This window comes from Psychroflexus sp. MES1-P1E (assembly GCF_002836055.1).
In the GTDB taxonomy this organism is placed as follows: domain Bacteria; phylum Bacteroidota; class Bacteroidia; order Flavobacteriales; family Flavobacteriaceae; genus Psychroflexus.
In genome coordinates this window covers 1-56,884 of record NZ_PJBS01000350.1, presented here as the reverse complement: position 1 = coordinate 56,884, position 56,884 = coordinate 1, and the positions used below count along the sequence as shown (strand labels likewise).

General features: G+C 35.6%; 60 protein-coding genes and 1 other RNA gene (1 of these 61 cut by a window edge). 25 read left to right on the top strand and 36 right to left on the bottom strand.

Going from position 1 to position 56,884, the window contains the following annotated elements:
* A protein-coding gene (locus CXF67_RS17250; protein WP_102089914.1) for a DUF2911 domain-containing protein crosses the window boundary here: on the bottom strand, window positions 1-323 show its 5' portion. Its footprint begins 520 nt before the window's first position; only the first 323 of its 843 coding nucleotides appear in the window; the start codon lies at window positions 321-323; the stop codon falls past the left edge of the window.
* A gap of 139 nt (window positions 324-462) precedes the next feature.
* Between CXF67_RS17250 and kdsA the strand changes: the two genes are divergently transcribed.
* Entirely contained in the window at window positions 463-1,281 is an 819-nt protein-coding gene (gene kdsA / locus CXF67_RS17245) for a 3-deoxy-8-phosphooctulonate synthase (RefSeq protein ID WP_102089881.1), read from the top strand.
* Here kdsA and xseB read toward each other — a convergent pair.
* The 4 genes from xseB to CXF67_RS17225 are packed head-to-tail and all read right to left on the bottom strand — an operon-like array spanning window position 1,278 to window position 4,607.
* Complete coding sequence (gene xseB / locus CXF67_RS17240) at window positions 1,278-1,496, bottom strand: exodeoxyribonuclease VII small subunit (RefSeq protein WP_102089880.1); 219 nt, start codon at window positions 1,494-1,496, stop codon at window positions 1,278-1,280. The two genes, kdsA and xseB, sit on opposite strands and share 4 nt — an antisense overlap.
* A complete protein-coding gene (gene xseA / locus CXF67_RS17235) occupies window positions 1,483-2,883 on the bottom strand; it encodes an exodeoxyribonuclease VII large subunit (RefSeq protein WP_102089879.1) in 1,401 nt (466 codons plus the stop codon). Before xseA ends, xseB begins: the two co-directional genes overlap by 14 nt.
* A 7-nt stretch (window positions 2,884-2,890) precedes the next feature.
* The gene (locus CXF67_RS17230) at window positions 2,891-3,412 is read right to left on the bottom strand and encodes a DinB family protein (protein WP_102089878.1); all 522 of its coding nucleotides are present in this window, start codon (window positions 3,410-3,412) and stop codon (window positions 2,891-2,893) included.
* 1 nt (window position 3,413) lies between these two features.
* On the bottom strand, window positions 3,414-4,607 hold the full coding sequence (locus CXF67_RS17225; RefSeq protein WP_102089877.1) for a proline dehydrogenase family protein: 1,194 nt from the start codon (window positions 4,605-4,607) through the stop codon (window positions 3,414-3,416).
* Between the two features lie 92 nt (window positions 4,608-4,699).
* Between CXF67_RS17225 and aroB the strand changes: the two genes are divergently transcribed.
* Complete coding sequence (gene aroB / locus CXF67_RS17220; RefSeq protein WP_102089876.1) at window positions 4,700-5,770, top strand: 3-dehydroquinate synthase; 1,071 nt, start codon at window positions 4,700-4,702, stop codon at window positions 5,768-5,770.
* A gap of 60 nt (window positions 5,771-5,830) precedes the next feature.
* On the opposite strand, the gene trxB is transcribed toward aroB, so the two are convergent.
* Complete coding sequence (trxB, locus tag CXF67_RS17215; protein WP_102089875.1) at window positions 5,831-6,814, bottom strand: thioredoxin-disulfide reductase; 984 nt, start codon at window positions 6,812-6,814, stop codon at window positions 5,831-5,833.
* Window positions 6,815-7,021: 207 nt separating this feature from the next.
* Here trxB and CXF67_RS17210 point away from each other — a divergent pair, with 207 nt between their 5' ends.
* Both CXF67_RS17210 and CXF67_RS17205 read left to right on the top strand, forming a co-directional pair.
* Window positions 7,022-7,924: a tryptophan 2,3-dioxygenase family protein gene (locus CXF67_RS17210; protein ID WP_102089874.1), complete on the top strand. Its 903-nt coding sequence runs from the start codon at window positions 7,022-7,024 to the stop codon at window positions 7,922-7,924.
* Window positions 7,925-7,943: 19 nt separating this feature from the next.
* Entirely contained in the window at window positions 7,944-8,447 is a 504-nt protein-coding gene (locus tag CXF67_RS17205) for a hypothetical protein (protein ID WP_102089873.1), read from the top strand.
* A gap of 1 nt (window position 8,448) precedes the next feature.
* Here CXF67_RS17205 and CXF67_RS17200 read toward each other — a convergent pair whose 3' ends face one another.
* The 5 genes from CXF67_RS17200 to CXF67_RS17180 all read right to left on the bottom strand — a co-directional run bounded on the left by CXF67_RS17200 (window position 8,449) and on the right by CXF67_RS17180 (window position 13,798).
* A complete protein-coding gene (locus CXF67_RS17200; RefSeq protein WP_102089872.1) occupies window positions 8,449-9,291 on the bottom strand; it encodes a CvfB family protein in 843 nt (280 codons plus the stop codon).
* Window positions 9,292-9,351: 60 nt separating this feature from the next.
* On the bottom strand, window positions 9,352-11,100 hold the full coding sequence (menD, locus tag CXF67_RS17195) for a 2-succinyl-5-enolpyruvyl-6-hydroxy-3-cyclohexene-1-carboxylic-acid synthase (protein ID WP_102089871.1): 1,749 nt from the start codon (window positions 11,098-11,100) through the stop codon (window positions 9,352-9,354).
* 50 nt (window positions 11,101-11,150) lie between these two features.
* Entirely contained in the window at window positions 11,151-12,251 is a 1,101-nt protein-coding gene (locus tag CXF67_RS17190) for a chorismate-binding protein (RefSeq protein WP_102089870.1), read from the bottom strand.
* Window positions 12,251-12,670 (bottom strand): PaaI family thioesterase, encoded by a 420-nt coding sequence (locus CXF67_RS17185; protein ID WP_102089869.1) that lies wholly within the window; start codon window positions 12,668-12,670, stop codon window positions 12,251-12,253. Before CXF67_RS17185 ends, CXF67_RS17190 begins: the two co-directional genes overlap by 1 nt.
* A gap of 105 nt (window positions 12,671-12,775) precedes the next feature.
* A complete protein-coding gene (locus CXF67_RS17180) occupies window positions 12,776-13,798 on the bottom strand; it encodes a glycoside hydrolase family 113 (RefSeq protein WP_102089868.1) in 1,023 nt (340 codons plus the stop codon).
* Window positions 13,799-13,853: 55 nt separating this feature from the next.
* Here CXF67_RS17180 and CXF67_RS17175 point away from each other — a divergent pair, with 55 nt between their 5' ends.
* Window positions 13,854-14,504, top strand: coding sequence for an alpha/beta hydrolase (locus tag CXF67_RS17175; protein ID WP_102089867.1), 651 nt, complete (start codon window positions 13,854-13,856; stop codon window positions 14,502-14,504).
* Between the two features lie 3 nt (window positions 14,505-14,507).
* On the opposite strand, the gene CXF67_RS17170 is transcribed toward CXF67_RS17175, so the two are convergent.
* The 4 genes from CXF67_RS17170 to CXF67_RS18385 all read right to left on the bottom strand — a co-directional run bounded on the left by CXF67_RS17170 (window position 14,508) and on the right by CXF67_RS18385 (window position 17,832).
* Window positions 14,508-14,891: a GreA/GreB family elongation factor gene (locus CXF67_RS17170; protein WP_257984742.1), complete on the bottom strand. Its 384-nt coding sequence runs from the start codon at window positions 14,889-14,891 to the stop codon at window positions 14,508-14,510.
* Window positions 14,892-15,098: 207 nt separating this feature from the next.
* Window positions 15,099-15,635 (bottom strand): DUF4136 domain-containing protein, encoded by a 537-nt coding sequence (locus tag CXF67_RS17165; protein ID WP_102089866.1) that lies wholly within the window; start codon window positions 15,633-15,635, stop codon window positions 15,099-15,101.
* A gap of 2 nt (window positions 15,636-15,637) precedes the next feature.
* A complete protein-coding gene (locus CXF67_RS17160) occupies window positions 15,638-17,662 on the bottom strand; it encodes a urocanate hydratase (protein WP_102089865.1) in 2,025 nt (674 codons plus the stop codon).
* A gap of 2 nt (window positions 17,663-17,664) precedes the next feature.
* Window positions 17,665-17,832: a C1orf53 family protein gene (locus CXF67_RS18385; protein WP_180958004.1), complete on the bottom strand. Its 168-nt coding sequence runs from the start codon at window positions 17,830-17,832 to the stop codon at window positions 17,665-17,667.
* Between the two features lie 75 nt (window positions 17,833-17,907).
* Between CXF67_RS18385 and CXF67_RS17155 the strand changes: the two genes are divergently transcribed.
* The 6 genes from CXF67_RS17155 (at window position 17,908) to CXF67_RS17130 (ending at window position 22,132) form a co-directional block, all read left to right on the top strand.
* Window positions 17,908-18,846, top strand: a complete 939-nt coding sequence (locus CXF67_RS17155; RefSeq protein WP_102089864.1) for a 1-aminocyclopropane-1-carboxylate deaminase/D-cysteine desulfhydrase — start codon at window positions 17,908-17,910, stop codon at window positions 18,844-18,846.
* Window positions 18,843-19,670 (top strand): glucosaminidase domain-containing protein, encoded by an 828-nt coding sequence (locus tag CXF67_RS17150; protein ID WP_102089863.1) that lies wholly within the window; start codon window positions 18,843-18,845, stop codon window positions 19,668-19,670. Before CXF67_RS17155 ends, CXF67_RS17150 begins: the two co-directional genes overlap by 4 nt.
* Window positions 19,671-19,673: 3 nt before the next feature.
* Entirely contained in the window at window positions 19,674-20,963 is a 1,290-nt protein-coding gene (gene hemL, locus CXF67_RS17145) for a glutamate-1-semialdehyde 2,1-aminomutase (RefSeq protein WP_102089862.1), read from the top strand.
* A 66-nt stretch (window positions 20,964-21,029) separates the two neighbouring features.
* Entirely contained in the window at window positions 21,030-21,353 is a 324-nt protein-coding gene (locus CXF67_RS17140; RefSeq protein ID WP_102089861.1) for a CD225/dispanin family protein, read from the top strand.
* A 32-nt stretch (window positions 21,354-21,385) separates the two neighbouring features.
* Window positions 21,386-21,766: a DUF2752 domain-containing protein gene (locus tag CXF67_RS17135; RefSeq protein WP_308302200.1), complete on the top strand. Its 381-nt coding sequence runs from the start codon at window positions 21,386-21,388 to the stop codon at window positions 21,764-21,766.
* A gap of 6 nt (window positions 21,767-21,772) precedes the next feature.
* Window positions 21,773-22,132, top strand: a complete 360-nt coding sequence (locus CXF67_RS17130) for a DoxX family protein (protein WP_102089859.1) — start codon at window positions 21,773-21,775, stop codon at window positions 22,130-22,132.
* Here CXF67_RS17130 and CXF67_RS17125 read toward each other — a convergent pair.
* Window positions 22,129-23,925: an SLC13 family permease gene (locus tag CXF67_RS17125; protein WP_102089858.1), complete on the bottom strand. Its 1,797-nt coding sequence runs from the start codon at window positions 23,923-23,925 to the stop codon at window positions 22,129-22,131. The two genes, CXF67_RS17130 and CXF67_RS17125, sit on opposite strands and share 4 nt — an antisense overlap.
* A gap of 68 nt (window positions 23,926-23,993) precedes the next feature.
* Window positions 23,994-24,434, bottom strand: a complete 441-nt coding sequence (locus CXF67_RS17120) for an RrF2 family transcriptional regulator (RefSeq protein ID WP_102089913.1) — start codon at window positions 24,432-24,434, stop codon at window positions 23,994-23,996.
* Window positions 24,435-24,515: 81 nt separating this feature from the next.
* Here CXF67_RS17120 and recQ point away from each other — a divergent pair, with 81 nt between their 5' ends.
* Window positions 24,516-26,600: a DNA helicase RecQ gene (recQ, locus tag CXF67_RS17115; RefSeq protein ID WP_102089857.1), complete on the top strand. Its 2,085-nt coding sequence runs from the start codon at window positions 24,516-24,518 to the stop codon at window positions 26,598-26,600.
* Here the strand turns inward: recQ and CXF67_RS17110 are convergent, their stop codons facing one another.
* The 13 genes from CXF67_RS17110 to CXF67_RS17045 form a co-directional block, all read right to left on the bottom strand.
* A complete protein-coding gene (locus tag CXF67_RS17110) occupies window positions 26,601-27,242 on the bottom strand; it encodes a hypothetical protein (protein ID WP_257984741.1) in 642 nt (213 codons plus the stop codon).
* 71 nt (window positions 27,243-27,313) lie between these two features.
* Complete coding sequence (locus CXF67_RS17105; RefSeq protein WP_102089855.1) at window positions 27,314-27,841, bottom strand: 4'-phosphopantetheinyl transferase family protein; 528 nt, start codon at window positions 27,839-27,841, stop codon at window positions 27,314-27,316.
* A complete protein-coding gene (locus tag CXF67_RS17100; protein ID WP_102089854.1) occupies window positions 27,838-28,092 on the bottom strand; it encodes an acyl carrier protein in 255 nt (84 codons plus the stop codon). Before CXF67_RS17100 ends, CXF67_RS17105 begins: the two co-directional genes overlap by 4 nt.
* A 97-nt stretch (window positions 28,093-28,189) precedes the next feature.
* Complete coding sequence (locus CXF67_RS17095; RefSeq protein ID WP_102089853.1) at window positions 28,190-28,420, bottom strand: hypothetical protein; 231 nt, start codon at window positions 28,418-28,420, stop codon at window positions 28,190-28,192.
* Window positions 28,401-29,687 (bottom strand): beta-ketoacyl-[acyl-carrier-protein] synthase family protein, encoded by a 1,287-nt coding sequence (locus CXF67_RS17090; protein ID WP_102089852.1) that lies wholly within the window; start codon window positions 29,685-29,687, stop codon window positions 28,401-28,403. Before CXF67_RS17090 ends, CXF67_RS17095 begins: the two co-directional genes overlap by 20 nt.
* 2 nt (window positions 29,688-29,689) lie before the next feature.
* Entirely contained in the window at window positions 29,690-30,127 is a 438-nt protein-coding gene (locus CXF67_RS17085) for a 3-hydroxyacyl-ACP dehydratase FabZ family protein (protein ID WP_102089851.1), read from the bottom strand.
* Window positions 30,128-30,195: 68 nt separating this feature from the next.
* Window positions 30,196-30,978: an SDR family oxidoreductase gene (locus CXF67_RS17080; protein ID WP_102089850.1), complete on the bottom strand. Its 783-nt coding sequence runs from the start codon at window positions 30,976-30,978 to the stop codon at window positions 30,196-30,198.
* A gap of 51 nt (window positions 30,979-31,029) precedes the next feature.
* Complete coding sequence (locus tag CXF67_RS17075; RefSeq protein ID WP_102089849.1) at window positions 31,030-32,082, bottom strand: type III polyketide synthase; 1,053 nt, start codon at window positions 32,080-32,082, stop codon at window positions 31,030-31,032.
* Window positions 32,079-32,789, bottom strand: a complete 711-nt coding sequence (locus CXF67_RS17070; RefSeq protein ID WP_102089912.1) for a methyltransferase domain-containing protein — start codon at window positions 32,787-32,789, stop codon at window positions 32,079-32,081. The genes CXF67_RS17075 and CXF67_RS17070 overlap by 4 nt, the downstream gene beginning before the upstream one ends.
* Complete coding sequence (locus tag CXF67_RS17065; protein WP_102089848.1) at window positions 32,786-33,901, bottom strand: NAD(P)/FAD-dependent oxidoreductase; 1,116 nt, start codon at window positions 33,899-33,901, stop codon at window positions 32,786-32,788. Before CXF67_RS17065 ends, CXF67_RS17070 begins: the two co-directional genes overlap by 4 nt.
* 66 nt (window positions 33,902-33,967) lie before the next feature.
* The gene (locus CXF67_RS17060) at window positions 33,968-34,663 is read right to left on the bottom strand and encodes a YiaD family glycine zipper/OmpA-like lipoprotein (RefSeq protein WP_102089847.1); all 696 of its coding nucleotides are present in this window, start codon (window positions 34,661-34,663) and stop codon (window positions 33,968-33,970) included.
* A gap of 3 nt (window positions 34,664-34,666) precedes the next feature.
* Window positions 34,667-35,140, bottom strand: coding sequence for a lipocalin family protein (locus CXF67_RS17055; protein WP_102089846.1), 474 nt, complete (start codon window positions 35,138-35,140; stop codon window positions 34,667-34,669).
* A 300-nt stretch (window positions 35,141-35,440) separates the two neighbouring features.
* Window positions 35,441-37,417: an alpha-ketoacid dehydrogenase subunit alpha/beta gene (locus tag CXF67_RS17045; RefSeq protein ID WP_102089911.1), complete on the bottom strand. Its 1,977-nt coding sequence runs from the start codon at window positions 37,415-37,417 to the stop codon at window positions 35,441-35,443.
* Window positions 37,418-37,538: 121 nt separating this feature from the next.
* Between CXF67_RS17045 and CXF67_RS17040 the strand changes: the two genes are divergently transcribed.
* The 4 genes from CXF67_RS17040 (at window position 37,539) to CXF67_RS17025 (ending at window position 40,721) form a co-directional block, all read left to right on the top strand.
* A complete protein-coding gene (locus CXF67_RS17040; protein ID WP_102089910.1) occupies window positions 37,539-38,489 on the top strand; it encodes an isopenicillin N synthase family dioxygenase in 951 nt (316 codons plus the stop codon).
* 3 nt (window positions 38,490-38,492) lie between these two features.
* Window positions 38,493-38,828 (top strand): translation initiation factor, encoded by a 336-nt coding sequence (locus tag CXF67_RS17035; protein WP_015023132.1) that lies wholly within the window; start codon window positions 38,493-38,495, stop codon window positions 38,826-38,828.
* 170 nt (window positions 38,829-38,998) lie between these two features.
* A complete protein-coding gene (locus tag CXF67_RS17030) occupies window positions 38,999-39,871 on the top strand; it encodes a nucleoside phosphorylase (RefSeq protein ID WP_102089845.1) in 873 nt (290 codons plus the stop codon).
* A gap of 4 nt (window positions 39,872-39,875) precedes the next feature.
* Window positions 39,876-40,721, top strand: a complete 846-nt coding sequence (locus CXF67_RS17025) for a substrate-binding domain-containing protein (RefSeq protein ID WP_102089909.1) — start codon at window positions 39,876-39,878, stop codon at window positions 40,719-40,721.
* A 270-nt stretch (window positions 40,722-40,991) separates the two neighbouring features.
* Here the strand turns inward: CXF67_RS17025 and CXF67_RS17015 are convergent, their stop codons facing one another.
* Window positions 40,992-41,657 carry a uracil-DNA glycosylase gene (locus CXF67_RS17015; protein ID WP_102089843.1) on the bottom strand — a complete coding sequence of 222 codons (666 nt, stop codon included), beginning with the start codon at window positions 41,655-41,657 and terminating at the stop codon, window positions 40,992-40,994.
* A gap of 44 nt (window positions 41,658-41,701) precedes the next feature.
* Between CXF67_RS17015 and CXF67_RS17010 the strand changes: the two genes are divergently transcribed.
* Both CXF67_RS17010 and CXF67_RS17005 read left to right on the top strand, forming a co-directional pair.
* Window positions 41,702-43,876 (top strand): endonuclease MutS2, encoded by a 2,175-nt coding sequence (locus CXF67_RS17010; protein ID WP_102089842.1) that lies wholly within the window; start codon window positions 41,702-41,704, stop codon window positions 43,874-43,876.
* Window positions 43,873-44,289 (top strand): thiol-disulfide oxidoreductase DCC family protein, encoded by a 417-nt coding sequence (locus CXF67_RS17005; RefSeq protein WP_102089841.1) that lies wholly within the window; start codon window positions 43,873-43,875, stop codon window positions 44,287-44,289. Before CXF67_RS17010 ends, CXF67_RS17005 begins: the two co-directional genes overlap by 4 nt.
* A gap of 2 nt (window positions 44,290-44,291) precedes the next feature.
* Here CXF67_RS17005 and fahA read toward each other — a convergent pair whose 3' ends face one another.
* Window positions 44,292-45,572 (bottom strand): fumarylacetoacetase, encoded by a 1,281-nt coding sequence (gene fahA, locus CXF67_RS17000; protein WP_102089840.1) that lies wholly within the window; start codon window positions 45,570-45,572, stop codon window positions 44,292-44,294.
* Between the two features lie 116 nt (window positions 45,573-45,688).
* Here fahA and glyA point away from each other — a divergent pair, with 116 nt between their 5' ends.
* On the top strand, window positions 45,689-46,972 hold the full coding sequence (glyA, locus tag CXF67_RS16995) for a serine hydroxymethyltransferase (protein ID WP_102089839.1): 1,284 nt from the start codon (window positions 45,689-45,691) through the stop codon (window positions 46,970-46,972).
* A gap of 58 nt (window positions 46,973-47,030) precedes the next feature.
* On the opposite strand, the gene CXF67_RS16990 is transcribed toward glyA, so the two are convergent.
* Both CXF67_RS16990 and CXF67_RS16985 read right to left on the bottom strand, forming a co-directional pair.
* Window positions 47,031-48,581, bottom strand: coding sequence for a hypothetical protein (locus tag CXF67_RS16990; protein WP_102089838.1), 1,551 nt, complete (start codon window positions 48,579-48,581; stop codon window positions 47,031-47,033).
* A gap of 38 nt (window positions 48,582-48,619) precedes the next feature.
* The gene (locus CXF67_RS16985; protein ID WP_180958005.1) at window positions 48,620-49,666 is read right to left on the bottom strand and encodes a glutaminyl-peptide cyclotransferase; all 1,047 of its coding nucleotides are present in this window, start codon (window positions 49,664-49,666) and stop codon (window positions 48,620-48,622) included.
* An 87-nt stretch (window positions 49,667-49,753) separates the two neighbouring features.
* Between CXF67_RS16985 and ffs the strand changes: the two genes are divergently transcribed.
* The 3 genes from ffs to fsa all read left to right on the top strand — a co-directional run bounded on the left by ffs (window position 49,754) and on the right by fsa (window position 51,402).
* An RNA gene (gene ffs, locus CXF67_RS16980) (signal recognition particle sRNA small type) lies at window positions 49,754-49,851 on the top strand.
* 70 nt (window positions 49,852-49,921) lie between these two features.
* Window positions 49,922-50,725 (top strand): SDR family oxidoreductase, encoded by an 804-nt coding sequence (locus CXF67_RS16975; protein ID WP_102089836.1) that lies wholly within the window; start codon window positions 49,922-49,924, stop codon window positions 50,723-50,725.
* Between the two features lie 23 nt (window positions 50,726-50,748).
* Window positions 50,749-51,402: a fructose-6-phosphate aldolase gene (fsa, locus tag CXF67_RS16970; protein WP_102089835.1), complete on the top strand. Its 654-nt coding sequence runs from the start codon at window positions 50,749-50,751 to the stop codon at window positions 51,400-51,402.
* A gap of 109 nt (window positions 51,403-51,511) precedes the next feature.
* Here fsa and CXF67_RS16965 read toward each other — a convergent pair whose 3' ends face one another.
* Window positions 51,512-52,531 carry a threonine aldolase family protein gene (locus CXF67_RS16965; protein WP_102089834.1) on the bottom strand — a complete coding sequence of 340 codons (1,020 nt, stop codon included), beginning with the start codon at window positions 52,529-52,531 and terminating at the stop codon, window positions 51,512-51,514.
* A gap of 81 nt (window positions 52,532-52,612) precedes the next feature.
* Between CXF67_RS16965 and prfB the strand changes: the two genes are divergently transcribed.
* From prfB to CXF67_RS16950, 3 genes are all read left to right on the top strand, one after another.
* Window positions 52,613-53,720, top strand: a protein-coding gene (gene prfB / locus CXF67_RS16960; RefSeq protein WP_145990498.1) for a peptide chain release factor 2 whose coding sequence is annotated in 2 segments (ribosomal slippage) — window positions 52,613-52,675 and window positions 52,677-53,720 — 1,107 coding nt in all. Because the reading frame shifts where the segments join, the coding sequence is not laid out codon by codon here.
* A complete protein-coding gene (gene arsC / locus CXF67_RS16955) occupies window positions 53,717-54,058 on the top strand; it encodes an arsenate reductase (glutaredoxin) (RefSeq protein WP_102089832.1) in 342 nt (113 codons plus the stop codon). Before prfB ends, arsC begins: the two co-directional genes overlap by 4 nt.
* A 62-nt stretch (window positions 54,059-54,120) precedes the next feature.
* Window positions 54,121-55,101 (top strand): PCIF1 family methyltransferase, encoded by a 981-nt coding sequence (locus tag CXF67_RS16950; protein WP_102089831.1) that lies wholly within the window; start codon window positions 54,121-54,123, stop codon window positions 55,099-55,101.
* A gap of 51 nt (window positions 55,102-55,152) precedes the next feature.
* Here CXF67_RS16950 and fumC read toward each other — a convergent pair whose 3' ends face one another.
* Entirely contained in the window at window positions 55,153-56,544 is a 1,392-nt protein-coding gene (gene fumC / locus CXF67_RS16945) for a class II fumarate hydratase (protein WP_102089830.1), read from the bottom strand.
* Between the last annotated feature and the right edge of the window lie 340 nt (window positions 56,545-56,884).

The following is a 56,884-nucleotide window of genomic DNA, read 5'->3' as shown; positions in this document are numbered from 1 at the left end:
AAAAAGACATCCCAACTCTCTTTTTTAGGAGTACTGTAGACCGCATAACTTCCAGCTTCTAAAGCTTGTTCACCAATTTTTACTTCGGTAGAAAAAGTGATGATTGTATTTTCATTGGCCCCTGTTCTCCATCGCTTATTGAAAGGAACAAGATTTCCAAACACAGCTCTTTCATTTGCAGAAGGTCTAGAGTAAGCAATTGATACTTCGGACAAACCAACCATTTGGGTTGTGTTCGAATTCGGACTTGGTTGTGGAGCCTCCAATTGGGCAAAAATGGACATGGAGAACGTGAGCACTAAGGCTGTTAAAAATGTTTTCATAGTGTTTTTATCTTTTAATTTTTGATTTAACAATTAAATTTAAAGATAATGAAATATATGTCCTAGAAATTATTTGTCTTACTAAAATACTTGAACAGAAATCCTACTACAAATCCTTATCTTTGAAAAAATTAAAAAAATGGATTTGCAACTTATTCCTAAACTTAAACATACCAACTCCTCCAACTTTTTCTTATTAGCTGGACCTTGTGCTATAGAAAGTGAAGATATGGCTATGAGAATTGCCGAACGCATCTTGGAAATTACTGATAAACTAGAAATCCCTTTTGTATTCAAAGGCTCTTTTAAGAAAGCAAATCGAAGTAGAATAGATAGCTTTACAGGAATAGGGGATGAAAAAGCCCTAGAAATCCTCAAAAAAGTAAGTGAAAAGTTTGACGTACCGACGGTCACAGATATTCATAAAGAAAGTGACGCTGCTATGGCAGCAAAGTATGTAGACATTTTACAAATTCCTGCTTTCCTTGTGCGTCAAACCGATTTACTAGTTGCGGCTGCAGAAACGGGTAAAGTCATCAATCTTAAAAAAGGACAATTTATGAGTCCTGAAAGTATGCAGCATGCAACACAAAAGATAAAGGATTCTGGCAATGATAAAGTGATGATTACAGATCGTGGAACCATGTTTGGGTACCAAGACTTAATTGTAGATTTTAGAGGTATTCCAACAATGCGGCGTTATGCTTCAACAGTTTTAGATGTTACCCATTCTTTACAACAACCCAACCAATCTTCTGGAATTACTGGAGGAAGGCCTGAAATGATTGAAACTATTGCTAGAGCTGGAATAGTAAATAATGTAGATGGACTGTTCATTGAAACTCACTTTAATCCAAGCGAAGCTAAAAGTGATGGCGCCAATATGCTCAACATAGATTTGCTAGAAGGGATTCTAACACGGTTGGTTAAAATAAGACAAACTATTAACCACTTTTAATCGTTGGAGTCCTCGTTTAGATCCACCATATCATCCAGAGCGGAATTGACTTCACTCTCGGTTTTGGTCAAAACTGTTTTGCAATACTTCATCAACTCCGAGGCTCGTTCTACCTTTTTGGTAAGTTCGTCTACCGACACTGAGTCATTTTCGATCTTGGAAACTATAGTTTTTAGTTCACTTAAAGCAGTTTCGTAGTCTTTAATTTTTTCCATTGAGTTTTGTTTTTATCACTTTACTTTCAGCATAACCGTCTGCAAACATGGTCTTTAGTTGATCCCCAGTTTTTAAATCAGAAGCGGATTTTATAATCTTATCGTTAACTAAATTCAATGTATATCCGCGTTTAAGAATTTGTTCTGGTGATAATAATTTTAGATTGGAGGATAAATAATTCAGAGTGTTGTGATTATTTACCAACACGTCTGAGGTTTCCCTCTTTAAGGTATTTGAAAGCCGTTTTAATTGTTGATTTTCAGTTTGAAAACCTTGTTTAGTCATAAATTTAAGTTGAAAACTCAACTGAGTTAAACTGTCAAACCGACTTCTTACATAAGAAGGTAGTGTAGATTTGATTCGTTGTCGCTGTTGTTTCAGCATAAAGTCATGCCGTTGTAAAAGCGTGTCGACTTGAGATTTAAATTTTTGGTGCAAAGCCTTTAATTCAAACTGTTCTTCCTTCAGCTTATACTTTACTAATCTATTGAAATCTGAATGAAGCATATTCAGCTCCTCAAGGCAATCCATAAATCTATCGATAAAAAAATAAGCGACATCTGTTGGAGTGATTTTATTGGTATAGGTTACCATTTCGACTAGAGTTTCATTGGTGGAATGACCAATCCCAGAAATAACTGGCAAGGGGAATCTTGCCACTTTAGAGGCTAAAATAAAACTATCATAACAACTTAAACCTACATCCCCGCCTCCACCTCTTATAATTGTGACTGCATCAAATTCAGATGTTCTTGTTTTGATAAGCTCTAATGCTTCAGAAATAGAAGTGATGGCTTTATCACCTTGAAGCAAAGCAGGAAAAAGCTCTAACTCAAATTTGAACCCGTATTTGTTATGTGAAATAATATTTAAAAAGTCTTGATAACCTTTGCTGGTTTCCACAGAAATAATGGCAATACGCTTTGGAACTTTTGGAAAAGTAAGAGTCTTATTTAGATCAAACAAGCTCTCAGTTTTTAAACGCTTAAGGCTTTCTAGCTTTTCTTTGGCCATCTCACCTAAGGTAAAACTAGCATCAATATCTACAATATTCAAAGAAAACCCATAATTGGGATGATAAGTAACTTTAGCTAAGATCATAACCGTCATCCCCTCAGACAAGGGTTTTCTGGTTACGTCTTCAAATTGTTTTGAAATAATCTTAAAAGTGTCCGACCATATAATAGCTCGCATTTGAGCCAATACTTGTCCGTTCTGTTTTTCGACTAAGTCTGGATAACAATGTCCGCTTTTAGTATATACGTTTAACTTAGCAATCTCGGTTTTAATCCAGTATGGCTTGTGGTAATGCGTAGAAATCATCCGTTGTAAGCTCTTACCAATATCTAGTAAAGTAAATACAGATGTTGCAGGTGAGTTTGACATTGAATTCTTATAAATAACGCTCTTTAATAATATGGATATGATGCTTTTGATGACCACATAAAATAAAAGGCAAAACTCTTACAGAAAATGGACCTCCACTGGCTTGACCAATATTGGTTAGCATCTCATTTTCAAAACTTTTAAATAGATATATACTAGATATCCTCAAAGCCTGGAATTCTTCCAGTAAATCTTCTAAAGTTCTATGATTAGAAAAACAATGTTCCGCATAGTCGTTTTCATCATAACCTGGCAACTCTGTAAAGTCCTTTCTTGCAAACCTCAAAGCCCTGTTCATGAAAATACGCTCGGTATCGATGAGATGCTGAAGAATCTGCTTTGGCGTCCACTTATTGGGTGCATATCTAAAACCTAATTTGTTCTTTGGGAGAGTATTGAAAAAATTAATTAACTCTTCTTTTTGGTCCAAAGCTTCTAATAGGGTGGTCTCTAAAGGAACACGTTGAAGATACAAGTCGTAATATGGTTTATACTCTGTTTGATAAATTTCTGCTTTTGTAACTTCCATATTATTCAACTCGTTTTACAAATTGGCCAGCTCTTCTTTGCTTTTCTTCTCTTAATAAAGCTAATTCACGACCGGTCTGACCTCGAACAGAAGAATTTTCTTGAGCTCTTCTTATCAAATAGGGAATCACATCTTTAATAGGACCAAATGGTAGGAGCTTAATTGCATTGGAATTTATTCTACCAATGTTGAAACTGATATGGTCGCTCATCCCATACAATTGTCCAAACCAAATTCTGTCATCTGAAAGTGAAATATCTTTTTGGCTCATTAACTGTAATGCCATATAAGTACTCACCTCATTATGAGTTCCTATAAATTGCGAAATTTGATCTATATTGTCTATACAATAACACATCACTGCATTAAAGTTAACATCGGTAGCTTCTTTATCCTCACAGATAGGGGTTAGATAGCCTTTTCTCTTGGCCCTCGCATTCTCTTTTTCCATATATGCACCTCGAACTGTTTTAAACCCCAATTTAAAACCATCCCTTTGAGCTCTTTCATGTATAGCCTTTGCGTAAGACAATCTGTCCCAACGGTAGCATTGCAGGGTATTGAATATGATTGCTTTTTCCTTATTGAATTTTCTCATCATATCCTCAGCAAGATTATCTGCTGCGTCCTGCATCCATGTATCTTCTGCATCGATAAGAAGTTTAGTGTCATTATCGTAAGCAGCTTGGCAAACCTTTTCAAACCTAAATTTTATACTGTCCCATTCTTGTTGTTCTTCATCTGAAAGAACGTCGTTGGCAGTGACTTTTTCCCATATTGCAAAACGTCCTAAACTCGTCGGTTTTGCTACAGCAAAAGGAATTTCTTTTGACTTAGAGGCGTATTCTATAATCTCTATTTTTGTATTTGCAGCTTTATCAAATTCCTCTTCGGTTTCCTTGCCTTCTACAGAATAATCCAAAACACTATACACATTTTCTGCATACATTTTTTTCACAAGTGGCATGCATTCATCTTGGCTTTCACCTCCGCAAAATTGCTCGAAAATAGTAGCTCTCACCAAACTATCGATAGGTAGTTTTAAGTCTAGAGCTAAATTGGTTGCTCTTGTAGAAATCGGAACAAAAAAAGGAATGTTCATCATAGTAAAGAGAAACAGGGAACGCTTCAAGTCTTTATCTGATTTTAAGACAAAGGCGTGTTTGGTATCGTTAAATATTTTAGTATCGATCATATTGAAAAATTGTATTCAAATATAGGAATTGATGTAGTATTTTCGCTGTAGCAACTTAGCTATTTCAAGAATCTTAACAAAGCTTTTTAATGATGAATACGATAGAGCTAGAAAACTATACCATAGCATTTCAAGAACAGGCATATACTGAACTCAATTTACTGATAAACACCAAATCTTATTCTTCCATTTATATTTTGGTCGACACCAATACTCAGGAGAAATGCTCTAAATTTCTTTCAGAAAAAATTGAAGCAGACGTCAGAATTGAATGGATCGAAATTGAACCTGGGGAAGAATTCAAAACTATTTCAACTTGTTCGGAAATCTGGAAAACCTTATCTGAAACTGGAGCTGATAGAAAATCACTTTTGATAAATCTCGGAGGTGGAATTGTGACAGATATCGGTGGGTTTGTAGCCTCTAGTTTTAAGAGAGGGATTGACTTTGTACATATTCCTACAACTCTACTCGGCATGGTAGATGCCGCCATAGGGGGAAAGAATGGTGTAAACCTTGATAGTTTAAAAAATCAAATCGGACTTATACGTCCACCTCAACTGGTTGTTGTAGATGTTGGTTATCTCTCTACTTTATCTTCCGAAGAAATGAGGAGTGGGTTAGCAGAAATGCTTAAACACGGCTTAATTGCAAATGAAGATTATTTAAATAGCTTTAAAGATTTATCTCAATTTCAAGTAGACAAATTGCCTGAGTTGATTAGAGATTCTATCCGAATCAAAACCAAAATAGCCGAAGAAGATCCCTTTGAAAATGGATTGAGAATGGCCTTAAATTTCGGACATACCCTAGGGCATGCTATAGAATCCTATCAGATGGAATCGCCCTCTAAAACAAAACTACTTCACGGAGAAGCTGTGGCCATAGGAATGATTTTAGCCTTAAAGCTGTCTGCAGATATATTACAGTTTTCAGAAAAAAAATGCGACAAGGCAAGTCAACTTATCAGCCAATATTTTAAACCAGTCACTTTCACTTCAGAGGATGTGTCCAATGTAAAGACTTATCTTAAACATGATAAGAAAAATTCTAGTGGCAATATCAACTTTGTTTTATTAGAAAAAATAGGTCAGCCAAAACTAAATTGCAGGGTGAGAGATGATCAAATAAATAAGGCCTTTGCGTATTACAAAGACCTTTAGTAAATTTTAAACTCACTTATAAACTCACTATTAAATTTTATTTATAAGTGAGTTTAAATGTTAGTTAGCCACTGCCTCTTTTTCATTTTCAAGTATTCCTTCTAGGCTACCCAAGTAACGTTCAGCATCTAAAGCAGCCATGCATCCTGTTCCTGCCGCTGTAACTGCTTGTCTATATTCTTTATCTTGAGAATCACCACATGCAAACACGCCAGGATAATTCGTTTTAGTAGATTTTGGTTTTGTGATAATATAACCTACCTCATCCATATCTAAATAGCCTTTAAACATGTCTGTGTTAGGTTTATGTCCGATAGCTATAAACAAACCAGTGATTTTTATTTCTTCTTTTGCACCCGTTTTATTATTGAGAATTCTTAAGCCTTCTACAACCTGTTCTCCAAGTACCTCATCGATTTCAGAGTAGTATCTAAGATCGATGTTTTTTGCTTTTTCAACACGATGCTGCATAGCTTTAGAAGCTTTCATATCCCCTTTCCTTACCAACATGGTGACTTTAGTACAAATATTAGATAAGTATGTTGCTTCTTCACAAGCGGTATCTCCACCACCTACAATCGCAACATCTTGTCCTTTATAGAAGAAACCATCACAAACCGCACAAGCAGAAACTCCTCCACCTCTTAATCGCTGTTCACTTGGTATTCCTAAATATTTAGCTGAGGCACCAGTCGAAATAAGGACAGTTTCCGCTTCAACCCATGTTTTATTATCGACCTGAGCTTTATGAATACCCCCTACTTTATCAGATAGTTCTACCTTGGTTACCATTCCTATGCGAACATCAGTTCCAAAACGCTCGGCTTGTTGCTGTAACTCTACCATCATTCTTGGACCATCAATTCCTTGAGGATAACCGGGGAAGTTATCAACTTCTGTAGTGGTTGTCAATTGCCCTCCAGGCTCCATTCCTGTGTAAACTACTGGGTTCATATCTGCTCTTGCAGCATAAATCGCAGCTGTGTAACCGGCAGGACCTGAACCTACGATTAAACATTTTATACGTTCTATAGTATCTGACATAGTTTCTAATTTTTTACAAAGGTAACAAGTTTTTAGGTTTTCTAGGACTTCAAAAATTTGTTCTTAGCATATATGTATCAGCTTACTTTATGGTAAGAAAAATTTTGATTCTGATATCACAACAAGTTGATGATTTGGTCAACCTTATTTAATCAAATTGACCTTTAGCTTGACTAAATTTAATAAATTTGAATAAAACAAAAGTCGATGAATGAAGAGCTTTTAAAGCAACTCAAAAACAAGTACGAAGCCTTAGGCGAGAATCCAGAAAATTACTTAAAAGGTCTTCTCCATTCCAAACCTCTTAATTATTGGGATTATATTGAGGTAGATACCTTGTTGTCTTTACAAAAACCTAAAACAGATTTTAAGGACGAAACTGTTTTTATTATTTATCATCAAATTACTGAGCTGACCTTAAAACTCATGATCCATGAGGCTCGACAAATTACTGAACTTAAAGACTTTACTGGGGAAGAGATATTTATGGATAAGCTCAAACGGCTTATGCGCTACACCGATATGCTTATCACTTCTTTTGATGTTATGAAAGATGGCATAAATTACGACGATTACAGTCAGTTTCGATTATCTCTAACACCGGCTAGTGGATTCCAAAGTGCACAATTTCGTCATTTGGAATTGATGTGCACACCGCCCATCAATTTAGTAAATGAAAATGGGAAAAAAGAGCTCACCTCCACTCCTAGTGCTGATGAAATTTTTGAAAATATATATTGGAGAGATGCTGGCTACAACAGAAGTACAGGCAAAAGTAATTATACGCTTAAGGCCTTTGAAGAAAAATACCTTGAAGGGTTTAAAGCTTTAACAATGAATGTTCAAGGTCATTGTATTTTAGAACAATATTTAAAATTTGATAACCCCAGTGAAAAATTAAAAATTAGAATGAAAGATTTTGACCATCACTACAACGTAAGATGGCCAATGATTCACCTCAAAACTGCTGCAAAATATCTACAAAAGAAAGGAAAAGTAAAAGAAGCAACTGGAGGTTCCGATTGGAAAAAGTACCTTCATCCTAAATACCAGCAACGCTCTTTTTTCCCAGATTTATGGAAAAAAGATGACATCTTAAATTGGGTATAATTTTTGATTAATTTTAACCATGAAGTTTTTAAAACTTTTTTTAATAGTCGCTTTTGTATTAAGCTTTCATTTTTTGAAAGCTCAATCTGATTTTGACATGTTTGAGCCAAGACTACTTACATCCTTGAGTTTTAATGAAGATCCTTTTAGTATAAGAACAATGGGAAGGCAGTTTAACTTACCAGAAGTTGATATTTTTAAGGACCCCTTTTCGTCAAGGCCAGAAATAAACATGGTAGAAGCAGCAAATAGAAAAGCTTACAGGGCTAAGCAACAACAAGAGCAACAGTTTTCTTTTGTAGAAAGGCAAACTGCTATGTTTAGCAATTTTAAACCAAAATTGGACAACAGCTCATCATCACCTTGGGCACCCTCTTACCACAATCAAGCCATATATTCAGATCTTCATAGAATCAAAAATTCTAGCTATAAAGATTTAGGGGACCAATATCGATTTATATCTCCTTTTTATCAATTATCACCTTACAGAAGATCTTTAGGAACAGGATTCTACTTTAGGTAATTTATTTTTGAATATAAATCCCCACCCCATTTTCAATAGTAATTTGCCTGTTTTTGTAAAGCGTCCCTATCGCTTTTTTAAACGCTTTCTTACTGAGGTGAACCGTATCATAAATCAGCTCAGGTTTGGATTTATCATGTAGAGAAAGAAAACCATCCTCAGTAGCTTGAAGAACCTCCATGATCTTGTCCGCATTGGGCTCAATACCTCTATAACCTGGGCGTTGAAGAGAGACATCTATCTTATTATCAGGTCTTATTTTTTTAATAATCCCTTTGAGTATATCTCCGGTTTTTAAATCTTGAAAGACTTCATCTTTGTACAATAAACCCGAATGAATTTCATTAATGATAACATTATATCCCATATCAGTAGGATTGGTAACGATCAAATCTACTTCATCAAAATGCTCAACTGTAAGAATCGTATTATCGACAAATTTATTAACACGACTAGAGGCGACTAGACGGTTGGTCTGCTCATCTAAATAACAGAATATCAAATAATGGTCACCTTCTACCATTCTGTAGGCTTGCTCGATATGAGGTACAAACAAATGTTTTTCTAATCCCCAATCCAAAAAAGCACCAAAATCATTACTGTCGACGCACTTTAAAAAAGCAAATTCATCTAACATCACTTTAGGCTCCAAGGTAGTTGCTACTGGACGCTCGTCGAAGTCTAAATAAACGAACACCTCCAAATGATCTCCGATTTCAAACTGCTCTGGTTTGTATTTATTAGGGAGAAGAACTTCTTCTTCAGTAGAATCTTGTGTTAAAAACAATCCAGGAGGAGTGTCTCTATCAATCATTAAGGTATGCTTTATGCCTAAGTCTAACATTAAATTTAATTTATATGCAAAAGTAAGTAAAATTAAGCTTGCTTATAAATTAAGCCGTCACTAAGACTCCAAAGATTTAAAGCGAAGCACAGACTTGAAATTGATATTATTTTTCAGAAGATCAAAATAATTCAATAAGACTTTGTCATTTTTTAATCGAGGTGTAAAGATTTCAATAAGTTGTGGACTATCATTTCTTTCAAAAAAAGCTGGCAACTCCTTGTTCACTTCTTCTTGATCGTGGGCAGTTACGTAGTTAATGCCATACATAGCACATAAATGCTCAGCATTAAGTTGATGGGTAGTCTCAAAGAAATTTTCAAAATAGTCCTCTTCTTTATGGCCTGGTAGAATTCTAAATATTCCACCACCAGCATTATTCAAGAGAATGATTTTAAAATTCTTTGGAATATACTGATTCCAAAGCGCGTTAGAATCGTAAAAGAAACTCAAATCTCCAGTCACCAAAGTAGTTGGCTCTTGGCTAGCTACAGCATAACCTATGGCTGTAGAGGTGCTACCATCTATTCCACTAGTTCCTCGATTGGCAAAGGTTTTTATAGGACGTTTAGAATCAAATAAATTAGCATACCTAATACTTGAACTATTAGCAAAATGAACGATTTCATCTTGAGGTAAGGTCTCAAAAAGACTATAGTAAAAGGCAAAATCTGTAAATTCTATTTGCTGCCTATAAATCTCTCTAAACTCTAAGGTTTTTAACCTAATAGCATTCCAAGATTCAAAATAGGAGGAATGAACGTCATCTAAGCTAGGCCTTACCGTTTTAAAAAAGGAATTCACCGAAGTTTCGAAGTGCTGAGTCAAGGAAAAAAAGGTGTCATTTGCTTCTCTTGGATCGATATGGAAGTGCTGTTTTGGCTTGTATTGTCTTAAAAATTTCTTTATTTTTTTGGAGACAATCAATCCGCCAAAGGTAATAAGCATTTCTGGCTGCAGAGCTTCAAAAAGTAAAACCGAATCTGACTCCTGCTCTATTGGAGCGAGTATAGAGTCGATATTTGTAAAAAAATTAGCATCGGAAATATTGGAGGTGATTTCTGTCATCACAATAACCGAAGAATCTTGAGACAACACCTTCAAAACCTCTTTGTCTATTTTTTCATCGAGATTCACCCCTACCAAGACCAATTTTTTCTTAGAAGAATTCCAAGCTTTTACAAATCCAGAATTATCAAATTCAACCGACTCAAGATCAAATGCTTTTTGTGTTAAAAGTTTAGCACTCAATTTCTCAACTTTATGATACAAGGGCTCGTCAAAAGGAGCATTGATATGAACAGGACCTTGTTTTAGAATAGCTGTTTGTAAAGCCTTATGTGTTTCCTTGGCATTAAAATCATGAACAGATTGATCTTCAGAATTATGAAAATCTCCTTTAAGATTAGCAGAATAAAGGATGTGATTTTTAAAGACATTTGTTTGTCTTATAGTCTGTCCATCACCAATATCGATAAGGTGTTCTGGTCGATCTGCAGAGATAACTACCAAAGGCAAATTGCTATAAAAAGCTTCTGATACAGCCGGATAATAGTTTAAAAGAGCTGAACCTGAAGTACAAACTACCGCAACTGGGGTATTAAAACGCTGAGTCATTCCTAAAGCAAAAAAAGCAGCACAACGTTCATCAACGATACTATATGCTTTTATTTTAGGGTGGTGAGCAAGTGTAATAGTGAGCGGGGCATTGCGAGAACCAGGAGAAATAACTACATGTTCAATGTGATTTTTTACACAAAGTTCTGTTATAATTTGAGCTGTAGGAATTGAAGAATAAATTTGCTTCATGATACAAAAATACAAGGAACTACGCCGTTACCTAAAGGTTATTCAAATTCTTATAGCACTTTTAACATCGTCCTAGATTTATTTACCGTTTCGGTCCATTCCTCTTCAGCAATACTATCTTTAGTAATTCCTCCACCTATGTATATATGGACCTTCCCATGCCTAAAACTCATACATCTTAAATTCACATATAAATTGGAAGCTCTCACAATTGATTTGTAAGCTTGGTTTTCTTGGTTCCTAATCCTATTGGATCGTTGTGTTTGCTTAGCCACATTCAATTCTCCAAAAAAACCTGTGTAATACTGCCTATCATAGCCTTCATTCTCTTTTAAGAATTTGTAAGCCTTTGCTTTTGGAAGACCACAAACGGCTGGGGTGGGGTGTAAGTCTTTTAAGACTAAACCCAATTTGGAAGAATCTAAGTCTGTTGAAATGTCAGTTCTAAGATGAAACAAATCTCCAGCCTTATCGGTTGTTCTGGGGTGAACTTGAACATTTTGGGTATGATTTTCTAGGTCGCTCACTATTTCATCGGTTACGATTTGCTGCTCATCTAGCTCTTTTTGAGTCCACTCCCGATTTTCATTTACTCGCTTTGTTCCAGCTAAAGCCATCGTTTCAAATTTGGTCCTGTACGTTTTGGCAAATATTTCTGGTGAAGCTCCAGCCCATAAACCTATTTCTGGATGAAACCAGACATAAGTAAAAGCTTCTGGATAAAAATGTATCAACTTCAAAAGCAACTCTTCTGGATTTTCCAACGTATAATCCTCGGTCATTACCCTAGAAACCACTATTTTTTTATACTCCTCGTTCTTGACTGCTGTAATAGTATGCTGCAATAAATCAATGTATTTATTCTTATCGGATAGAGTATTCTTAAGGCTGAATTTAGAAACATACTCTATTTCAGTATCGATGAGCTCATACTTAAGAACATCGGAGTTCTCCTCAGAAAAAAAAATGGGTTGAGAAGTAGCTTCAAAAGGTGAAAAAATAAATCCAGTTTCTTTATAATTTTGAAGATGACGTAAAGTGGCGTCTTTTTGAAAAAAACAGGTTACTTCACCAGAATTAGGGAAATGATAGGCGACGAAAGGCAAATTAGAAGCCCATTGTTTCTGTATATCTTCTTTTAGTTCTCGCATTATTTCGCTTTTGGTAAAGCAATCGTAGTCAACTTTACAGCAGAGATGAGTCTTCCTTCTGCATCTTTAAGTTTGATGTCCCACACCTGTGTTGTTCTTCCCTTATGGATGAACTGGGCTTTTGCAAATACGTCTCCACTACTCAAGCTTCTTACATGATTAGCCGAAATTTCTAAACCGCGAATCATAAAATTTTTGGTATCCAAAAAAACAAAACAGGCTGCGCTCCCTACACTTTCAGCTAGAGCTACCATAGCACCGCCATGTAAAACTCCATCGGGTTGATGCACTTTTGGTGTTACAGGCATCTTAGCCACCAAAAAATCATCACCTACATCAACGTAAGTGATATCTAAAGTTTCCATTAACGTATTCTTACTATGGGCATTGCACTGCTCCAGTATCTTTTCTTTATTCATGATTGCTTTGTCAGAATTCAAAATTACAAAAGGAAATCCATTGCTTACTAGAAGTAAGCGATTTTAAAATACTTTTATAACTTCTATTAAACATCAACAAGCGATTTAATGGTCAGCATAAAATTCTTTGAGATAGGCTTCAGATTTTTTTCCTTGGATAGAAAACCGATTTCGATGTTCATTTAATTGTGAATTATAATAGGGAAACCACTTCCATAAAAATCCACCAGCAAACCAATCCTCTTTCCATAAACTTTGATGTAAAGCTTTTAATAAGTTGAGTTGGGCATTTTCATTCGCCTTATCTTCCACTCTTTTGGAAACCCAAGGCTTCTCTCCTGCAAAGTCTATACTCCTGTATCCGTATTCCGTGAATAAAACTCGTGTTTGAAAATCTTTAGAATAGGTCTTGAGATCTTCTTTCAAAATTTCCCACTTCAAAAAAGCCTCTTCAAAACTAGGAGTTTTAGAATTAGAAATAGGGAAATAAGCATCGATACCTATAAAATCAAGACTATCCCAAAAGTGAACTTCCGTATGAGTATCCCAATTTTCAGCATAAGTGAGATCACCAGAATAAACGGACTTGACTTCATCAATAAGCGAACACCAAAACACAGGTCTATGATTTACAAAGCTATTTAGTTCAGTACCAATGCAAAACAACTTCACCCCCATAGATTCCCCTAAATGCGCAAACTCTAAAATGTATTTTTTGTAATTTTCTTCAAATTGAATCCAATCCTCTTCAGAGAACATTTTGATATCTCCTGTAAAATTACCGCTCCAGACCCAAATGTGGGGTTTTAGCATAACGTCTAACTTTTGAGCCTGTAACGTTTCGATATCCTCTTTGATACCCCTTATGGTTTCACCAAGCCATTGCTTATTCTTATCAAAAATAAGTTCTGGTTGAGAGAGTTTAGGCATAAAAGCGTAAGGCATAACACTTACGAAATTAGAATTTAAATGAACTATCGCATTCGCGTGATTCTGAGTGATCGTATTTCTGGAGGCTACCATACTTATTCCATTGATCTGTGTGTTTTCTTTAAATTGGGAGTGAAGTGAAGAACATCCAAGATAGAAAATAAAGAAAATTGAAAAATAATGTCTCAGATAGCCCATATAAAGCAAAATTAATCAATTACTTTGATATTTGTAAAGAGAAAAAAAATCAAGAATGAGCCATCAGAATCAAGTGAGTTACCAAACAACCAATACTTACTCTACCCTCAATACACTAACCGATAAAACTAAAAACGTATGGATAGCTTGCCATGGAATTGGCTTTTTAAGCAAGTATTTTATTAGTTACTTTGAGGATTTAAATCCTGAAAAAAATTATATTATCGCACCTCAGGCTCCTTCTAAGTACTACCAAACCAAAGCTTATAAATATATAGGAGCCTCTTGGCTCACCAAAGAAAACAGAGAGCTTGATACAGAAAATATCCTAAACTATTTAGATGCACTCCTTAACAAAGAATCTCTTCCAACCGATAAAAATATAATTTTGATGGGGTTTTCACAAGGCGTTTCTGTTGTTACACGTTGGATGGCTCAACGCCATATAATTTGCGATCATTTAGTCCTTCATTCAGGGAGTATCCCTAACGAATTTGATGCCCGAGATTTTAACTATTTACCAGAATTGAAAACCAGTATTATTTATGGATCTAAAGATGAGTATTTAACCGAAGAGAAAATCCAAACTCAGTTGAAAATAGCCTCTACTATTTTTCCTAATGCTGCTGAGATTTTAAAGTTCGAAGGCAAACATGAAATGCATAAAGCAAGTCTGGAGAAAGTAGCTAGCGCTATAAATCTATAGGGATTAATAATTAATTCCTAGAATTTCAATAGGCTGAGAGTCTTGACTTAATTTAAATTCAAAATTATCTCCTTTCTTTTTAGAAGTCATCGCCATAGCCAAAGGAGAAGTAAAGGCTATTTTATTTTTTTTGATGTTGACCTCATCCACTCCTACAATTTTGGAATCTTGAATGGAGCCATTCATTTTGAACTTTACATGCGCACCAAACCTAATTTCGCTTTTATTTTGTTGTTCTAGATTTAGAACTTGTGCAGTATTTAATCTTTCATCGAGCAACTTTAATTTTCCATCAAATACAGCCAATTCTCTTCTTCGCTCGGTATCGTCTTGGATAGTAAGATCGGCTCTTTGCTTCTCTAGTTTTAATTTTTCTTCTCTGAGCATTACTTTTCCTTGAGGAGTAACATCATTGGTCACACCGTCAGGTAAGGAAGCTCTTGGAGGGATTATAGGTGATTCTTATTGACCGCTTTACTTTACAAATCCTCTACTCATAATATTAATTTAACTTCATTATAACAATAAAGCTGTACAAAATGAACTTTCACTCTGTACAGCTTTATCTAACAAACTAAATAAACAACCATGAACTTACTTCTGGTCTCTTTCAGGAGGATATTCCTCCAAAATTTCATTTACTATTTTATTAATTTTTTCTTCTTTCTTTTTCATGTCAAGACTTAAAACACCTGTTCCCAATCCTTGCCAAACTAACTCATTTTTCTGAGCATCAATAAGATCAATATACAGCGTCCCTTCTATATTACTTGAGACTATATTGTTTCCGCCAAAGCCGGAGAAATATGGATTCCATCCCCATCCGTAACCAAAATTATTTTGGTGGATATTTACATTTTCTCTGGTTTCTGTGAAAATGCTTATAAGTAAGTCTGGATTAGAAACCTTAAACATACCCTTAGCTACTAATTCTCTTTCAATAGCTCTTAGAATTCTTTTTTTATCTAAATCAGAAATTTTTGCTTCATCTATGCCAGGTTTAAAAAAAGCAAAAGAATTATACATTTTAAAATCTACTTCTTTATCATAATCTGCTGCCACTCGAACTGACGAACATGACATTAAAGACATAATTCCTAATAAAAGCAAGACTCGTACATAAACTTTCATGATTATAGTGTTTTAAATATTGAATCTTCTACATGAAACGGTAAGGTTACTTTTAACTTGGGTTCTTCACTCATAGCCCTTTTTATGGCGATTTCGGCACCTTCATTCCTAGCCCAAGATCGTCTGGCTACACCATTATTTACATCCCAATGCAGCATAGATTTTAATTTCTTACCTGCTTCTATACTACCATCAAGTAACATGCCAAAACCTCCGTTGATAACTTCTCCCCAGCCTACGCCTCCTCCGTTGTGTATGCTTACCCATGTAGCCCCTCTAAAACTATCTCCTATAACGTTTTGAATTGCCATATCTGCTGTAAATTTACTTCCATCATAAATATTTGAAGTTTCTCTATAAGGTGAGTCAGTTCCTGAAACATCATGATGATCTCTGCCCAAAATAATTTCACCAAGATCACCTTCAGCAATAGCTTTGTTAAAGGCGTCTGCAATCTTCATTCTCCCTTCAGCATCGGCATATAATATTCTCGCTTGAGACCCTACAACCAAGTTATTGTCTTGAGCTCCTTTTATCCAAGTAATATTATCTCGCATTTGTTGTTGAATATCTTTCTCGGAAGTTTTCATAAGCTCTTCTAAAACTTGAGTAGCAATAGCGTCTGTCTTCTCCAAGTCTTCAGGTTGTCCTGAAGCACAAACCCACCTAAAAGGTCCAAACCCATAATCAAAACACATAGGTCCAATAATATCTTGAACATAACTAGGATAAGCAAACTCTTTTGAATTTGATTCTGCATCAGTTAAACTAACACGCTGTCCTTTATCATTTTTATGAACTTTTGCCCCAGCTCTAGAAGCCTCCAATAAAAAAGCATTTCCATAATCGAAAAAATAAGTCCCCCGTTCTGAATGAGTATTTATAGAATTAACATGACGTTTTAAGGTGTTTTCAACTTCAGTTTTGAAAATTTCAGGTGAATTTACCATAAGTTCATTGGCTTCTTCGTAGCTAAATCCCATGGGATAATACCCTCCTGCCCAAGGATTATGAAGCGAAGTTTGATCTGATCCTAAATCGATATGGATATTTTGTTCTTCAAATTTCTCCCAGACTTCAACTATATTCCCTTGGTAAGCAATTGAAAGTGCTTCTTTATTTTTCTTTGCTTGTATGACTCTTTTGACCAAAAAATCTAAATCATCAATAACCTCATCTACCCAGCCTTGCTCATGTCGTGTTTGAATAGCTTTTAAATTTACTTCAACACATACGGTAACACAACCCGCTATATTCCCAGCCTTAGGCTGCGCCCCACTCATTCCTCCAAGGCCAGAGGTTAAAAACAAACCTCCTTTTGGTGATTTATTAATTTTTCGAAATCCATTTAGAACTGTAATTGTCGTCCCATGAACTATTCCTTGAGGGCCTATATACATATAGCTTCCAGCTGTCATTTGCCCATATTGGGAAACTCCAAGGGCATTAAACCTCTCAAAGTCATCTGGTTTAGAATAATTAGGAATAGTCATTCCATTAGAAACCACCACCCTAGGTGCTGAAACACTAGAAGGGAAGAGCCCTTGCGGATGACCAGAATTAATGACTAACGTTTGATCGTCTGCCATTTCTGCTAAATATTTCATGGTTAACCTATACTGAGCCCAATTTTGAAAAACTGACCCGTTGCCTCCATAAGTTATCAATTCATCGGGATGTTGGGCGACTGCCTTATCTAGGTTGTTCTGAATCATCAGCATAATAGCCTTAGCTTGAAGAGTTCTACCTGGATAATCTGAAATTGGTCTAGCATAAATTTCAAAAGTTGGCTTAAATCGAAACATATAAATCCTGCCATAAGTATCTAGCTCTTCTTTAAATTCTTTTGCTAAAGTCTCATGAAAGTGTTGTGGAAAGTATCTTAGAGCATTTTTAAGGGCGAGAAGTTCTTCTGAAGCCGTGAGGCATTTTTTTCGTTTCGGGGCGTGATTAAGCGCATTATCATAATTCCTTGGCAATGGCAATTGTGATGATATTCCTTCTAAAATTTCTTCGCTAAACGTCATATCTATAAATTATTTTTTTCCTTTTTATAACCGTATGGACAATGTCTACAACCACTTTCACAACAATAACCTCGCTTTAGGTGGTACTGTTCTGTAAAACACCTATAGCCTTCTTTTGTTATGTAATAGTCACCTTCTTCCAACGGTAATCGCTTTTTAAAATTAATCATTTCTATAAATTTAAATAAACCAGACCACAAATTGAATTTAAGACTGTAATTTTGAATTTTATTCTGAATTTACCTATGTTTTCCAGCTCTTTTTTTTCTAAAGATTTCTCATCGCCCAACCAATTTATAGGAGAGTTTAATGGCGTTGAATTATTTGTAAAACGAGAGGATTTAATTCATCCTATAGTCTCAGGCAACAAATTTAGAAAACTTAAATATAATATTCTAAAAACTCAGGATGAAGGATTTACTAAAATCCTAACATTTGGTGGAGCCTTCTCAAATCACATTGCGGCAACGGCAGAAGCCTGTCATATTATCGGTTTAAAGTCTATCGGAATTATACGTGGACAAGAACTTGGAGAAGATTTGCAGAAAACACTCGCCAGTAATCCAACGCTTAACTTTGCATTCCAAAAAAACATGGAATTGTTTTTTGTAACCAGAAAAGACTACAGGCTTAAAGAACATATTCCGTATGTTGGGAATTTATTTAAATCGGATCCAAGCCTTTATTCTATTCCAGAAGGAGGCACTAACGCTTTAGCCATAAAAGGCTGCACTGAGATATTAACGACAGAAGATGATAATTTCGACGTCATTTGTTCATCGGTTGGGACTGGTGGAACAGTTGCTGGACTTATAGAAGGTGCAAAATCTCACCAACATGTCTTGGGTTTTTCTGCTTTAAAAGGGGATTTCCTTCAAAATGAGATCTCCAGATGGACTTTAAAATCCAATTGGTCACTTCAAACCGACTTTCATTTTGGAGGCTATGCTAAAGTGAATTCAGAATTGATAGACTTCATAAATTCCTTTCAAAGTAAATATCAAATTCAACTGGACCCCATTTATACTGGAAAGATGTTTTACGGCATTTTCGAATTAATAGCCTCAGGGGTTTTTCCCAAAAATACTCGTATTTTAGCAATTCATACGGGAGGCCTTCAAGGTATTGAAGGTATGAACCGTAGTTTAAAACAAAAAGGACTTCAAACCATTACCCTTTTATGAAACTTAAAGCCAGCCTCTATATCCTCTTAGTGATTTTTATATCATCCTGTGGATCTTCAAAAAAATCAGTAGCAACTACATCTACAAAAACCAAAGCTTCAAGGGAAGTGCCTAGAACCTATCCTCGGTCAAAAGACGAAGATAATGTGGTTTCTGAAGCTGGAATAAACCTTGCTAGTTTAAGCCCAGTCGAGCTATATATATACAATTATGCGAATATTGCCAAAGAAGAAATGAGGCTATACGGAATCCCTGCAAGCATTAAGATTGCTCAAGGAATTCTGGAATCTGGATCTGGAAATGGCCCGCTGACAAGTCGCTCTAATAATCATTTCGGAATAAAATGCAACGGCTGGAAAGGCGAGAAAGTCTATCATGATGATGATGAAGCCCAAGAGTGTTTTAGAAAATACAATGACCCCAAATATTCCTTTAGAGATCATTCTTTATTTTTATTTAAAAGAAATCGGTATGCTTTTTTGTTTGATTATAAAAGCGATGATTACACATCTTGGGCTAGAGGTTTAAAACGTGCAGGCTACGCAACAGACCCAAGATATCCTCAAAAACTGATAAGTCTCATTGAACGGTATAACCTTAATGAATTTGATAAAGAGGTGCTAGGAAAGAATGCGAATATGCCCTTACCGAAGCCAAAAAGAATTTCAAACAGCGATTTAGAATTCTATCTCGTCAAAAAAGGGGATACACTTTATAATATTTCTCAAAAATTTGACATTACTGTTGAAAAATTAAAATTAATTAATAAATTAAAGAATGACCAGATTCAAATTGGTCAAGAATTAAAAGTAAAAACTAGATAACATATGATTTACAAACGAAGTAGTGCATTGTTTAATGAAGCCAAAAAGTATATTCCTGGGGGTGTAAATTCTCCTGTGAGAGCATTCAATGCTGTAGGTGGCGATCCTATTTTCGTAAAAAAAGCAAAGGGAGCTTATCTATATGACGAAGACGACAACAAACTGATTGATTATATCTCATCATGGGGCCCTATGATTCTTGGACATGCGCATCCAGCTGTTGTTAAAGCAATTGTGGAGCGAACAAAAGACGGAACATCTTTCGGAATTCCTACTGCTCTAGAAACTGAAATTGCTAAACTTGCAGTGAGTATGGTTCCAGGAATTGATAAGATTCGATTTGTCAATAGTGGCACTGAAGCCTGTATGAGTGCAGTAAGATTAGCAAGAGGGTATACCAAAAAAGATAAAATTATAAAGTTTGCAGGATGCTATCACGGCCATAGTGACTCATTTCTTATCCAAGCTGGAAGTGGTGCCGTAACTTTTGGTGAACCTAATTCTCCAGGAGTTACCAAAGGAACTGCGAAAGATACTCTGTTAGCACATTACAATAATTTAGAAAGCGTTGAAAAACTAGTAGAAGAAAATAAAGGAGACATTGCTTGCATTATCATAGAACCTGTCGCTGGAAATATGGGTTGTATTCTTCCCAAAAAAGGATTTCTTGAAGGTCTGAGACAAATTTGTGATGATAACGAGATCTTACTGGTATTTGATGAAGTGATGACAGGCTTTAGGCTTGCGCCAGGAGGTGTCCAAGAATTATTGGGGGTTGAAGCGGATATCGTGACGTTTGGAAAAGTGGTAGGTGGAGGTCTTCCCGTTGGGGCTTTCGCTGGAAAATCAGACATCATGAATCATCTTTCTCCAGACGGCCCAGTTTATCAAGCAGGGACTCTTAGTGGTAACCCCTTGGCCATGGCGGCAGGATATACGATGCTTAAAGAGCTGAATAACAATAGAGAAATCTTTGAAAGCCTTGATAAAAAGACGGCGTATTTACATAAAGGCATGGCAAAGGTGCTTAACAACGCTAATATTGATCACCAAATCAACAGAATAGGTTCTATGATTTCTATTCACTTCTGCAAGGATCCTGTTATGGATTTTGAAACGGCTGCTCACGGAAATAATCCTAAGTTTAAAACCTACTTTCATGGTATGCTAGACCGAGGTGTGTATATGCCTCCAAGTGCCTTTGAAAGTTATTTTTTAAACGATGCTTTATCTTATGAAGATATAGACCACACTGTCAATGCTCTTTCTGAATTTGTTCATGAGTTAAAATAATTTTTTGAAAATGCTTAGGATATGATTAACTAAATGTTAATTTTATGGAAATAAACAAATAATCTAATGGAAATTAATCAAAATAAACATCCAATGCCCTCTAACCATCTGTTATTGGCTATTATTACTACTATTTTATGCTGTTTACCAGCGGGAATTGTAAGCATTATTTATGCTTCTCAGGTCAATACAAAGTATAATGCAGAAGATTATGAAGGCGCAGAGAGGGCTTCTAAAAATGCGAGAACATGGTGGATTGTTGCTCTTATCCTTGGACTTTTGATTGTGGTTGCTATACCATTAGTTGTTTTTCTATTTGCAGGTGATGAGTTTATAGAAGAATTCACGAAAGCTTATAATCAAGAATTGGAAAAAAGTAGCCAAAACTAAAAGTGACTAAAGGTTTTTCACAAATATTAAAAATGAGCATACCCATCGCGATTCTAGCGTTGGGTATGCTATATTTTAATTTAAACCCAAAGTCTTTTGCCTACTTTCCTAAATGCCCCTTTTATAGTTTTACGGGTTTATACTGCCCTGGATGTGGGTCCCAACGTGCTTTTCATGAAATGCTCCACGGAAATTTATGGGTAGGCCTCCAACATAATTTTCTTATAATCTTAGTACTTTTGGTTATTTTCTATAAGTTTTATGTATTTTACCAAAATAGTTTTCAAAAGGAAGACACAGTTAAAAACATACTTTACCACAACGCAGCACCATGGGTAATTTTGGTAATTGTGGTAAGTTTTTGGATTTTGAGAAATATACCGATGGACCCATTCATTATTTTGGCTCCTTGATTTTATATGATTGTATTGCAAATTTTAGTTTTATTTATAAGTGTTTCTTTCTTTTTTTATGGGTTAGGATGTTTTTATAGTCCTACCATGTATAAAGAATTTGAACGTTTTGGTTTATCTAAGGGACAAAGGAAAATCACTGGATTTTTTCAAGTCTTAGGAGCTTGTGGTCTGAGTTATGGATTTTATTTGAATCCTATTATAGGGTTCTCTGCCGCCTTAGGTCTAAGTCTTTTGATGAGTCTTGGATTTGGGGTTCGGCTAAAAATTAAAGACAGCTTCGTACAGTCTTTTCCTTCTTTCTTTTTTGCACTGCTCAATTTATTTGTCGCTTACCAATTCTATGCCTTGCTAATTTCAGCTTAAACCAAGTTGAAATACCAAGGAATCATAAAACTCGAAATCACCCAAAATATAAAATTCAACATAATCCCTACTTTAAAAAAATCTTTGAATCTATAATTTCCTGCACTATAGACCATAGTATTGGTTTGGTAACCAATAGGTGTCATAAAAGTAGCTGAAGCTGCAATCATAACAGTCACTAAAAAAGGTAAAACTTCTATACCAGAGGTATGAGCTACAGCTATGGCGATGGGTGTCATGAGAGCTGCAGAGGCATTGTTGGACATCACTTCTGTCAGCAAAGAGGTGACTAAATATAATCCAGAAATAACCGCAATAATTCCCATGGGCGCAAGTTGATCTACCAAAGCTTCTGCTATAAGTAAATCAAGCCCTGTTTTATTAATGGCTAAACCTAGACTAAGTGCCCCAACCAATAAAAATATAATCTTCCAGTTGATAGCTTCATAAATTTCTTGCATGTTTAGAATCTTGGCCAAAACAAGGATGATAACAGCTGAAATGGCCCCTACCATAATATCTAAAATTCCAAGACTCGCTAAAACAACCATAATAGAAATAAGACCTATCACAATACCAAACTTCTTTTTATCAAATTCTGTGATATGATTTTCTGATAAAAGAACAAAGGGGGTGTTTTGACCAGCTTCTAATTTATTCAGTTCTTTGACATAATGTGACTTTACTTCGGCCAGAATGATATCTCCTGCGCTCAATTTAACGTCGTACAAATCATCATGCTTGATATCTTCTTTATGCTTTATCGCCAGTGGTATGGCTCTATAACGCCTTCTAAAGTCCAACTCTTTTAGTGTTTTACCGTGAATTTCTGAAGAGGAAGTAATCACCATTTCTACCAAAGCTGAATTCTTACCTGATAGATCACTATCACCAATTTTTAAAGGAGACACTGCTAAAGTTTTCGTTTTTCCTTTTAGGGATTTCAACTTTTCCACATCACATCTCACTTTTAAAATATCACCCTTATTTAATTCAAAATCACCTGGAGGTAAAGTAAATGAGTTGCCGTTTCGCCTTACTTCAATAATATCTATATTGAATTCCGTCACTAATTCAGAGTCCATAATTTTTTTTCCAATGGAATCTGAATTGGATAACAACTCGACTAAAGTGATGTAATTATTAACATTAAACTTAGATTTTAAATCTTTAGAATGTCTGGATTTAGGCAATAATTTAATACCGAAAATCGACATATACACCACACCTACAACAAGTAAGACCCCTGCAATGGGAGTCATTTGAAACATGCTTATAGCTTCTTCGCCCTCTTTTTCAGCTATCCCACTCACCAAAATATTAGTAGAAGTCCCAATTAAAGTACACATACCTCCAAAAATAGAAGCAAAAGAGAGAGGAATAAGCATCTTAGAAGGACTTTGCCCAGAAGCATGAGCAATTTGAATGACCACGGGAATAAAAACTGCAACGACAGGTGTATTATTCACAAATGCTGAAATAATGGCGATCATAAACATCATCATTAAAATTCCTGCATTAAATTTATATCTAAAAACTTTTGATAACCGATGAGCAAGAACTTGTAAGGCTCCCGTTTTAAGTAGTGCCGCACTCAACACAAACATAAAAGCAACAGTAATTGTCGCTTTATTACTAAAGCCCTCTATCCCTTCTTCAGGAGTGATGACTCCTCCTAATACCAAAATAATCATGATTGAAATAGCAACAAGATCTATAGGTAGAGCTTCTGTCGCAAAAAGAATAATAGCAAGAACAATGACACATATAGTAATAATTGCAGCTGTGGTCATTTATTTTTTTGTTCAAATATAGAATAGTCTACAAAATCTATAGACTTTATTTGTAAAAATAAATAATTTTACTGCGAATCGGTAAATAAATGACTTTCTCTTTTGATGATTTCTGCTAGATTCGCCTTCTTGAGGAGTTCCACAGTTTTGTTTCTTACTTCATGAAAAATATCCCTTATTCCGCAGGTTTCTTCATCCTTGCACTCCTCACACCTTTCGTAATATTTATAGGTCACACAGGGAAGAAATGCAATAGGACCATCAAGAAGACGCATCACATCAGCTAAGTTGATATCTTCTGGATTTTGCAACAGATAATAGCCACCGCCCTTTCCTTTTTTACTGGCGAGAACTCCAGCTTTTTTGAGATTAAGCAGAATGGACTCTAAAAATTTTCTAGGAATATGTTCTTTTTCAGCAATTTCACTAATGACAATGGGTCCTTCTCCATTTCGCTTTGCAAGATAAACCAAAGCATTAATTGCGTATTTTGTCTTTTTTGAAATCATTATTGCAAATATATCATTATTCATCTTTAAAAAAATGAAACTGAAATTGTAATTTGCAATTTCAATTTTGAAATCCATTTCATGACCTCCCAAGTGATAACAAACAGTCTTTCTCATCTTAAAAAATACTTCGGTTACGATAGTTTTAGAAAAGATCAAGCTGAAATTATTGAGCATGTTTTAAGCGGTAAAGACGCCCTTGTCGTAATGCCCACTGGTGGAGGAAAGTCGATGTGCTTTCAGCTTCCTGCGTTAAAATTTGAGGGACTTACTTTGGTTATTTCACCTCTCATCGCTTTGATGAAAGATCAAGTTGATGGATTGAAAAGCAATGGAATTCCTGCAGATTTTTACAATTCAACCCAAACTCCTGAAGTCCAACTTGAGATTAAATCTAAGGTAGCTAACCGAGACATAAAACTGCTCTATACAGCCCCGGAAAGTTTATCTGGGCTACAAGAGATTTTAAGCGAAACTTATATCAGTTGTGTCGCTGTAGATGAAGCTCATTGCATCTCTTCTTGGGGTCATGACTTTAGACCTTCCTACCAACAACTTGGATTTTTAAAAAAGTCTTTACCTAAGACCCCTATTATTGCTTTAACAGCAACTGCAGACAAAACTACCCGAAAGGATATTTTGAAGCAATTGGGAATTCCAAAAGCTAAAGCTTTTCTTTCTTCTTTTGATAGAGAAAATATTTTCTTGGAAGTCCGAGTTGCAGATAAGCGCCTCAAGCAAATTGAAAACTTTCTATTAAGAAGGAAGGATGAAGCAGGTATAGCGTATTGCTTAAGTAGGAAATCTACTGAAAAATTAGCCAAAGATCTTACAAAGAAGGGATTTAAGGCGAAGGCCTATCATGCTGGCTTAGCCTCTGAAGAAAGGTCCAAAATCCAAGAAGAGTTTGTCTATGATAAGACTCAGATTATTTGTGCAACAGTCGCCTTTGGAATGGGAATTGACAAGTCCAACGTCCGTTGGGTGATACACTATAACATGCCTAAAAACCTTGAGGGCTACTATCAAGAAATAGGGCGTGCCGGAAGAGATGGATTACAAGCGAATGCTCTCATGTTTCACTCTTATGCAGATGTGATACAATACAAACGCTTTATTGAAAATAGTATGAATCAAAAGGTTCAGGAAGCTAAACTGGATCGTATCAAGCAATTTGCAGAGGCTACTTCCTGTAGAAGACGTATTCTTTTAGGTTACTTCGGCGAACACCTTACAGAAAATTGTGGGTTTTGTGACGTTTGTAAGAATCCTCCACGCTTTTTTGATGCCAAACTTATAGCACAAAAAGCACTTTCTGCTGTAGCGCGTGCTAAACAAAAAGAACCTATGGGAATGATTATAGATATTTTGAGAGGGGCAAAAAATGCAGCGATATATGACAAGGGGTATCAAAATATAAAAACCTATGGCATTGGTGACGGTATAAGTTGGAGAGATTGGCAGCATTATATTTTACAACTTACTAATTTAGGCTATATAGAAATTGCATTTCACAGAGGGAATGCTTTAGAGTTTACACCACTAGCTAAAAAGGTCTTATTTGAAGATGAACAGGTTTGGCTAACGAAGCCTAAACAAGATCAGATTTCGTCTTCACAACCCAAGCAAACGTTGAAATCTTCTAACTTGTTTACTCAATTGAAACAATTGAGAATGCAAATATCTATTGAAGAAAACATACCGCCCTACTTAGTTTTTAACGATGCCACTTTAAAAGAGATAGAAAAAGAAAGGCCCCTTGACGAAAATGAATTTAAAACCATAAGCGGTGTAAATTCTTTAAAGTCTGAAAAATATGCCGATAGCTTTATTGAAGTTATTGAGAAATTCAACACAAAAAAAATAAAGAAAACCTCAACTTACGAGCAAACCTTTACCCTTTTTCAAAATGGAAATAGCATTGAAGACATCGCTAAAACAAGGAATTTAAAATCAACGACAGTTATTTCTCATCTATGTACTCTAGTAGAAAAAGGTAAACCCATCGATTTAAGTAAACTGGTTTCAACTTCCGAAGTAAAAAAAGTAGAAAATATCCTTAAAAAAATTGACTATGAAGGGACTCTAAAACCCATTTTTGAGGCTCTAAATGGAAATCTGAGCTACGAAAAAATCAGGATTGCAGTAACAATTCTAAAAAAATAATTATTTATTTCTAACAATAATAGTACTCGCTTTTACACCGGTCAATAAATTCCAAACGTTTCTAGATATCATTTCGGAACCATCTATGATCTTTAACTCTGCGGTATTGGGACCTGCTTCTCCTTGATTTAAGGCAATAAACTCTACTTTATTGAAACCGATTTCTATGGGAATAGTAAGTTCTTTATAAGCATTATCAAGTAAAAGATTTTCAACGATAATCTTATCATTTAACCTTACCTGTACGCGATCTCCATCATACATCATATGGTCTCTACAGATAAAAACAATCTTATCTGAAGAAGTAACAAAGTCACCTAGACTCATATCTTGAGCCCATTCTTCCTTCATATTCTTATTCTCGTCCTCAGGCTTTTTATTCAATTTATCTGTCCATATATCACTAGGATTCGTAAACTGGGTCTTGGTCTTAAAATCAACACCCTCCTCATCTTTAGCAAAAATATCTTTGACTTTACTCCTATTGGGCACCCCTAACCTATTCATTCCTGAGGAGGAATTGGAAGACTTAAATCTTGGGTTATTGATAACTTCAGATCCACGGGTGGGAAAGTCGCGATTTTGAGCATTCACCAAAAAAGAAACGCACAACAAAAGGCTTAAGAAACTGATTTTAAACATATTCATACTTCAAATATACTTAATCTGATCGAACATAAATTATACCACACACAAAATTCTTTCTTAAACCCTTAAAACTGAATGGCAAAGTAAATGCCATGGTGAGTTATCGAGGCAGGTATAGTTTTGGAGGCGATCTTTATAAACGGTAGGTTATTCTTCAATTTTAATAACTCTGGTTGTGACGACTCACCAAATTCCGCTCTTAAATTTTGGACAAGTTCTTCCTTGGAATTGGCAATAAAGGAACGTGAAGAGGATGAACAGGAAACACTGCAATAGGTATAATTCTCTCTATTAAAAATCGTTGTTGTTTTGACATGGTCTCCATCGAAATGAACTATGCCTTTTTCTGAATCCATAAGTTTACAATGAAATGCAAACGGATTGAAAACCGATTTGAAATTTAATTTTCGCTGAAAGGCTTTATAGGCACTTTCTTTCATCGTCCAAAGCCGCCAAAACTCTTCTTCAGGGTTTGGACTTGATAAAACCAAATTTTGTTCATTTTGAGAAAGTACTTTATGCATATACCTAGGCCTAAAGATATTTGAATCGGTTTTAGCTTTCTTTAGGTCTACAATATCATTTCCAATCACTTAGTTTCAAGTTTCTTTTGAATAACATTGACAGTTGCTTCTACGCTAATCATCTTTTCCATATCGTCATTTTCAATTCTGATATCAAATTCATCTTCCACGTCTAGCACTACATCCACTAAGTTAGCCGAATTGATTTGCAAATCATTTATAAAATCGGATTTGGATGTCAAATTATCGAAATTTTCTTGATGATTGACATAAGGTTGAACGATAACCTTCAATTTATCCTGTATTACTTCAGCAGTCATATGATTTTTTGTAAGCAATTTACAAATTAGTTTTCGTAAACCAAGGAGAAAGACAGAAGACCGTAAGGTTTAAGATTGGTCTTAGAAAAGATTACATTTATTTTTTAGGACTCAGCTTTAACTTACACCTGAAACTTTCAAAGAGAAAGTTCACTCCTGTCATAATGACCATAAGTGATAGCGTTCCTGCTAGAACCCACTGCCAAGTTTCGGCATCACTATGTTTCATAAAGCCACTTTCGATGATTGCCGAAAGTCCAAAACCTAGTAACCCCGTTCCTAACCCACCAAATAACCAAAACCGTTTTTTAAGCTGATTTATCTCCATCACTATATTTTTTCAAAATTACACAAGCGTTCACATCGCCAAAACCAAAACTTGCCTTAGCAATAATAGTCAAGTTTTTTTTTAGTAAGGTCCTGGGAATTTTTTCCTCATCGACTATCTCCAAAATGTCTGGATGTATCGTATCGCAATTCAAATTTGGAAATATAAAGCCTTGTGATAATTCCAAAATGGAACTCACGAGTTCTAGACTTCCTGCTGCAGCCAAAGCATGACCAACATGACTCTTTAGAGAATTGATATAAGGGAAGTTTTTTCCTGATTTTTGTAAGGCCAGAGACCAATTCTGGACTTCGGTGGCGTCCATAGCGGTAGCAGTAAGGTGAGCATTAATGAGGTCTATATCTTCTGAATTTACCCCTGCCTCTACTAAAGCTTTTGAGATACAACTTTTAACTGCTGAAGAGTTAGGCGCTGTCATACTCCCCTGTTCGCGTTGCCCTCCAGAATTGATACACCCTCCTAAAACTTCAGCATAAATTGGAACTCCCCTTTCTAGAGCAGATTCCAAACTTTCTATAACCATGGACCCTGAGCCGCTGGAAGGCACAAAACCAGCTGCAGATTCGCTCATAGGCTTCGAAGCTTCCTCTGGCCTTTCATTATACTGATGCGGTAAGATACGGAGAGCATCAAAACCACCCCACACATAAGGTCCAGAATCACTACAACTTCCCACTAGCATTCGCTTAGCTTTCCCTGAAGAAATACGGTCGTACCCCATAAGTAAAGCCTCGGTTCCTGTGGTACAGGCGGAGGAATTGGTGGTAACTTGATTGCCGCAGCCTAACTTCCCGCCCAGAAAAGCACTTATCCCGCTAGCCATCGTTTGCAGAACACTGGTACTTCCTAAGCGTCGAACTTGCTTTTGGTCTATGCGATAAAAGGCTTCTCGCAACTTATCTACACCTAAAACTCCAGTTCCAAAAATAATTCCTGAGTCTGGATCGACCTCCTCTGTAATGTCCAACCCAGCATCGGCCCAGGCTTCTTGACCAGCAATTCCTCCATAAATAAGTCCCGTGGCTAATAAACCCCTTTGCTCCAAAGCAGTAAAATAGGTATCCATAAGCTCTTGAGAAATCTCAGGAATTCCTCCAATCTGACAACTAAATTGTAAGTCTTTTAAATTTGAATGGAACTGAATTCCACTTTTACCAGATTTTATAGCCTCTGTAAAAGGGGAAACCCCAACAGCATTTGACGCTACAACTCCTAAACCCGTAATCACTACTCTTTGTGTCTTCATAATTAAATTAAAATAACACCTGCAATGTCTCCTCTTAAAATTAAGTCTCCATTGCTATTAAACATTTTAACCGATGATTTCAATTTATTGAATCTAAAATAAATCTTCTCTGCCTCAATGATGACTTTTTCATCGGGAAAAACGGGTTTTAAAAATTCTATGTTGGTACTCGTCATGGCGAGTCGAATCTTGCCTAAGTCTGAATTCTTATCTTGTGAAAAAATAAAAAGTCCTAGACTAGCTAAGCCAATCTGGGCAGCACATTCAGTGAGAATTACTCCTGGAGTAATGGGATGATCCTTAAAATGACCTTTATAAAACCAAGAGGAGGCTTTGAAAGTATAGCTACCTTTTATAAAATCTTCAGAGACGTCTTCAATTGTATCGACAAACAAAAAAGGGTCTTGATAAGGAAGTTGAGATATAAGTTTGTTTTTCAAAGGATTTTAGTTTTGAATAGTAAAATTACACAGATAATTTAAAACTCCTATTTTGCAGTGCAAAGTTATTACAGGCTTTCCCCACCATCTGCTTTGATGACGGCTCCATTGATCCAATTAGACTCCTTTAAACTCAACAAAAAGACGACGTTAGCGACATCTTCTGGCATAGTTAAGCGTTTAAAAGGATTTCGTTTAATGGCTGAATTTTTTAGAACGTCATGTCCAGGTATCATTTTAAAAGACTGTGTTTCTACCATTCCAGCTTGAATGCAATTCGCTGTTATTTTAAAGTCAGCAAACTCTATTGCCATATACTTCATAAGCGTTTCTAAACTGGTTTTGGCTACTGAAACGGCAGCATAATGCTTCCACACGCGTTGATTCCCTTCACTGGTGAACGCTAATAATTTTGAATGTTCTGCAAACAATTTAGCCTCTAAAATAGCTTTTGACCAGTCGTAAAAACTATAAGCCATGGCATTGACTGTGATTTGCAAATCGATCTGGTTGAGAGGTGAATCTCCTGTCATCGCCTTCAAATTTCCTTTAGCGATGCTATGCAAAAGCAGTTTTATCATACCAGATTCTCCTAAAATTTTTGGGAGTTCAGTGATAAATTCTTTTCTCTTTTCTGAATTTATAGCGTCAAAATTGAATGTTTTTAATTGGACGCCGCACTGCCTAATCTCTTCAAATCTTGCTTCGATTTCTGGGAAATCACTTCGCCTATCTCTATGAATGATGAGCAAATTCCAACCTTGTTGAGCTAACTTTAAAGCTGAAGCATAGCCTAAACCCTGACTACCTCCAAGGATTAAAGCATAGTTGTGTTGAGATGACTGTGGCATATGTATCCAGTTATAAATGGGTTCTTATCAAATTCCGAAAAAAAATTCATTTTACCATTCAAGCAAAATTCTTTGTGCTGAAAATCCAGGCCCAAAACTTAGCATCAGTCCCTTTTCTCCTTTCTTCATATCTTTCTTTAACATTCTTTCTAAAACATAAAGAACTGTTGCACTACTCATGTTTCCAAAAAGCCGAAGTACTTCTTTCGTATCCTCTATGTTTTTACCCATAGCACCAAACAAGGCTTCTACAGTATTGATAATTTTCTTGCCCCCTGGATGGAAAATAAGATGATTAATATCTTCTATTTTTGTATCGTTAGCTTTAAGAAAAGGGTGAATAATATCTGGAAAATGGTCGCTTATTTTTTCTGGTACATCTATATCTAAGATCATTTTAAGACCCGAATTAGTCAAGTCGAAACCCATCATATGGGTATCATTATAGAAGTGATACATAGATTCATCTATGATTTCTGGACCTTTACAAGCCTCTTCTGAAGACATGAGTACACAAGCAGAGCCATCACCAAATATGGCAGAACTTACCATGTTGGCCATAGACAAATCATTGAGTTGAAGCGTGGCAGTTGGTGCCTCAAAAGAGACGATAGCAGCTCTCTTATTGGGATTGGCTTGTAGAAATTGCTTGGCATAAATCATTCCTGAAATTCCAGCGGCGCAGCCCATCTCGGTGACAGGAAGTCTTATGATATCTTGTCGCAATTCCAAATCATTGATCAAATAGGCATCTAAGGAAGGGATCATAATCCCAGTGCAGCTTACCGTAATGATATAGTCCAAACTGTCTGGCGACCAGTCGGCTAGTTTTAAGGCCTTTTCCAAAACCTTTTTACCAAGTTTCTTCGCTTCTCGGACATAGATTTTATTTTTATCTTCAAAAGAAGTCGAGATAAACACCTCTTCAGGATTCATAATCGAGTAGCGTCTATCTACTTGAGCACCTTCAAATATTTTGATAACCTTTCTTTGAAATCTTTCGTCTTCGTCTGCCAACCAGGTTTCAACAAAAGGAATAATATCTTTTGTTTCTTTAAAATATTCTGGGTTTTGGGTAGCAACCGTTTCTATCTTAACACTCATGAGCTATAAATAATCCACTGGTATCGGAAAGCCCAATACCATTTGATGTGGTGTTTTAGGTTTAAATTTTTGGCGTAAGTTTCTAAATCTTTTTCCTTAAAGCCTCTTAAGATAGAGGTTAATCCATCTTTTCTTGCAATATCTGAATTTACAAAGACTAGACAATAGAGTTTAAAAAGGTGATATGCCAATTTATGTCTATGCAGATCGTTAATGAGCACACCGTATTTTGCTTTTTGTTCGAGTACGGGGAGAAGCTTTTCTATAAATTGATCTTCAAAATGATGAAGGGTCAAGCAGCACGTAATAATATCAGCTTGGAAATACTCAAAGTCTTCACTAAACACGTCAATGACACGATAAGAGATATTCTTATAATCTGCAGATAATTCTCTTGCAATTTCTATGGTATGTGGATTGGCATCTATGCCTATAAGTTGGAGGTTGAAATCTTGTGTTTTTGCCCATTTGGAAATATGACGTAGGGCATCTCCACTTCCGCAGCCTAGATCGGCTATCACTAAATGCTTTTGATTTCTATCTTTTAGCAATGTTTTGATCCCCGCTATAGTTGCTCTGTGCCCTCCAAGTTGTGTATTGATTCTATCTATTGTAGCAAGGACATGCTTAAGGTTTTCTCCCTTAAAATCGAAACCATCCATGATTTCTTCTTGCTTGCTTCTTTTTTTGGTTGAAATGGTACTCATTGAATTGGTTTTCCATGGGTTTGCTGAATCATTTTGCGGAGCAAAAAAGGTGATTTTAAGACCATCCACATCCCATAACGGGTGAGTTGAGGTTGCAACAATATCTTTTGAAAAATAGATCCAAAAATAAGTCTTTTTTGAAAGGTTTTCTTCCAAATACGGGAATAATTTGCTTCCAGTTTATCTCGGTTTTTATGCTTAAAAAAGCTCTTTATTTCTTCAGAAACTAACTTGGCAGAATGTATAGCCATTGCCATTCCATTTCCACATAAAGGATGAATGAGTCCCGCAGAATCTCCTGCCATAAGCATATGGTGTTCCACAGCCTTTTTATTTTGAAAAGAGACTTGAGAAATGGCTAAGTGCTTTTCAAAATCCATTTTAGAAGTCTCCAAAAAAGATTTCAGATGGGGGTTTTGAGATAAGATTTTATGATTAAAATCTTCGATAGAATTTGCTTTTTTAAAAGTATCATAGTGAGCGAGATAACAAAAATTGACTGAGCCAGTTTCTGTTTTTGACAATCCACAATACCCGCCTTCAAAATTATGCAATTGGACTAGACCTTCAGGAAAATCAGTCGATGTATAATGAGCTTTTATACCAATCCAAGGGGTTTTTTGAGTAATAAAAGATCTATTTATCTTTTTATCTAAGTTGGAGCGTTTCCCAAAACTCCCTATCGCTAGGATAGACATAAAGGTTTGCCGTGCTGTTTTAATGGTAAAGCGATCATCGGTAAATTGAACATCCATTACCGTTTCAAAAACGAAATCAACACCATTAGCTTTCGCTTTTTTAAACAAGAGATGATCGAAGGCATACCTTGAAATACCGAAACCTCCGAGTGGTAGTTTTATTTCAACAAGTTGGCCTTTTCTGTCGCTTAATTGAAGACTGTGGATTTCCTCTGGTGGAATAGTTCCAAAGTTGACTCCCAAACGATTTAAGTAGGGAGATATCTCGTTGGAAACATATTCTCCACAAACTTTATGTTTTGGATAGGTCTCTTTTTCGAGAAGTAGTACTTGAAAACCGTCTTTGGATAGGTCTATTGCAGAGGTTAACCCTGCGAGACCTCCACCAACTATAATGACATCATATATGTTCATTCTCGAAATTTAGGCATAAAAAAAATCCTAAAATTAATTTAGGATTTTCTTGTGAATTCTTTAAGCTTATTGAGCTTTTTGCTTTGCTTCATTTTTTAATTCTTCATTCGCTACAATGGCAAGCTCTACTCTTCTATTTTTAGACCGCTCTTCTGGAGAAGTATTGTCAAACTTAGGTTGCTCTTCTCCGTACCAGTTGGTATTAATTCTTGAACTAGATATTCCATTATTTGATAAATAGTCGGTTACGGATTGAGCTCTTCTTTTTGATAAATCCATATTGTAGGAATCACTTCCTGTAGAATCTGTGTGGCCTTCTACAATAATATTCGTTTTAGGATATTTTTGAAAAATACCGATCAATTTTAGTAGTGAGATTTCAGATTTTCCTTCAATATTAGATTTGTTAGTAGCAAAATAGACCCCTGAATTTTCGTCGAAAGTTACGTTAATCCCTTCTCCAACTCTGGTCACTTCTGCACCAGGGATTTCCTCTTCAATTTCTTTGGCTTGTTTATCCATTGTATTACCGATGTAAGCACCGGCAGCTCCACCAACAACCCCTCCGATAATGGCACCTAAAACAGAATTATCTCCGTCTCCTGTATTGTTACCAATAACTCCTCCAATTACGGCTCCACCAATAGCTCCAACAGCTCCACCTCTTTGAGTCTTGTTTGTATTTTTAACGGCCTCACAAGAACTAAATAAAAAAGCAATGGCTAATAACAGTCCTAGTATTTTATTTTTTTTCACTTTCATAATTTATTGTTTTGAAAATGTCATTTCAATAATGACTTCTTTATCCTCTAAAGTAACTTTTTGCTGCCATACCATTTGGTCTTCTAACAAAGATTTAATGCTTACTCTACTGCCTTTATCTACCTCTTTAGCCTTTTGGTTTGTTGTAATCTTAAATAACATTTCTGGAGTAAAACTCTCAACAGTTTGTTTATCGATATACCACACGAAATTCTGTTTTTGTTTATCACATGTATTGCCATCCAAAATAAAACCACCTGTAGCATTATTTGGAACGAAACTCCATTGTGAATTTTCAAAACAAGTGACTTCAGCTAAATCGAAAATAGTGGTATCAAAAAATCCAGATGAGTTGGGGAAACTGACTTCCTCTAAAACCCAATCTCCCTTCAATTGTTTTTCAACTTTATTTGCTAAATAAGCAGAACCACATGAGGTTAGCAATAAAGACAAAGCAATAATCGTAATATATTTCATGAGTTATTTAATTAATTAAAAAAATATGATAAGAAGTTTGTAAATTATTTTCAAAAAACAAATTTATAGATTTAATCTAGATTTCATTTACTTCCTAAATAATTTTCCGAGAAAGGGAACAACAAATAAGATATAAAAATATAGAAAATGAATTTAGCAATTTCAGCAACGCCTTTTACAATTCTACCAAACCGTAGCAAAGCAGCCAATAATGGACTAATTAAAAAGGCTATAATTTATAGATTCATAATTTAATATTCTTACTTAAAAGTAGTGAAATAATATGACGTTAAGATTATTTTAATAGTTATTTAGTTTTTTAAGTTCATTTTCAAATTTCAGTTTTGCTAAGTATTGATCCTCTAATTCTTTGGCAAACGGTATGGGTGTGGATAAACTAGCGACTCTTTTTATAGGGGCGTCCAGATATTCAAAGCAATATTCTGAAATAAGTGCAGAGATATCGGAAGCAATTCCTCCAAACAGTGAGTCTTCTTGGAGTATGATCACTTTTCCTGTTTTCTTTACTGAAGTAAAAATCGCCGCTTCATCTAAGGGTGACAAACTTCTTAGATCCAAAACTTCAGCAGAAATCTCTGGACAACGTTCTAAAACTTCTAAAGCCCAATGAACAGCAGCACCGAAAGTAATTACCGTAATATCGTTGCCTTTCTTTAACAAGTTAGCTTTTCCGATTTCGATAGAGAAATAATCTTCATATACATCCTCTCTTATGGTTCTATATAAAGCTTTATGCTCAAAAAAGAGAACGGGGTTGGGGTCTTCTATAGCTGCTGCCAAAAGACCTTTTGCATCTTGCGGCGAAGACGGATAAACCACTTTAAGACCAGGAATCTTAGTAAACCAAGCTTCGTTGGTTTGACTATGAAATGGTCCCGCTCCTACTCCCCCCCCACAAGGCATACGAATGACAACATCTGCTTTTTGACCCCATCTGTAGTGGATTTTTGCCAAATAGTTCGCAATTGGATTGAAACCAGAAGTAACAAAATCACTGAACTGCATTTCAACTATAGATTTTATATCTTGTATGGATAGTCCCATAGCCGCCGAGACAATAGCAGACTCGCATATTGGGGTATTTCTTACTCTGTCCTTTCCAAACTTTTCGACAAAGCCATCAGTAATTTTAAAAACCCCACCATATTCAGCAATATCTTGGCCCATAATGACCATCGTCTTGTATTTCTCCATACTCTGCTCGAGGCCTTTCGAGATGGCATCTATAAATCGCATTTCAATTTTACGAGAAGGTTTTGGATGTTCATCAAGAGTGAACTGCTGGTAAACATCCTCTAATTCTAACTTTTCATCTGGCTCAATGCTAGGCTCCTTATTAGTTCTCTTAAGATGTTCATCGATTTCTGATTTTATGTCAGATTTAAATTTTGAAATCTCATCTCTGGTTATAAATTCAGATTCAAGCAAGAACTGTTCATAATTTTCAACTGGATCTTGTTTTTCCCAATAGTGCATCAGTTCCTCTGGGACATATTTAGTGCCACTTGCCTCTTCGTGCCCTCTCATTCTAAAGGTTTTAAACTCAATCAAAACAGGTCTAGGATTCTCTCTAACCTCTTCAGCAATTTCTTTCACTTTGGTGAAGACTTCTACGATATTATTGCCTTCTATAATATGAGATTCCATACCGTAGCCCTTACCCTTATCTGCAATATGTTCACAATTAAACTGCTCAGATACAGGAGTTGAAAGGCCGTATCCATTATTCTCCACACAAAACAAAACGGGCAATTGCCAAACAGAAGCTATATTTAGAGCTTCATGGAAGTCTCCTTCACTAGTCCCTCCTTCACCGGTGAATACTGCAGTTACAGCTTTTTCATTCTTTAACTTATGCGCTAAAGCAATACCGTCTGCCACACCAAGTTGAGGCCCTAAATGAGAAATCATACCGATAATTTTGTACTCTTGAGTCCCAAAATGAAAACTTCGATCACGGCCTTTTGTAAAGCCATTTGACTTACCCTGCCATTGAGAAAATAAACGATATAAAGGAATTCCTCTCTCCGTAAACACCCCCAAATTTCTATGCATAGGTAAAATATATTCTTCTTTATTTAAAGCCTTAGTCACTCCTATTGCAATAGCTTCTTGACCAATTCCAGAAAACCATTTCGATATTTTTCCTTGCCTTAAGAGTATTAGCATTTTTTCCTCTATAAGTCGAGGCTTTAGCAAACTGCGATAAAGATCAATATGATTTTCTATTGAAAGAGACTGATGTTTAAAATCCATAGGTGTTGTTTTGTAATTCTTCAAATTTATCATAATGATAATTCATAATTAAAAGGAATCTGAAAATTCTTGTTGAATAAAATTCATTAAATTTGTATTTCTAATATTTTCACATATGTCTATGACCAATATACCGAGTGTAAATCTATCAGATTTTTTATCTGATGACCCAAAAAGAAAACAAAAATTCGTCAATGAAATTGGTTCAGCTTACGAAGAAATAGGTTTTGTGGCTTTAAATCATCATTTTTTAGATGAAAAATTGGCAGAAGAACTTTACTCTCAAGTGAAAGCCTTTTTCAAACTTTCTGAAGAGACTAAGAAAAAGTATGAGCGTGAAGATTTGGGAGGACAACGCGGTTATGTTTCCTTCGGGAAAGAACATGCAAAAGGAAAAAAAGAAGGGGATCTTAAAGAGTTTTGGCACTTCGGGCAAGAACCAGCTCAAGATGCAAATCTAACTGAAGAATATCCAGAAAATATACATATTGATGAATTGCCTCAGTTTAATGAGGTAGGTATGCAGGCTTATAAAATGTTGGAAAAGACTGGAATTTATGTTCTAAGAGCTTTAGCCTTATACGTTGGGTTAGATGAGTTTTATTTTGATCACTGGGCAAGCAACGGGAACTCCATACTTCGTCCTATTCACTATCCACCTATTAAAACAGAACCCAAAGGGGCAGTAAGAGCAGGTGCTCATGGAGATATAAATCTCATTACTTTGCTCATGGGTGCTTCTGCTGGTGGCTTGCAAGTAAAAAGAAAAGATGGAGAATGGATTGATGCGATTCCTAAACAAGATGAGTTGGTCATCAACGTAGGAGATATGCTGGAAAGACACACCAATAATAAACTAAAATCTACAATCCATAGAGTGACTAATCCTCCTAAAGAAGAGTGGGATAAACCAAGATATTCAATTCCATTTTTCTTACATCCTAGAAGTGAAATGCCTCTAGACTGTTTAGAAGAATGTATTTCTGAAGACAACCCAAAACAGTATGAAGATATTACATCGGGCGATTTTCTAACACAACGTTTAATAGAAATTGGCCTTATTAAAAAATAAATTATGGATCTTAAAGATCAATTAAAGGATTTATTTCCAGATCACGAACCTCAGGAGAACAGCCAGCCTGTATCCAAAAGTGAAGAGTTGAACATTTGGATGCAAGACGATCCTCTTATTTGTGAATATTCTAAAAGAAAAGGAAAAGCAAATACGTTGATAAAAGGCTATTCCGGAGCAAAGAAAGATTTTCAAAACCTCACCAAAGTCCTAAAGAAAGAGATTGGTGTTGGAGGAAGCCATAAAGAGGAGATCATCATCATTCAGGGAGATTACCGAGATCAAATCATGAAAATCCTAAAAGATATCGGTTTCAATGTTAAGCGCGTTGGAGGCTAGTCTAAACCTTAGAGTTTTATGGTTTAAATTAAAATCTTATTAAGTGGATTGACTACAGAATAACAAGTCTATTATCGACATTAAGAATTTATTATTTCCATAGATAACTTCAATATTTTAAATAAAACATTTGGATTGGTAGTTCATACCAATCAGTCAAAACAAGTAATATGCCTATAGCATCATCAGAATTAATCTTAAATCCAGACGGCAGCATCTATCACCTCAATTTAAAACCAGAGGATATTGCACATACCATTATTACCGTAGGAGATCAAGAACGCGTTGCAAAAGTAACCTCCTATTTTGATGAGGTTATTTTTGAGACTCAGAAGAGAGAATTCAAAACTCAAACTGGATTTTATAAAGGCAAAAAAATCACTGTAATCTCTACAGGAATTGGTATTGATAATATAGATATTGTTCTTAATGAACTTGATGCCTTAGTTAATATCGATTTAAAAACTAGAGAGATAAAAAAGAACCATCAGGAGCTAACTATTATAAGGATAGGAACTTCTGGAGGTATTCAACCTTTTGTAGACTTAGATAAATTTGTGGTGAGTGAAGCTGGTGTTGGATTTGATGGCTTATTGCATTATTATAAAAATAAGGTGACTAATGATGAAGCTACTAAAGCTTTATGTGATCATCTTAAGGTTTCACCAAAAAAACCTTTATCATATATCGTTGACGCAGATCAGACTCTTATCGATCATTTTCTTAAAGAGTCAAAGGTTATCCCTGGATATACTGGAACTAATTTAGGCTTTTATGGACCACAAGGAAGAACATTGCGTCTTGAGCTAGAAGATCCAGACTTTATAGACCAACTCGTATCCTTTAGATATGAAAATCATAGTATAACTAATCTGGAGATGGAAACTAGTGCAACTTACGGTTTAGCTAAATTACTTGGCCATAAAGCTTTATCCATGAACGCCATCATTGCCAATAGAGCAACAGGCGAATTTAGTAAAGACCCAAAAGCTTCCGTAGATTCTCTTATTCGTTTCACATTAGACAAATTATCTAAGTTATAAGATGATGAAAAACATAAGAGTGGGTGGTGTCCCAGAACATTTTAATCTACCGTGGCATTTATGCATCGAAAATAAAGAATTCGAATCTCATGATATAGACCTCACTTGGACAGATTTTCATGGCGGAACAGGAGAGATGAGTGAAGCTCTTAAAAATAATGATGTTGATATTGCCGTTATGCTTACGGAAGGTTCTATTAAAGAAATCTGCGAAGGCAACACATTCAAGATTTTACAAAGTTATATACAGACCCCCCTTATGTGGGGTATGCATGTTGATGCTAATTCCAAGTATTATGATATGATAGACTTAAGAGGTAAGACTGCTGCTATAAGTCGTTACGGGTCTGGATCGCATCTTATGTCTTATGTAAATAGCAATAATAATAACTGGAATCTGGAACATTTAGATTTTAAAATCATCAAAAATTTGAATGGTGCTATAGAGTCCCTCACTGAAGGGACATCAGATTATTTTTTGTGGGAACACTTTACGACCAAACCTTTAGTAGATAAAGGAATCTTTAGAAGAATAGGTGATGTTCCGTCACCTTGGCCATGTTTTGTAATTGTAACCACTGAAAAGTTTATAAAGAACAATTCTGAAGTCATCCCTGATATTTTAGAACCGCTTAACCAGAAAAGCAAAACTTTCAAAACAATCAAAGACATTGATGACTTAGTTTCAAAACGTTATCAACTTAAAATTGAAGATGTTGAAGAATGGCTTTCCATAACGGAATGGAGCCAACAACAAATTTCTGAAGATGATGTTTTAGTCACTCAAAAAAAATTAATTGATTTGGGGCTGATATCAAAACGAAAAACTTATTCTGAAATTATTTATTAATCCACGCAACCAATCCTATTATCTAGCATCTAATTTAAGTAATTAAAACTTTATCCTAATACCAAAAAACATTTATGATCTATTTGATTATCCTCCTCTCTCTATTATTAATAAATTTCTTATTGCTCAAATTTAGCTGCGATTGCCCTGATTTTGTTTCTAAAAATTTGAAAAATAAAGTTTTAAAGAAAAAAATAAAAATCAATACCCCAAAAGTTTGGTCTGAAGAAAAAGCCAGTTCAAATCCTGTTCTCGCTGATAAATAACATATTACCACTTAACCAGTGAAGTACTTTGTCTAGCTAAAATCTTATTCGTTTCACTGAAATGTTTATTCCCGAACCAATAGCCTCTATTTGCGCTAAGAGGTGAAGGGTGACCAGAAGTTAGAATATGGTGCTTTGCTGAATTGATAAGTTTCGATTTCCTCTTTGCATAACCACCCCAGAGTAGAAAAACAATCCCCTCTTTTTCTGAAGACAATTTCTTGATTACTTCATCCGTAAAAATCTCCCAGCCTTTATTTTGATGACTCCCAGCTTCATGCGCTCTAACGGTTAAAGTAGCATTGAGTAACAATACTCCTTGCTTAGCCCACGATTCTAAATTACCGTGCTCTGGAATTGGTATAGTAAGATCTTCCTTCAATTCCTTATAGATATTAATAAGGGAAGGAGGGGTCGATATTCCTTTTGGGACAGAAAACGATAACCCATGAGCCTGCTGTGGACCATGATAAGGATCCTGCCCCAAAATCACCACTTTTGTTTTATCGAATGGGCAAAACTCGAAGGCATTGAAAATGTCTGTCCCTTTAGGATAACAGGTATAGTTTTTATATTCAGCCTTTATAAAAGTTATAAGAGACTTGAAATAATGTTTATCAAACTCATCTTTTAAGATTTTTTTCCAATTTGCTTCAATCTTTACCTCCATATATTATGCGTATTTTTGCAAGACTACAAATGTAGAATTTTAGTATGATAAACATTAGCGAAAAATCCTTAATAGATTTAGAATTTCCAACAATTTGTGGACAGTTGAGCACCTATTGTATCACAGAAAAAGGACAGCAAAAAGCTCTCGATCTAAAACCCTATACCTCTTATAAATCCATTTATTTTCACCTGAATCAAACAGAGGAATACAAATCTTCAGGACTTCAGGAAAAACCTATCCCCAACCACGGCTTTGAAAGTGTAGATGAAGCCTTAAAATTTTTAAATATTGAAGGGTCGGTGATGGAACTCAGCGGCTTTAGAAAGATTTTAAACTTGTCTGAAACCACAAATATTCATTTAAAATACTTTCAAAAGTATAAAGAACTTTACCCTAATCTTTTCAGATCTACTCAACCTATAGAATATACAACTGATATTGTAGATGAGATAAGACGTGTCATTGACAAATTTGGGGATATTAAAAATGATGCCACTCCAGAACTCTTTAGAATAAGAAAGACGATAAACATTGCAAAGGGTAAAATAAACTCAAGTTTTTCTAAAGCCTTGTCTAAATATATCAGCTATGGTTACCTGGATGATATAAAAGAAAGCATAGTAGATAACGTGCGTGTACTTGCAGTAACAGCGACGCACAAACGCAAAGTAAAAGGAGCTATGCTAGGGAGCTCAAAATCTGGTAATATAGTTTACATCCAACCTGAAGAAACACAAAATTCTGAAAGGGAACTGGATGAAGCTGAATATGAAGAAAAAGAGGAAGTCAATAAAATTTTAAAAGCCTTAACAAACTTTTTAAGACCTTATATAGACTTGCTGAAGCAGTACCAAAATTATCTAAGTGAAATAGACCTCGTTTCCGCCAAAGTAAAATATGCTGAGTTGTATGAAGGATTACTGCCAAAAATAACCACAGATAAGGAAATCTTTTTAAAAGATGCTTATCATCCTTTATTATTGATCAATCATAACAAAACTGGGGAAAAAACGTACGCACAAGATATCACCCTAAACGATTCTCAACAAATTATCGTGATTTCTGGCCCCAACGCAGGAGGGAAGAGTATAACACTCAAAACAATTGGCTTAGTCCAAATTATGCTTCAATCTGGTATGCTTATTCCGGTTCACGAATACTCTAGGATTTGCTTTTTTGATAAAATTCTTACAGATATTGGCGATAATCAAAGCATTGAAAACCATTTAAGTACTTACAGCTATAGGTTGAAAAACATGAGGAATTTTTTAAAAGTCTGTGACGATAAGACCTTATTTTTAATCGATGAATTTGGTACTGGATCCGATCCTGAGCTTGGCGGTGCACTAGCTGAGACCTTTCTGGAAGTCTTTCATGAGAAAAAAGCTTATGGTATAATTACAACACATTATGCCAACCTTAAGATGATGGCCGATGAGAATCCTGAAATAGTTAATGCTAACATGGCTTTTGACAGTTATACTATGGAGCCTTTATTTGAGCTTAAGCTAGGAGAAGCCGGAAGTTCTTTCACTTTCGAAGTTGCCCAAAAAAATGGAATTCCCTTCAGTTTAATCAATCGGGCTAAAAAGAAAGTCGAGCGAGGTAAAATCAGGTTTGATAAAAGTATCGCTAAGCTACAAATGGAACGTTCCAAACTGGCTAAAATAAATTCAGAATTAAAATCTAAAACCAGCGAGACTCAGAAAGAACAGGAAAAACTCGATGAAACTAATTCTAAAATTCAACTAAAGTTAGAAAGTTACCAAGAGCTTTACGATAGCAATCAACGTATGATTGGTATTGGCGAGAAGATGGATAAAATTGGACTACAATACTTCAATAATAAAGATAAGAAGCTGCTTTATTCCAATATTTTAAAAGTTGTAGAAAAGGAGAATTCCAAGAGAATCAAACAGACCCAGAAAGACGAAAAAATCCAAAAACAAAAAAAGCATAAGGTCAAGGAAGAAGCCCAAGAAAAGGTTGAAAAAATAAGGCAAAAGAAGAGAAAAGAAAAAACTAAAGAGGAAGAAGAAGCTTCGAAAACTCCTACCAAACCTAACTTTAAAAAAGGGGATTCCGTAAGGTTACAAAATGGACGTGCGGTTGGTACTATTGATAAATTTGATAAAGGAAAAGTAGTTGTCAATTATGGAATGTTTACAACTAGTGTGTCCGATGATCAACTTGAACTTGTAAAACGAGCAAAATGACCTTACCAGAAAATAAAAAAATTGTGCTTTTTGATGGTGTTTGCAATTTCTGCAACGCATCAGTTCGCTTTATAATGGAAAGAGATAAAAAAGACCTGTATAGGTTCGCCTCTCTTCAGAGTGATCTCGGCAAAAAAATGACATCAGAAAGAGGTATCGATTCCTCTAAGGTGGATTCTATAATAGTAATAGAACCAAGACATGCTTATTATATCAAGTCAACGGCTGCCCTCGAAATTTGTAAAGATCTAAATGGGTTATATCCTGCCTTGAGCCTGTTTTTAATTATTCCCAAAAGCTTTAGAGATTTGGTTTACGATTATATAGCTAAGAATCGGTACCAATGGTTTGGAAAAACAGAAACCTGTCCTATGCCTTCAAAAGAAGAACAGTCCAGGTTTCTAGATACTTAAAACTATAATTTGAAAACTGGTAAAATCTTAGTTGAGACTTCACCAAAACCAATTCTAACTTCGTGATTCTGGCAATATCCACGTAGGGTTACTGTATCGTTATCTTCAATATATCGGCGTTCTTCACCACCATTTAATTTAACTGTTTTAGAGCCTCCCCAAGATAACTCTAGCATAGAGCCATAAGAATCTGGTGTGGATCCAGAAATAGTTCCACTCGCCATCATATCACCACTATTTACTGGACATCCATTAACTGTATGGTGAGCCAGCTGCTGGCTCATACTCCAATACATATATTTGAAATTAGATTTTGTGATAACCATTTCATCAGTGTTTTCTGGCTTAATTGATACCGAGAGATTGATGTCAAAACTTTTTTTATCGGTAGTTTGTAAATATGGTAATAGTTTCTTGATAGGCTTAGGCCCCTCTACTCTGAAAGGCTCTAAAGCATCTAAAGTAACAATCCATGGTGAAACGGAGCATCCAAAGTTTTTGCCAAGAAACGGTCCAAGTGGCACATATTCCCACTTTTGAAGATCTCTAGCACTCCAGTCATTGAAGAGTACCATACCAAAAATATAGCTTTCAGCATCTTCTACCGGTATGGGTTCTCCCAAAAGATTACTATCGGTCGTAATGAATGCCATTTCTAATTCGAAGTCTAACTGTCTAGTGGGACCAAAAATAGGCTCATCAGATCCTTTAGGTAATTTTTGACCCTGTGGCCTGTGAATAGGTATTCCACTTGGTACAATAGACGAACTCCTGCCGTGATAACCTATTGGCGCATGCAGCCAGTTTGGCAGTAAAGCATTTTCTGGATCTCTAAACATCTTACCTACATTGGTTGCATGTTCCTTACTGGAATAAAAATCTGTATAATCTCCAACCTGAACAGGCATTTGCATTTCAATCTCATCTAAAGTAAATAAGACCGTTTCTTTATCTTTTTCGTTGGACTTTAATTCATCAGTATTAACGTCAAATAGTTCTGCAACCCGATTTCTGACAGATCTCCAAGTTTTTCTGCCATCTGCAATAAAATCATTTAAGGTATCCTGCAAAAAAATATCATCCGTCAACGGGATATCTTTAAAATAACCAAGTTGATGCAAAGCACCTAGATCTATAGCAAAATCACCAATGCGTGTTCCTATGGTAATAATATCATCTCGGGTAAGAAAAACACCAAAAGGAATATTCTGAATAGGGAAATCTGTATTATCGGGGACATCCAACCAAGTTTTTCGAGAAGGATTATTAGCTTTTAGAGACATAGTATGAATTTAGTATATTGAAATTAATCTTAAATCTTCCTTCAAATATATTATTTTATGCGAATTAACCGTTCCAAATAATTAAATTTGGAGCATATTTAACTTTAAAATATAAAATGAAAGACAAAGCGATTTCAGACTTGATTCTTGAAGAAAAAAACAGACAAACTAATGGTTTAGAATTGATTGCAAGTGAAAATTTTGCAAGTCAAGATGTATTGGATGCTGCTGGTTCTGTACTCACCAATAAATATGCTGAAGGTTATCCAGGCAAACGGTATTACGGTGGATGTGAAGTCGTAGATAAAGTTGAAGATCTGGCAAGAGAGCGTGTAAAAAAGTTATTTGGTGCCGAGTATGCTAATGTTCAGCCACACTCAGGTTCCCAGGCAAATACTGCTGTTTTTTCCATCTGTTTAAACCCAGGAGATACTATTCTTGGTTTCGATCTTTCTCATGGTGGTCACCTTACCCATGGTTCTCCTGTTAACTTTTCTGGAAAGCTATACAACCCTGTATTTTACGGTGTAGATAGAGAAACTGGCCTTATCGATTATGAGATGGTAAGAGAAATGGCTCATAAAGAAAAACCAAAAATGATTATAGCAGGTGCATCTGCGTATTCTAGAGAAATCGATTATAAAATATTTAGGGAAATAGCCGATGAGGTTGATGCTATTTTGTTAGCAGATATGGCTCATCCATCTGGTTTGATAGCTGCTGGACTTTTACAAAGCCCGCTTCAACATTGTCATATTATCACATCAACTACTCATAAAACTATTCGGGGTCCTAGAGGTGGTATTATTTTAATGGGTAAAGATTTTGAAAACCCATTTGGTCTCAAATTTAAAAATGGAAACTTAAAGAAAATGTCTAGTTTACTAGATAGCTCAGTCTTTCCTGGAAATCAAGGTGGTCCATTAATACATATTATCGCTGCTAAAGCAATAGCTTTTGGTGAAGCGCTTTCTGAAGATTTTGTGTCTTACCAAAAACAAGTTATCAAAAATGCCTCGGCAATGGCAAAAGCATTTATGGATAAAGATTATAAAATCATCTCGGGTGGAACCGATAATCACATGATGCTTATCGATCTCCGAAATAAAAATATTTCAGGCAAACAAGCTGAAGAAGCTCTTGGCGCTGCTGGTATAACAGTCAACAAAAACATGGTACCATTTGACGATAAATCTCCATTTGTTACTTCAGGAATAAGAATTGGTACCCCTGCCATAACCACCAGAGGGGTGATGGAAAATGAGATGTCTAAAATTGTAGATCTTATAGATGATGTTATCGTCAATCATGAGAATACGTCACATTTAGAGTCAATAAAGGAACAAGTTCACACTATGATGAGCCAAAGACCTTTATTTGCTGAAGCAATAAAGAGCTAACAAGTACATTAAAAAACCTAAGTAAGAAGAGCCACGTTAATAACGTGGCTCTTCTTACTTATTGCTCTTCAAATAGAATACTCTGATATGCACCCAAATCAGGATTCTGAGTTCTATCAACGCCCAAAATATCAAACGGAACCAAGTTGGCACTACTTTGTCCTCCCAGATTATTGGCTGCAGATTCCTCTCCGATAATTAACTGGTTATTTTGAGCATCAAGAAATTGTGGAGATTCATTCAAAAGTATATTTTCAAATAGAGAAGTATTATCAAAATCGTATAATTCATCTTCAGAAAATTGGTTATTAAAATCACGAAAACGAACTAAGCAATTTTTAAAATTATAATTAAACGCAGCCTCTTCTACTCTATTAAATAGAAGTTCAATAGATTCATTCCCATAAATAATGCAGTTGCTAAAATTGGCTTCTATTAAATCTGAAATAAATAAAGTTTCCCCTGACTGAAGATTATTTTCTATCAATACTGAAGGAAACTGGCGAAAGCTATTTTGCCAATAATTAGCAAACGTACTGTGACGAAAATTATAACGTCCCCCAAGAGACAAGTTTAAAGACGCTTGACCACTATTGTTGATCACCAGATTTTCTGCATCTATAAATCCAGTTCTAGCTAACAAGCCGACGTTTGCAGAATTATAAATTTGTGTGTTTTTAATGGTGAGTGTAGGTTGTGCTAAGCCATCATTGGAATCCATTAAAATTCCAACTGTAGAATTTTTAATAGTCACATGTTCGAACTTGTGGTTTGTACTTCCTTCTGTTAACCAAATTGAGGCCCATTGTCCAGGAATATTCGAATATTCTGGTTCTAAGCGGTCTCCTTCAAAAATAATTTCATTTTCTAGTAATTCAGGATCAGAACTCAAGCCTCCAATAGCCTTCACAGAAGCATTATTTGCTGCAATAATTCCACTGTTAGCGTGAAAGTGGATTCTGGCACCTGCTTCTATTGTAAGTGTCTCTCCGGAAGGAACTCCGGCGAAACCATAGATAACATATGGTTTTTCATTGGTAAAGGTTAGATGTTCAGCATCCAAAATAAATCCATCAATTTGAATAGCTTCTCCCTCTTCATCTATACCCAAAGTTAAGGTTTCTGAAGATCCATCTTCAAAGCGTTCAGGAAATAAAAAGATAGCATCTTGAACAAGAGTAACAAGCTCGACTTGCTGTAAATTAACACCAGAGTCGAAATTGATTTGATCTGAATATAAAAATGATAATTCATTTTGAGATAAATCCTGAATGTCCGCTGTTACTTCAACGAATACAAAAATGCTATCTTTTGCCAAAACATTGATATTTGAAATCGACTTTCCTGCAACACCATCTACATTAAGTCTAAAGTTTGAACTTTCTCCTTGGTTGAGTTGAACGTTAGGAATACTAATATCTTGGCTACTCCTGTTGTACACTTTAAAACTATAAGTGCTAGAGCCTATATCGGTGAAGACAGTGTCTAGATAAACAGTATCTCTAGAAAATTCCAAGCTACCAAAACTGGGCTCTGTTTCAAAATCATCTCGACATGAAGTCATAGATAGTAGACTAAGCGCTACTAGAATAAAGCAAATTTGTTTCATAAAAACTATATAAGGTGAATAACGCTGTGCGTGATATTTTATTTTCCTAAAATTTTAACCTCAAAAAGCTTATCCCAATTTTTCCCTGTTACGAAAAGTCGTTTGGAAGCCTTATGGTAAGCAATACCATTTAAAACATCGAGCTTAGAATGCTGTTTTACTTTATCACGAAGTCCTCTAAAATCGATTACACCTTCTACTCCACCATGATCTGGATTTATAATCACTACACCATCTTTCTGATAAGTATTGGCATAGATTTTACCTTCGACCCACTCCAATTCATTAAGCTGATTAAGAATCATTTTGTTAGTAGTAGGTTGAATATATCCTTCCTCTTCAAGAGTTTCAGAGTTTAACGTCCAAATTTTGTCGGTCCCATCACTTTTAAATAGTTTTTTCTCATTGTTACATAGCCCCCAACCTTCTTTACTATCTGTATAGGCAAATTTATTAAGCAACTCCATTGTCTGTAAGTCGTATACGAGACCTTCCTGAGATTGCCAAGTAAGTTGGTAAATTTTATTGTTTAAAATAGTCAAACCTTCGCCAAAGTAAAACTGGTCTAACTCCATTTTATTCAAAACCTCACCAGTTTTATAATCCACTTTTCTCAGTGAAGATTCTCCACGTTGTCCTGTACTTTCATATAAAGTATCTCCATAAAACTCTAAACCCTGAGTGTATGCTGAGATATCGTGAGGGTAGATGTTTACGATTTCATAAGTATAAAGTTTAGGTGGAATACTGCTCAAAAGTTTTATAGATTTTGAAACCTCAACCTTTTCCCCATTTACTTTTAAATTAACTTTTAAATCATGATTGCCGAGTTTAAATTCTGAAAGATCCACTGAAAAAGCTTCAAGACCCGTTGAATTTAAAATGATTTTATTTTGAAATTTAATCTCTACTGAACTTACCTCATGATCTTTTAGAGCTTTTATACTTCCGCTAAGCAGATCCGAATTAGTGAAGGATTTGGAGTTGCTTTGAAAAATAATTTTGAAGTCTTTCGACAAATCCTCATCGCAGGACATAAAAACTATGGCTAAAAATATGATTGCCAATGAATTAAAAATACGCATCATAATTAAATTAAATTATGGAGTAAAAATAGGAAATTTGACGAGAAAACGACTTGTTGCAATTAAATAAGATTGTATATTTGCCGCTGGCAAGTCCTACACAACTAGCTCCTGTCGAATCCCCCAGAGCGGGAACGCAGCAAGGGTAGATAGTCGAGCGGTGTGATGTAGGTCGCTTGCCTTTTTTATTTCCAAAACTATCCCTCATTTTTTTTTTAATACTATAAGTTAGATATTTGCCTAAATTAAATTTTAATGCAAAACGTAGTATTGATCACTGGAGCTTCATCAGGTATTGGAAAATCTATAGGCGAATATTTAGCCAAACTCAATTACAAAGTATACGGTACCAGCAGAAACCCAAAGCAGTTAGAATTAAACGGGATTCACTTTCTTAAACTTGATATTACCGATCTGGAAAGTACTCAAACTGCCATTGGTCGTATTATTTCAAAAGAAAAAAAAATAGACTTTCTCATCAATAATGCCGGAGTTGGTATTTCAGGTCCTTTAGAAGAAATTCCAGAAGAAGAGCAAAAAAAAATATTCAATACCAATTATTTTGGACCAATAAGAGTCATCAATACTGTTTTACCTCATATGAGGGCTAGACAATCAGGATTCATAATCAATATCACCTCAATTGCCGGACATATGGGCTTGCCTTTTCGAGGATTCTATTCCGCTTCCAAGGGGGCTTTGGAATTAACTACTGAAGCCTATCGAATGGAATTAAAAGCTTTCGGTATAAAAATGACTAATGTTGCCCCTGGAGATTTTGCTACAAATATCGCTGCAAGCAGATACCACGCCCCGATTAAAGAGGATTCTCCTTATAAAGAGGTTTACGAACGAAGCTTGAAACTTATGGATGCACATGTGGATGAAGGCAAAGATCCAAACCTTATAGCTAAAAGCATATATGACATCATGCAAAAGTCCAATCCAAAGATTCATTATAAAGTCGGGGATTTTACGCAGAAAATTTCAGTGTTTTTAAAACATATTCTTCCTGATAAAGTTTTTGAAAATCTCTTACTTAAGCACTATAAACTGTAAATTTGTAGCTAAAATGTATTTTTATGAAATTTTTTATTGACACAGCAAATATTGACCAGATTAGAGAAGCTCAAGACTTGGGTATTCTTGATGGCGTCACTACCAATCCTTCGCTTATGGCGAAAGAAGGTATTACCGGAGAAGAAAATATCAAAAATCACTATATCAAAATCTGTGAAATTGTAGATGGTGATGTGAGTGCGGAAGTGATTTCTACAGACTTTGAAGGGATGGTTAGAGAAGGTGAGGCACTAGCAAAGCTTCATAACCAAATTGTTGTAAAGATTCCTATGATAAAAGAAGGCATAAAAGCCATTAAATACTTTTCTGAAAAAGGGATACGTACCAATTGTACCTTAGTCTTTTCTGTAGGCCAAGCTCTACTAGCAGCAAAAGCTGGAGCTACTTATGTTTCTCCTTTTATTGGTCGCTTGGATGATATATCTACAGATGGATTGAATTTGATTGAAGAAATCCGTTTGATTTATGACAACTACATGTTCGAAACTCAAATCCTTGCTGCATCAATAAGACATACCATGCACATTATAGATTGCGCAAAAATTGGTGCAGATGTCATGACAGGTCCATTATCTTCTATTGAAGGACTTTTGAAACACCCATTAACCGATAGTGGTCTAGAGAAATTCTTAGCAGACTACAATAAAAACAACTAGTACCGTATTTATTATAGTCTAAGAAACTGTCTAAAACACTTTTATTGATTAAGATTCTGAAATAAATTCAGAATGATAAAATTTTAGCGTTTTAGACCGTTTTTTTGTTTTATAAAGCCTTGATGGTTTCAAGAAAAAAACCATGTTGATCTTCGGTGTAATCTAAATGAGTAACTAGTCGCATTTTTCCATTTCCCATATTGCTTATTCGTATCCCTTTTTCCTCTAGATCTCTCATAAATTGGATTTCATCCAAATGAGGCTGAAGATAAAAAATGACAATATTGGTTTCTACATGATCTACCGCTTTTATTAACGAATGTTCAGACAAGGCTTTTTCAATGTCTTTAGCTCTTTGATGATCTACGCTCAATCTATCTATATGATGATGTAACGCATAATAAGCAGCTGCTGCCATGTATCCTACTTGCCTCATACCGCCCCCCAAAACTTTTCGAATGCGTATGGCCTTTTTCATAAGGTCGGAATTCCCCATCAATACAGTTCCCATGGGCGCTCCAAGACCTTTGGAAAGACATAACGAGATGCTGTCGAACAAATGGCCAAAGTCTTTAGGATCGTGATTATTGGCGACGATGGCATTATATAATCGGGCTCCATCCAAGTGAAGACCCAATCCATTTTTATCACACACCGCTTTTATAGATCGAATAGTCTCTAGATCATAGCAGGCACCTCCACCTTTGTTAGTTGTGTTTTCTAAACAAACCAAAGAGGTTAAAGGGCTATGGTAAAAATCTGGTGGATTAATAGCTTCTTCTACGAGTTGAGCTGTGATCTTACCTTTATCTCCATCCACGAGTTTACAGGACACTCCACTATTGAAAGAAACGCCTCCACCTTCATAATTATAGACATGAGCCCATTTATCACAAATAAGTTGCTCACCAGGTTGAGTGTGGAGTTTGATAGCAGCCTGATTGGACATGGACCCTGTTGGAAAATACAAAGCTGTATCCATCCCAAATAGATCTGCCAGGTAAGATTCAAGTTTATTTACAGAAGGATCTTCTTTATAAACATCGTCTCCAACCTCAGCCTTCATCATATAGTCGAGCATTTCAGGGGTAGGTTTAGTAACGGTATCGCTTCTTAAATCGATTTTCATGCTGATACTTTTTATTCGAAAATAAACATAATTAGGATGACGGCGCTTCAGATAATTTTTAAATTTGACAAAATTTTAATCATGATCAATTCTGACTCAATAAAAACTATGAATGAACGTATCATTTCTCTAAACCAATATCTTTGACTTAGATGCAAAACGCATAAAAGTTGCCAACGAAGAAGAAAAGACATTTGCTCCAAATTTTTGGGACAAGCCTCAGGAAGCTCAAAAACTAATGCAAGCCATCAATGATGAGAAGCAGTGGGTCAAAAGCTTCGACTTTGCAAAACAACTGGTAGAAGACCTAAATGTTTTATTTGAATTTTTTGAAGAAGGAGATGTTTCTGAAGACGAGATTAAAGAAAAATATGCCGAGGCTTTAGAGTTAATTGAAGAGTTAGAATTCAAAAATATGCTTTCTGAAGAAAGCGACCCCTTAACGGCAATCCTTCAGATCACAGCTGGAGCTGGTGGAACAGAAAGTTGTGACTGGGCAGAGATGCTCATGAGAATGTATATCATGTGGGGCGATCGCAGAAACTTCAAAATAAGGGAACTCAACCACCAAGGCGGTGATGTAGCAGGAATAAAAACCGTTACTCTAGAAATTGAAGGAGAATATGCCTTTGGCTGGTTAAAAGGGGAAAATGGAGTCCATAGATTGGTTAGAATTTCTCCTTTCGATAGTAATGCGAAACGCCATACCTCTTTTGCGTCGGTATATGTGTACCCACTTGTAGATGACACCATTGAAATTGACATCAATCCCTCAGAGATTAAATGGGAGTTTGCTAGATCTGGGGGTGCTGGGGGGCAAAATGTTAATAAGGTGGAAACCAAAGCTATATTAACACACCATCCTAGCGGTATAGTCATACATAATTCAGAAACAAGATCACAGTTAGAGAATAGACAAAAAGCGATGCAAATGTTGAAATCTCAGCTGTATGAAATTGAACTTAAAAAACAACAAGCAGCCAGATCTGAAATAGAATCTGAAAAGAAAAGTATAGAATGGGGCTCACAAATTCGCAATTATGTGATGCATCCCTACAAGCTTGTTAAAGATGTTAGAACTGGTTTTGAGAGTGGTAATGTTGATGACATCATGAATGGCCATATCGATTCATTTTTAAAATCCTATTTAATGAGTAGTGGACAGAAAAAAGAAACTGATAGTTTATGATAAATATATACCACAATCCACGTTGCACAAAATCTAGAGAAGGCCTGTCTATTTTGGAAGATTCTGGACAGGATTTCAAAATCATAAAATACTTAGATGATAGCCCTTCTCAAGAGGACTTAAAAATTATCATTAAAAAACTAGGCATTAAACCCATAGACTTGATTCGCAAACAAGAAAAAATATGGAAAGAGAACTTCAAGACTAAGGATCTTTCCGATTCTGAAATTATTAAGGCTCTCCATGACTTTCCCAAACTTATAGAACGACCCATCGTCATAAACGGAGAGAAAGCAATCATAGGAAGACCTCCAGAAGATATTAAAGGTATTCTTTAGGATTTGTAATAATAGCTGTATATGGGATATTTGTAATTTACCATCTTTAAAATTTAAAATACATGGATCACTATACCACACAAGAAAATGTTCAACACGAATATCAAAACTGGAAGCTATCTCAGCTTATACTTAAAGAAATAGCTAACTTTTTAGGTTCAAAAGCTAAATTCCAACATGTTAAAGCAGGTCTTGAAAATACAGTTATGAACACCTTGGGAGATCATCAAGTCCATGGAGTAGAGCTTTTTCAAAAAATTGATCAGCATTATATATCTTCAGGGTTTGGCTATGCAGATATTTCACTTGATGATTCTGAGTGCAGTTCTTGCTTAGATATCATCACTACAGTAATCGATGAGCATTTTAAAGACATCGAAAAACCTTCTGTAATAAGTTCTTCTCCTGACACTTTAAATATAGATGATTTTGAACTTAAAAGAAATCAGTATATCGATAAAGCTTATCATTTTATAAACTCTAAAACTGACGATGCTACCGCTACCAAAGCGATCTTAAGATCTGCATTGCGATATGGGTCCATTTATGCTGAAACGCGACATATAGGACCTCCTCAGAAAGTTTACGACTTATTTTATAAGTGGGGCATCCAGAATGAAGGCTTTGCCTCCCCATTTAATGCTAGATTATTAGGTAAGCCAAAAGCTCAATTTTATAGTCTTTTTGAAGATACCGATGGGATTTTTGGGAGTGGGGGAAGCTTTTTCAATTTAAATCATCCTGAAAATCCTGGGCACTGGTGCTTAGACCCGCCCTTTACTTCAGAACTTATGACTAAGGTAGACTCTATTCTAGCCTCTTGGTTAAAAACCTATACGGATCTGAGTTTTTTACTTATTATTCCACAAAGCCATTCTCCTTCGAACAAGCCCGATGAAACCGTTACTCTTAAAAAAGATCTCCACTATTATGAGGGTTTAGAGGGTATTTTAAAGCCACTACCAGTCAACGTTTGTATACATAGGTATGGAAATATTGAAGGCTTCTCTTCAGATGAAATCCTAGAGGGATATTCCAAATAAAAAAAGCTGCCTTTTTAGGAGGCAGCTTTTATGTAGGGTTTTTAAATTCATTTAAGAATTTGTCATTTCTTCAGGTCTTACCCATTTATCGAATTCTTCTTCAGTGGTATACCCTAGATTTACGGCCTCTTCCTTTAAAGTAGTTCCATTTTTGTGAGCTGTATTGGCTATTTCTGCAGCTTTATAATAGCCAATCTTTGGATTTAATGCTGTCACCAACATCAAAGAATTTCTCAATAATTCATTGATGCGGTCTTGATTAGGCTCAATTCCAGCGGCGCAATTTTCTTCAAAAGATACACACGCATCACCAATTAATTGGGCAGACTGTAATAGATTGGATGCCATTACTGGCTTAAAGACGTTAAGCTCAAACTGACCTTGCATTCCTCCTACTCCAATAGCCACATCATTTCCCATAACTTGAGCACAAACCATGGTGAGCGCTTCACACTGAGTCGGGTTTACTTTACCAGGCATAATTGATGAGCCTGGCTCATTGGCAGGAATTGTAATCTCTCCTATTCCACTTCTAGGTCCAGAAGACAACATTCTTATATCATTACCTATTTTATTTAAAGAAACTGCTAATTGTTTTAGAGCTCCATGAGTTTCTACTAAAGCATCATGAGCCGCTAGGGCTTCAAATTTATTTTCTGCAGTAACGAAAGGAAGCTTCGTAAATTCTGCAATGTAATGGGCTACTTTCTCTGCATAGCCTTTTGGTGTATTAAGCCCAGTTCCTACTGCAGTTCCTCCTAAAGCTAATTCCTGTAGGTGAGGTAGTGTATTTTCTAAAGCCTTTAGACCGTGGTTTAATTGGGAGACATAGCCACTAAATTCTTGTCCTAAGGTTAAGGGAGTAGCATCCATAAAGTGAGTTCTTCCAATTTTCACAATGCCTTTAAAAGTCTCTGCCTTTTTCTGAAGCTGGTCTCTCAATTGTTCAATACCAGGAATCGTGACTTCTACAATTTTTTTGTAGGCGGCAATATGCATTCCTGTGGGGAAGGTATCGTTAGACGATTGAGATTTATTAACGTCATCGTTTGGGGATACAAATTTATTACCTTTGCCTAGTTCATGACCTTGTAGTTGATGAATCCTGTTGGAAATCACTTCATTAACATTCATATTACTTTGGGTACCAGACCCAGTTTGCCATATTACCAAGGGAAACTGATCGTCGTGTTGACCCTCTAAAATTTCGTCGCAAACTTTAGCAATCCAATCTCGCTTTTCTACTTCAAGAACTCCGAGTTCTGCATTGGTATATGCAGCTGCTTTTTTCAAATAAGCAAAGCCGTAGATAATTTCAAGGGGCATAGAGGCAGGTGGACCTATCTTAAAATTATTCCTAGAACGCTCTGTTTGTGCAGCCCATAATTTGTCTGCAGGAACTTTTACCTCTCCTATGGTATCTTTCTCAATTCTATATGACATGGTATTGATTTTAATTTTTCAAATTTAAGAAATTATAGCCTTAGATAGGTTTAATACCAAATTTAACCTATCATATCCTACTAAATCATTTTACCGATACGAATTCGGCACAAGCTTTTTTCACTTACTTTTATCAAAAATAATGACCGTAACTAAGGCTATGCTAATTATTTTTTATTTCAATCAATCTAAAAATCTGTGCGGAACTACGTCGTAGTATAACTCAATTTATTTATACAACACTATAAATTCAATTTGGTGTAACTTTTTATTTCCACGCAATTATTTTTATCTTTTATAGGTTTGTAATTTTAAGTTTATTTATATTTGTAAAAAATAA

Coding starts and splice junctions, on each gene's coding strand:
- kdsA (WP_102089881.1), top strand. CDS start 463: ATGGATTTGCAACTTATTCCTAAACTTAAACATACCAACTCCTCCAAC.
- xseB (WP_102089880.1), bottom strand. CDS start 1,496: ATGGAAAAAATTAAAGACTACGAAACTGCTTTAAGTGAACTAAAAACT.
- xseA (WP_102089879.1), bottom strand. CDS start 2,883: ATGTCAAACTCACCTGCAACATCTGTATTTACTTTACTAGATATTGGT.
- CXF67_RS17230 (WP_102089878.1), bottom strand. CDS start 3,412: ATGGAAGTTACAAAAGCAGAAATTTATCAAACAGAGTATAAACCATAT.
- CXF67_RS17225 (WP_102089877.1), bottom strand. CDS start 4,607: ATGATCGATACTAAAATATTTAACGATACCAAACACGCCTTTGTCTTA.
- aroB (WP_102089876.1), top strand. CDS start 4,700: ATGAATACGATAGAGCTAGAAAACTATACCATAGCATTTCAAGAACAG.
- trxB (WP_102089875.1), bottom strand. CDS start 6,814: ATGTCAGATACTATAGAACGTATAAAATGTTTAATCGTAGGTTCAGGT.
- CXF67_RS17210 (WP_102089874.1), top strand. CDS start 7,022: ATGAATGAAGAGCTTTTAAAGCAACTCAAAAACAAGTACGAAGCCTTA.
- CXF67_RS17205 (WP_102089873.1), top strand. CDS start 7,944: ATGAAGTTTTTAAAACTTTTTTTAATAGTCGCTTTTGTATTAAGCTTT.
- CXF67_RS17200 (WP_102089872.1), bottom strand. CDS start 9,291: ATGTTAGACTTAGGCATAAAGCATACCTTAATGATTGATAGAGACACT.
- menD (WP_102089871.1), bottom strand. CDS start 11,100: ATGAAGCAAATTTATTCTTCAATTCCTACAGCTCAAATTATAACAGAA.
- CXF67_RS17190 (WP_102089870.1), bottom strand. CDS start 12,251: ATGCGAGAACTAAAAGAAGATATACAGAAACAATGGGCTTCTAATTTG.
- CXF67_RS17185 (WP_102089869.1), bottom strand. CDS start 12,670: ATGAATAAAGAAAAGATACTGGAGCAGTGCAATGCCCATAGTAAGAAT.
- CXF67_RS17180 (WP_102089868.1), bottom strand. CDS start 13,798: ATGGGCTATCTGAGACATTATTTTTCAATTTTCTTTATTTTCTATCTT.
- CXF67_RS17175 (WP_102089867.1), top strand. CDS start 13,854: ATGAGCCATCAGAATCAAGTGAGTTACCAAACAACCAATACTTACTCT.
- CXF67_RS17170 (WP_257984742.1), bottom strand. CDS start 14,891: ATGCTCAGAGAAGAAAAATTAAAACTAGAGAAGCAAAGAGCCGATCTT.
- CXF67_RS17165 (WP_102089866.1), bottom strand. CDS start 15,635: ATGAAAGTTTATGTACGAGTCTTGCTTTTATTAGGAATTATGTCTTTA.
- CXF67_RS17160 (WP_102089865.1), bottom strand. CDS start 17,662: ATGACGTTTAGCGAAGAAATTTTAGAAGGAATATCATCACAATTGCCA.
- CXF67_RS18385 (WP_180958004.1), bottom strand. CDS start 17,832: ATGATTAATTTTAAAAAGCGATTACCGTTGGAAGAAGGTGACTATTAC.
- CXF67_RS17155 (WP_102089864.1), top strand. CDS start 17,908: ATGTTTTCCAGCTCTTTTTTTTCTAAAGATTTCTCATCGCCCAACCAA.
- CXF67_RS17150 (WP_102089863.1), top strand. CDS start 18,843: ATGAAACTTAAAGCCAGCCTCTATATCCTCTTAGTGATTTTTATATCA.
- hemL (WP_102089862.1), top strand. CDS start 19,674: ATGATTTACAAACGAAGTAGTGCATTGTTTAATGAAGCCAAAAAGTAT.
- CXF67_RS17140 (WP_102089861.1), top strand. CDS start 21,030: ATGGAAATTAATCAAAATAAACATCCAATGCCCTCTAACCATCTGTTA.
- CXF67_RS17135 (WP_308302200.1), top strand. CDS start 21,386: ATGAGCATACCCATCGCGATTCTAGCGTTGGGTATGCTATATTTTAAT.
- CXF67_RS17130 (WP_102089859.1), top strand. CDS start 21,773: ATGATTGTATTGCAAATTTTAGTTTTATTTATAAGTGTTTCTTTCTTT.
- CXF67_RS17125 (WP_102089858.1), bottom strand. CDS start 23,925: ATGACCACAGCTGCAATTATTACTATATGTGTCATTGTTCTTGCTATT.
- CXF67_RS17120 (WP_102089913.1), bottom strand. CDS start 24,434: ATGATTTCAAAAAAGACAAAATACGCAATTAATGCTTTGGTTTATCTT.
- recQ (WP_102089857.1), top strand. CDS start 24,516: ATGACCTCCCAAGTGATAACAAACAGTCTTTCTCATCTTAAAAAATAC.
- CXF67_RS17110 (WP_257984741.1), bottom strand. CDS start 27,242: ATGTTTAAAATCAGTTTCTTAAGCCTTTTGTTGTGCGTTTCTTTTTTG.
- CXF67_RS17100 (WP_102089854.1), bottom strand. CDS start 28,092: ATGACTGCTGAAGTAATACAGGATAAATTGAAGGTTATCGTTCAACCT.
- CXF67_RS17095 (WP_102089853.1), bottom strand. CDS start 28,420: ATGGAGATAAATCAGCTTAAAAAACGGTTTTGGTTATTTGGTGGGTTA.
- CXF67_RS17090 (WP_102089852.1), bottom strand. CDS start 29,687: ATGAAGACACAAAGAGTAGTGATTACGGGTTTAGGAGTTGTAGCGTCA.
- CXF67_RS17080 (WP_102089850.1), bottom strand. CDS start 30,978: ATGCCACAGTCATCTCAACACAACTATGCTTTAATCCTTGGAGGTAGT.
- CXF67_RS17075 (WP_102089849.1), bottom strand. CDS start 32,082: ATGAGTGTTAAGATAGAAACGGTTGCTACCCAAAACCCAGAATATTTT.
- CXF67_RS17070 (WP_102089912.1), bottom strand. CDS start 32,789: ATGAGTACCATTTCAACCAAAAAAAGAAGCAAGCAAGAAGAAATCATG.
- CXF67_RS17065 (WP_102089848.1), bottom strand. CDS start 33,901: ATGAACATATATGATGTCATTATAGTTGGTGGAGGTCTCGCAGGGTTA.
- CXF67_RS17060 (WP_102089847.1), bottom strand. CDS start 34,663: ATGAAAGTGAAAAAAAATAAAATACTAGGACTGTTATTAGCCATTGCT.
- CXF67_RS17055 (WP_102089846.1), bottom strand. CDS start 35,140: ATGAAATATATTACGATTATTGCTTTGTCTTTATTGCTAACCTCATGT.
- CXF67_RS17045 (WP_102089911.1), bottom strand. CDS start 37,417: ATGGATTTTAAACATCAGTCTCTTTCAATAGAAAATCATATTGATCTT.
- CXF67_RS17040 (WP_102089910.1), top strand. CDS start 37,539: ATGACCAATATACCGAGTGTAAATCTATCAGATTTTTTATCTGATGAC.
- CXF67_RS17035 (WP_015023132.1), top strand. CDS start 38,493: ATGGATCTTAAAGATCAATTAAAGGATTTATTTCCAGATCACGAACCT.
- CXF67_RS17030 (WP_102089845.1), top strand. CDS start 38,999: ATGCCTATAGCATCATCAGAATTAATCTTAAATCCAGACGGCAGCATC.
- CXF67_RS17025 (WP_102089909.1), top strand. CDS start 39,876: ATGAAAAACATAAGAGTGGGTGGTGTCCCAGAACATTTTAATCTACCG.
- CXF67_RS17015 (WP_102089843.1), bottom strand. CDS start 41,657: ATGGAGGTAAAGATTGAAGCAAATTGGAAAAAAATCTTAAAAGATGAG.
- CXF67_RS17010 (WP_102089842.1), top strand. CDS start 41,702: ATGATAAACATTAGCGAAAAATCCTTAATAGATTTAGAATTTCCAACA.
- CXF67_RS17005 (WP_102089841.1), top strand. CDS start 43,873: ATGACCTTACCAGAAAATAAAAAAATTGTGCTTTTTGATGGTGTTTGC.
- fahA (WP_102089840.1), bottom strand. CDS start 45,572: ATGTCTCTAAAAGCTAATAATCCTTCTCGAAAAACTTGGTTGGATGTC.
- glyA (WP_102089839.1), top strand. CDS start 45,689: ATGAAAGACAAAGCGATTTCAGACTTGATTCTTGAAGAAAAAAACAGA.
- CXF67_RS16990 (WP_102089838.1), bottom strand. CDS start 48,581: ATGAAACAAATTTGCTTTATTCTAGTAGCGCTTAGTCTACTATCTATG.
- CXF67_RS16985 (WP_180958005.1), bottom strand. CDS start 49,666: ATGCGTATTTTTAATTCATTGGCAATCATATTTTTAGCCATAGTTTTT.
- CXF67_RS16975 (WP_102089836.1), top strand. CDS start 49,922: ATGCAAAACGTAGTATTGATCACTGGAGCTTCATCAGGTATTGGAAAA.
- fsa (WP_102089835.1), top strand. CDS start 50,749: ATGAAATTTTTTATTGACACAGCAAATATTGACCAGATTAGAGAAGCT.
- CXF67_RS16965 (WP_102089834.1), bottom strand. CDS start 52,531: ATGAAAATCGATTTAAGAAGCGATACCGTTACTAAACCTACCCCTGAA.
- arsC (WP_102089832.1), top strand. CDS start 53,717: ATGATAAATATATACCACAATCCACGTTGCACAAAATCTAGAGAAGGC.
- CXF67_RS16950 (WP_102089831.1), top strand. CDS start 54,121: ATGGATCACTATACCACACAAGAAAATGTTCAACACGAATATCAAAAC.
- fumC (WP_102089830.1), bottom strand. CDS start 56,544: ATGTCATATAGAATTGAGAAAGATACCATAGGAGAGGTAAAAGTTCCT.